The 55,891-nt window shown below is 71.0% G+C and carries 52 protein-coding genes and 1 pseudogene (1 of these 53 cut by a window edge); 19 read left to right on the forward strand and 34 right to left on the reverse strand.

What is annotated here, in order from left to right:
* Positions 1–296: 296 nt before the first annotated feature.
* Together GTY96_RS11570 and GTY96_RS11575 are read right to left on the reverse strand one after the other, a co-directional pair.
* Positions 297–3,497, reverse strand: coding sequence for an AAA family ATPase (locus tag GTY96_RS11570; protein WP_161664728.1), 3,201 nt, complete (start codon positions 3,495–3,497; stop codon positions 297–299).
* The gene (locus tag GTY96_RS11575) at positions 3,494–4,744 is read right to left on the reverse strand and encodes a metallophosphoesterase family protein (protein ID WP_161664729.1); all 1,251 of its coding nucleotides are present in this window, start codon (positions 4,742–4,744) and stop codon (positions 3,494–3,496) included. Before GTY96_RS11575 ends, GTY96_RS11570 begins: the two co-directional genes overlap by 4 nt.
* Before the next feature lie 284 nt (positions 4,745–5,028).
* Between GTY96_RS11575 and GTY96_RS11580 the strand changes: the two genes are divergently transcribed.
* Positions 5,029–6,390, forward strand: a complete 1,362-nt coding sequence (locus GTY96_RS11580) for an outer membrane beta-barrel protein (RefSeq protein ID WP_161664730.1) — start codon at positions 5,029–5,031, stop codon at positions 6,388–6,390.
* Between the two features lie 74 nt (positions 6,391–6,464).
* On the opposite strand, the gene GTY96_RS11585 is transcribed toward GTY96_RS11580, so the two are convergent.
* From GTY96_RS11585 to GTY96_RS11595, 3 genes are all read right to left on the reverse strand, one after another.
* Positions 6,465–6,866, reverse strand: coding sequence for a hypothetical protein (locus tag GTY96_RS11585; protein WP_186002101.1), 402 nt, complete (start codon positions 6,864–6,866; stop codon positions 6,465–6,467).
* Between the two features lie 147 nt (positions 6,867–7,013).
* On the reverse strand, positions 7,014–7,967 hold the full coding sequence (locus GTY96_RS11590) for an SAM-dependent methyltransferase (RefSeq protein WP_235685554.1): 954 nt from the start codon (positions 7,965–7,967) through the stop codon (positions 7,014–7,016).
* Positions 7,964–9,319: a sensor histidine kinase gene (locus tag GTY96_RS11595; RefSeq protein WP_161664731.1), complete on the reverse strand. Its 1,356-nt coding sequence runs from the start codon at positions 9,317–9,319 to the stop codon at positions 7,964–7,966. The genes GTY96_RS11590 and GTY96_RS11595 overlap by 4 nt, the downstream gene beginning before the upstream one ends.
* 328 nt (positions 9,320–9,647) lie before the next feature.
* Between GTY96_RS11595 and GTY96_RS11600 the strand changes: the two genes are divergently transcribed.
* Positions 9,648–10,268: a hypothetical protein gene (locus tag GTY96_RS11600; protein WP_161664732.1), complete on the forward strand. Its 621-nt coding sequence runs from the start codon at positions 9,648–9,650 to the stop codon at positions 10,266–10,268.
* 4 nt (positions 10,269–10,272) lie between these two features.
* Here GTY96_RS11600 and GTY96_RS11605 read toward each other — a convergent pair whose 3' ends face one another.
* Positions 10,273–11,010, reverse strand: a complete 738-nt coding sequence (locus GTY96_RS11605) for a class I SAM-dependent methyltransferase (protein ID WP_143906574.1) — start codon at positions 11,008–11,010, stop codon at positions 10,273–10,275.
* Between the two features lie 195 nt (positions 11,011–11,205).
* Between GTY96_RS11605 and GTY96_RS11610 the strand changes: the two genes are divergently transcribed.
* Positions 11,206–11,994, forward strand: a complete 789-nt coding sequence (locus GTY96_RS11610) for an alpha/beta fold hydrolase (RefSeq protein WP_143906572.1) — start codon at positions 11,206–11,208, stop codon at positions 11,992–11,994.
* Between the two features lie 24 nt (positions 11,995–12,018).
* On the forward strand, positions 12,019–12,441 hold the full coding sequence (locus GTY96_RS11615; protein ID WP_235685555.1) for a hypothetical protein: 423 nt from the start codon (positions 12,019–12,021) through the stop codon (positions 12,439–12,441).
* A 4-nt stretch (positions 12,442–12,445) separates the two neighbouring features.
* Here the strand turns inward: GTY96_RS11615 and GTY96_RS11620 are convergent, their stop codons facing one another.
* From GTY96_RS11620 to GTY96_RS11630, 3 genes are all read right to left on the reverse strand, one after another.
* Positions 12,446–13,141: a molybdopterin-dependent oxidoreductase gene (locus GTY96_RS11620; protein ID WP_161664733.1), complete on the reverse strand. Its 696-nt coding sequence runs from the start codon at positions 13,139–13,141 to the stop codon at positions 12,446–12,448.
* Entirely contained in the window at positions 13,134–13,793 is a 660-nt protein-coding gene (locus GTY96_RS11625; RefSeq protein ID WP_161664734.1) for a cytochrome b/b6 domain-containing protein, read from the reverse strand. Before GTY96_RS11625 ends, GTY96_RS11620 begins: the two co-directional genes overlap by 8 nt.
* A gap of 266 nt (positions 13,794–14,059) precedes the next feature.
* On the reverse strand, positions 14,060–14,821 hold the full coding sequence (locus tag GTY96_RS11630) for a hypothetical protein (RefSeq protein ID WP_143906564.1): 762 nt from the start codon (positions 14,819–14,821) through the stop codon (positions 14,060–14,062).
* Positions 14,822–15,172: 351 nt separating this feature from the next.
* Between GTY96_RS11630 and GTY96_RS11635 the strand changes: the two genes are divergently transcribed.
* From GTY96_RS11635 to GTY96_RS11655, 5 genes and pseudogenes are all read left to right on the forward strand, one after another.
* Positions 15,173–17,773, forward strand: a complete 2,601-nt coding sequence (locus GTY96_RS11635) for a right-handed parallel beta-helix repeat-containing protein (protein ID WP_161664735.1) — start codon at positions 15,173–15,175, stop codon at positions 17,771–17,773.
* Positions 17,774–17,830: 57 nt separating this feature from the next.
* Positions 17,831–19,777: a penicillin-binding transpeptidase domain-containing protein gene (locus GTY96_RS11640; RefSeq protein ID WP_161664736.1), complete on the forward strand. Its 1,947-nt coding sequence runs from the start codon at positions 17,831–17,833 to the stop codon at positions 19,775–19,777.
* Positions 19,778–19,861: 84 nt separating this feature from the next.
* Positions 19,862–22,489 (forward strand): magnesium-translocating P-type ATPase, encoded by a 2,628-nt coding sequence (gene mgtA / locus GTY96_RS11645; protein ID WP_161664737.1) that lies wholly within the window; start codon positions 19,862–19,864, stop codon positions 22,487–22,489.
* 168 nt (positions 22,490–22,657) lie between these two features.
* A complete protein-coding gene (locus GTY96_RS11650; RefSeq protein ID WP_161664738.1) occupies positions 22,658–25,198 on the forward strand; it encodes an efflux RND transporter permease subunit in 2,541 nt (846 codons plus the stop codon).
* Positions 25,195–26,208 (forward strand): annotated as a pseudogene (locus GTY96_RS11655) (serine hydrolase domain-containing protein); the annotation flags it as partial. The gene GTY96_RS11650 and the pseudogene GTY96_RS11655, both read left to right, overlap by 4 nt.
* A gap of 28 nt (positions 26,209–26,236) precedes the next feature.
* Here GTY96_RS11655 and GTY96_RS11660 read toward each other — a convergent pair.
* Positions 26,237–27,313, reverse strand: coding sequence for a tyrosine-type recombinase/integrase (locus tag GTY96_RS11660; RefSeq protein ID WP_161664739.1), 1,077 nt, complete (start codon positions 27,311–27,313; stop codon positions 26,237–26,239).
* Positions 27,314–28,102: 789 nt separating this feature from the next.
* On the opposite strand from GTY96_RS11660, the gene GTY96_RS11665 reads away from it, so the two are divergent.
* Positions 28,103–28,477, forward strand: a complete 375-nt coding sequence (locus GTY96_RS11665) for a DUSAM domain-containing protein (protein WP_161664740.1) — start codon at positions 28,103–28,105, stop codon at positions 28,475–28,477.
* A 122-nt stretch (positions 28,478–28,599) separates the two neighbouring features.
* Here GTY96_RS11665 and GTY96_RS38220 read toward each other — a convergent pair whose 3' ends face one another.
* The 13 genes from GTY96_RS38220 to GTY96_RS11725 all read right to left on the reverse strand — a co-directional run bounded on the left by GTY96_RS38220 (position 28,600) and on the right by GTY96_RS11725 (position 35,865).
* Complete coding sequence (locus tag GTY96_RS38220; protein ID WP_268903939.1) at positions 28,600–28,728, reverse strand: hypothetical protein; 129 nt, start codon at positions 28,726–28,728, stop codon at positions 28,600–28,602.
* 107 nt (positions 28,729–28,835) lie between these two features.
* Positions 28,836–29,024 (reverse strand): hypothetical protein, encoded by a 189-nt coding sequence (locus GTY96_RS11670; protein WP_161664741.1) that lies wholly within the window; start codon positions 29,022–29,024, stop codon positions 28,836–28,838.
* Between the two features lie 77 nt (positions 29,025–29,101).
* Entirely contained in the window at positions 29,102–29,593 is a 492-nt protein-coding gene (locus GTY96_RS11675) for a hypothetical protein (protein ID WP_161664742.1), read from the reverse strand.
* On the reverse strand, positions 29,590–30,207 hold the full coding sequence (locus GTY96_RS11680) for a glycoside hydrolase family 19 protein (protein ID WP_161664743.1): 618 nt from the start codon (positions 30,205–30,207) through the stop codon (positions 29,590–29,592). The genes GTY96_RS11675 and GTY96_RS11680 overlap by 4 nt, the downstream gene beginning before the upstream one ends.
* A complete protein-coding gene (locus GTY96_RS11685) occupies positions 30,197–30,439 on the reverse strand; it encodes a hypothetical protein (RefSeq protein ID WP_161664744.1) in 243 nt (80 codons plus the stop codon). The genes GTY96_RS11680 and GTY96_RS11685 overlap by 11 nt, the downstream gene beginning before the upstream one ends.
* An 11-nt stretch (positions 30,440–30,450) precedes the next feature.
* Positions 30,451–30,939: a hypothetical protein gene (locus GTY96_RS11690; protein WP_161664745.1), complete on the reverse strand. Its 489-nt coding sequence runs from the start codon at positions 30,937–30,939 to the stop codon at positions 30,451–30,453.
* Positions 30,939–31,769, reverse strand: coding sequence for a hypothetical protein (locus GTY96_RS11695; protein ID WP_161664746.1), 831 nt, complete (start codon positions 31,767–31,769; stop codon positions 30,939–30,941). Before GTY96_RS11695 ends, GTY96_RS11690 begins: the two co-directional genes overlap by 1 nt.
* Positions 31,766–32,011 (reverse strand): hypothetical protein, encoded by a 246-nt coding sequence (locus tag GTY96_RS11700; protein WP_161664747.1) that lies wholly within the window; start codon positions 32,009–32,011, stop codon positions 31,766–31,768. The genes GTY96_RS11695 and GTY96_RS11700 overlap by 4 nt, the downstream gene beginning before the upstream one ends.
* 10 nt (positions 32,012–32,021) lie before the next feature.
* Positions 32,022–32,705, reverse strand: a complete 684-nt coding sequence (locus GTY96_RS11705) for a hypothetical protein (protein ID WP_161664748.1) — start codon at positions 32,703–32,705, stop codon at positions 32,022–32,024.
* Positions 32,706–32,765: 60 nt separating this feature from the next.
* On the reverse strand, positions 32,766–34,097 hold the full coding sequence (locus GTY96_RS11710) for a hypothetical protein (protein WP_161664749.1): 1,332 nt from the start codon (positions 34,095–34,097) through the stop codon (positions 32,766–32,768).
* A 170-nt stretch (positions 34,098–34,267) separates the two neighbouring features.
* Positions 34,268–34,936, reverse strand: a complete 669-nt coding sequence (locus tag GTY96_RS11715) for a helicase HerA domain-containing protein (protein WP_161664750.1) — start codon at positions 34,934–34,936, stop codon at positions 34,268–34,270.
* Positions 34,933–35,601 (reverse strand): hypothetical protein, encoded by a 669-nt coding sequence (locus tag GTY96_RS11720; RefSeq protein ID WP_161664751.1) that lies wholly within the window; start codon positions 35,599–35,601, stop codon positions 34,933–34,935. Before GTY96_RS11720 ends, GTY96_RS11715 begins: the two co-directional genes overlap by 4 nt.
* A gap of 33 nt (positions 35,602–35,634) precedes the next feature.
* Entirely contained in the window at positions 35,635–35,865 is a 231-nt protein-coding gene (locus GTY96_RS11725; RefSeq protein ID WP_161664752.1) for a hypothetical protein, read from the reverse strand.
* A 241-nt stretch (positions 35,866–36,106) separates the two neighbouring features.
* Here GTY96_RS11725 and GTY96_RS11730 point away from each other — a divergent pair, with 241 nt between their 5' ends.
* Both GTY96_RS11730 and GTY96_RS11735 read left to right on the forward strand, forming a co-directional pair.
* A complete protein-coding gene (locus GTY96_RS11730; protein ID WP_161664753.1) occupies positions 36,107–36,355 on the forward strand; it encodes a helix-turn-helix domain-containing protein in 249 nt (82 codons plus the stop codon).
* Positions 36,355–36,978 carry a recombinase family protein gene (locus tag GTY96_RS11735; protein WP_161664754.1) on the forward strand — a complete coding sequence of 208 codons (624 nt, stop codon included), beginning with the start codon at positions 36,355–36,357 and terminating at the stop codon, positions 36,976–36,978. The genes GTY96_RS11730 and GTY96_RS11735 overlap by 1 nt, the downstream gene beginning before the upstream one ends.
* A gap of 100 nt (positions 36,979–37,078) precedes the next feature.
* Here the strand turns inward: GTY96_RS11735 and GTY96_RS11740 are convergent, their stop codons facing one another.
* The 3 genes from GTY96_RS11740 to GTY96_RS11750 form a co-directional block, all read right to left on the reverse strand.
* Positions 37,079–37,222, reverse strand: a complete 144-nt coding sequence (locus GTY96_RS11740) for a hypothetical protein (protein ID WP_161664755.1) — start codon at positions 37,220–37,222, stop codon at positions 37,079–37,081.
* Positions 37,219–37,524, reverse strand: coding sequence for a hypothetical protein (locus GTY96_RS11745; protein WP_161664756.1), 306 nt, complete (start codon positions 37,522–37,524; stop codon positions 37,219–37,221). The genes GTY96_RS11740 and GTY96_RS11745 overlap by 4 nt, the downstream gene beginning before the upstream one ends.
* A gap of 163 nt (positions 37,525–37,687) precedes the next feature.
* On the reverse strand, positions 37,688–38,572 hold the full coding sequence (locus tag GTY96_RS11750) for a hypothetical protein (protein WP_201756019.1): 885 nt from the start codon (positions 38,570–38,572) through the stop codon (positions 37,688–37,690).
* Positions 38,573–38,670: 98 nt separating this feature from the next.
* Here GTY96_RS11750 and GTY96_RS37170 point away from each other — a divergent pair, with 98 nt between their 5' ends.
* Both GTY96_RS37170 and GTY96_RS11760 read left to right on the forward strand, forming a co-directional pair.
* Positions 38,671–39,147 (forward strand): tetratricopeptide repeat protein, encoded by a 477-nt coding sequence (locus GTY96_RS37170; RefSeq protein WP_201756020.1) that lies wholly within the window; start codon positions 38,671–38,673, stop codon positions 39,145–39,147.
* 84 nt (positions 39,148–39,231) lie between these two features.
* Positions 39,232–39,804 (forward strand): glutathione S-transferase family protein, encoded by a 573-nt coding sequence (locus GTY96_RS11760; RefSeq protein WP_143906552.1) that lies wholly within the window; start codon positions 39,232–39,234, stop codon positions 39,802–39,804.
* A 40-nt stretch (positions 39,805–39,844) separates the two neighbouring features.
* Here the strand turns inward: GTY96_RS11760 and GTY96_RS11765 are convergent, their stop codons facing one another.
* Positions 39,845–41,734, reverse strand: coding sequence for a hypothetical protein (locus GTY96_RS11765; RefSeq protein ID WP_161664759.1), 1,890 nt, complete (start codon positions 41,732–41,734; stop codon positions 39,845–39,847).
* 11 nt (positions 41,735–41,745) lie between these two features.
* Entirely contained in the window at positions 41,746–43,470 is a 1,725-nt protein-coding gene (locus tag GTY96_RS11770) for a hypothetical protein (RefSeq protein ID WP_161664760.1), read from the reverse strand.
* A 181-nt stretch (positions 43,471–43,651) separates the two neighbouring features.
* Between GTY96_RS11770 and GTY96_RS11775 the strand changes: the two genes are divergently transcribed.
* A complete protein-coding gene (locus GTY96_RS11775) occupies positions 43,652–44,440 on the forward strand; it encodes an ABC transporter ATP-binding protein (RefSeq protein WP_143906546.1) in 789 nt (262 codons plus the stop codon).
* A 103-nt stretch (positions 44,441–44,543) separates the two neighbouring features.
* Positions 44,544–45,476, forward strand: a complete 933-nt coding sequence (locus tag GTY96_RS11780) for a hypothetical protein (protein WP_161664761.1) — start codon at positions 44,544–44,546, stop codon at positions 45,474–45,476.
* 25 nt (positions 45,477–45,501) lie between these two features.
* Here the strand turns inward: GTY96_RS11780 and GTY96_RS11785 are convergent, their stop codons facing one another.
* Together GTY96_RS11785 and GTY96_RS11790 are read right to left on the reverse strand one after the other, a co-directional pair.
* Positions 45,502–46,410 (reverse strand): CPBP family intramembrane glutamic endopeptidase, encoded by a 909-nt coding sequence (locus tag GTY96_RS11785; protein ID WP_143906640.1) that lies wholly within the window; start codon positions 46,408–46,410, stop codon positions 45,502–45,504.
* 5 nt (positions 46,411–46,415) lie between these two features.
* Positions 46,416–49,181: a hypothetical protein gene (locus tag GTY96_RS11790; protein WP_161664762.1), complete on the reverse strand. Its 2,766-nt coding sequence runs from the start codon at positions 49,179–49,181 to the stop codon at positions 46,416–46,418.
* 88 nt (positions 49,182–49,269) lie between these two features.
* Here GTY96_RS11790 and hflX point away from each other — a divergent pair, with 88 nt between their 5' ends.
* A complete protein-coding gene (gene hflX / locus GTY96_RS11795; protein ID WP_161664763.1) occupies positions 49,270–50,685 on the forward strand; it encodes a GTPase HflX in 1,416 nt (471 codons plus the stop codon).
* Between the two features lie 4 nt (positions 50,686–50,689).
* Here hflX and GTY96_RS11800 read toward each other — a convergent pair whose 3' ends face one another.
* Positions 50,690–51,499: a hypothetical protein gene (locus GTY96_RS11800; protein ID WP_161664764.1), complete on the reverse strand. Its 810-nt coding sequence runs from the start codon at positions 51,497–51,499 to the stop codon at positions 50,690–50,692.
* 237 nt (positions 51,500–51,736) lie between these two features.
* Entirely contained in the window at positions 51,737–53,446 is a 1,710-nt protein-coding gene (locus GTY96_RS11805; protein ID WP_161664765.1) for a R3H domain-containing nucleic acid-binding protein, read from the reverse strand.
* 244 nt (positions 53,447–53,690) lie between these two features.
* Between GTY96_RS11805 and GTY96_RS11810 the strand changes: the two genes are divergently transcribed.
* Positions 53,691–54,167 (forward strand): response regulator, encoded by a 477-nt coding sequence (locus tag GTY96_RS11810; protein WP_143906535.1) that lies wholly within the window; start codon positions 53,691–53,693, stop codon positions 54,165–54,167.
* Here the strand turns inward: GTY96_RS11810 and GTY96_RS11815 are convergent.
* Entirely contained in the window at positions 54,101–54,676 is a 576-nt protein-coding gene (locus GTY96_RS11815; protein ID WP_143906533.1) for a GNAT family N-acetyltransferase, read from the reverse strand. The two genes, GTY96_RS11810 and GTY96_RS11815, sit on opposite strands and share 67 nt — an antisense overlap.
* A 57-nt stretch (positions 54,677–54,733) precedes the next feature.
* Positions 54,734–55,270 (reverse strand): RNA polymerase sigma factor, encoded by a 537-nt coding sequence (locus tag GTY96_RS11820; RefSeq protein ID WP_235685556.1) that lies wholly within the window; start codon positions 55,268–55,270, stop codon positions 54,734–54,736.
* Positions 55,271–55,503: 233 nt separating this feature from the next.
* Between GTY96_RS11820 and GTY96_RS38225 the strand changes: the two genes are divergently transcribed.
* A protein-coding gene (locus tag GTY96_RS38225) for a DUF2185 domain-containing protein (RefSeq protein WP_143906531.1) crosses the window boundary here: on the forward strand, positions 55,504–55,891 show its start. Its footprint extends 923 nt past the window's final position; the window shows 388 of its 1,311 coding nt (coding positions 1–388); the start codon lies at positions 55,504–55,506; the stop codon falls past the right edge of the window.

The raw sequence follows: 55,891 nt of genomic DNA on the forward strand, positions 1-55,891 counted from the left end.
GAGAGTAGGTCGCTGCCGGATTCTTTTTGAAAGCCCCTGGTGCCTCATGGCGCCAGGGGCTTTGTCTTTGCGGGCTTCGGATCGCTGGCCCGTGAGCGCTCGTCCTTGCGCCGTGCTGCACTGACTTTGCGCCGCGGCACTCCGGGACAGGCACATGTCCGTGCTGTTTGATCGTGTGATGCGCAAGCTCCTCGGCGGAGTGTGGTCGACGCTGGTGAGTACATCCCCAATCACATGCAACTTCGCGCGACGGGCGCCTCGGCGGAGGCGAGGAGATCCGGCCGTCACAACGCGGTCTATCCTCCTGACACGACCCGCAGGGGCTTGGGCCCTTCGCGCGGGGGCTTCGTCGCGCCGGGCAATTCCAGCACGTGGGCTCCTTCCGCTTCGAAGTGCTCGCGCAGCCACGGGTGGCAGGTGAAGGCGATCACCTGGTGATGCTCCGCCAGGCGGGCGAAGAGGTGCACCGCGCCTCGAGCTCTTTCCGAGTCGAAGTTCACCAGCACGTCGTCCGCGATGAGCGGCAGCGCGCCTCGGGTCTCTCCGAAGTCACGGATGACGGCCAGTCGGAATGCCAGGAACAGCTGCTCGCGCGTGCCCCGTGACAACTGCTCCGCGCTCCAGTCGCGCGCGCCGTCACTCACCCGGAGTTCCCTCGCATCTCCCGCCGGAATGAACACCCGGCGGTACCGCCCCGCTGTCAGCTCCGAGAACAGCTCGCTCGCCAACTGAATGACCCGCGGCTGCTGCTCCTCCTCGAACCGCCGCCGCGCCCGCCCTAGCAACGCCAGCGTCAGCCGGTCCGCCGCGTAGCGTGTCGCCAGCTCCGCCGCTCTTGCTCGCAGGGTTTCCTCCTGGATGCGCAGCCGGAACACCCGGTCATCCGTCTCCCACTGCGACAGCTGCGTCTTCAGGCTGCCCTGCTCCGTGAGCACCGCCTTGTGACGCTCTCCTTCCGCCCGGTAGCGCTCGCGCAGTGTGGCGAGCCGCTCCTTCAACCCCGTCTCTCCTCCCGCCGCGTGCACCTGCTCGCGCGCCGCGTTCTCCTCCAGGCCTGTCAGTGCCTGCACCCGCTGGCAGTGCTCGCGCACCCGGCCTCCCAGCTCCGCGTACCTGCGCGCCTGGACCGCGCGGCGCCGGAACGACGCCTCATCCTGGCAGCCCCCTTCCGCGAGCAGCGCTTCCCACGTCTGTTCCTCGTCCAGGGCCAGCTGCTCCAGCCGCGCCTTCTCCGCCAGCAGCTCTCCGCGCTGCCCGTCCAGGTGCCGTTGATCCGCCGCCCTCGTGCGCACTTCCTCGAGTGCCAGCGACACCCGCGCGGCCACAGTCTCAACCGACCCCGGCGGTAGCCCCGCCACCCGTGCCTCCGCCAACAGCCGCGACGTCGTGGCGCTACATGCGGCCTCCGCTACCGCGAACTCCTCCTCGTCCGTGCGCAGGTCCAGCAGCCGTTGACGCAGCGCCGCGGCATCGCGCCACAGCGTCAACGCCGACGCCGCCGACAGCGCCTCAGGGAACCGCCGCGCCACCAGGAACGCCACCCACTCCTCTCTCAGGACGCCCTCCCGCTGATCCGCTCGCAGCCGGGCCTCCTCCACGCGCTGCTCCTCTCGCACCGCTACGTCCCAGGCCGTGCGCAGCGTGTCCTCCTCGCGCAGGAGCAGGTCGCGGCGCTCCGCCTGTGTCAGCAGCTCCGCCAGCAGGGACTCATGTTCGGCCAGGTCCGCCAGCGACGCGCCCGGAGACAGCCCCGCCGCGCCAGACGCATGCAGGAGCTCCCGCTGAAGAAGCTCCTCGCGCGCGGACATCGCCGCCTGTGCCGCGCGGAAGCGCTCCTCCTCCTGTTGCCTCCAGCGGTGCCGCGCCGCCTGGACCTCCAGGCTGGCCCTCCTGTCCGTCTCCACTCGGTGACGCACGAGCAGCAACAGCCCCACGAGCAACATCCCTCCGACCGCGCACAGCACTCCCATCGACCATCCCGACAACCCCATCGCCAAGGCCGCGCACCCCAGCGCCACCCCCGCCGCCGCCACCACCCACGACAGCGGCAACGGCGAGTGCATCGGTACCGTCTCCGTCGGGGCTCGCCCGCTGTCGAGCTGACGGCGTTGCTCCAAGCGCTGCTCCGCCAGCCGGTCCAGGTCCCCTCGCACCACGCGCATGCGCCCCACCGCCGCCTGCCGCTGGCGCACTTGCGCGGGACGCGCCTCGGGCAGCGTCGCCACCTCCGTTCGTGTCCGCGCCAGCGCTGTCTCCAGCCGTGCTCGCTCCTCGCGCGTGCGCGCCTGCTCCGCCTCCACCTCCGTCAGGGTCGCGTCCGCCGCGTCCAGCCGGCCGGCAAGCGACTCCAGCTCGCCCCTCGCCCGCGCACCCAGGTCCAGCGCGAGCAGCCCGCCCGCGTCCACCGCGAGACCCAACTCCCCCAGCGTCTGCTCCAACTGCCGCCGCCGCGACGTGAGTGACGCCTTGCGCGCGGGCAGCGCGCGCAATTGCTCCGAATGGCCGGAGAACGTGCCCAGCGCCGCGCGCAGGGACTCGGCGCGCTCGCGCACGGGCCAGGGCTCCGCGAGTCGCCTCCTTGCCTCCTCGATGGGGGCCAGTCGCTCCTGCAGCTGTGCCTGCTGCGCCCGGTACGTCTTGCGCCGCTGAAGTACATCCTCGAGCCGCGTCTCCGCTCCTGGCGGAAAGGTGTCCAGCACTGGCAGCGTGGACAGCTCCGCCCGATCTCGCGCGAGCACCACCAGGTCCCCCAGCGCGGACTCCAGCCTCGAGGCGTGGTCCAGTTCTCGCTCGACCTCCTTGCGCGCCACCTCCAGCGCGTGGCCCTCCTCGATGCACTCCGAAAGCCGGTCGCGCGTGGAGAAGTAGAGCGCGGGTCGATCTCCCGCCTCGCGCAGCGCCTGCTGCACGTCCTCCAACTCCTTCATCACCCGGTTCAGCTCCGGCTTCTGCCCGCGCGGCGCGTACAGCCCCTCCGCGCCCTTGCGCAGCCGCTCCACCGCCTCTGGCAGCCGCCGCGCGCCCTGCATGCCCGCGGCGAACAGCGCCTCCGATACGCCTCGCTGCTGCGCGAGCCTCTGGAAGGAGGACAGCTCGTCCAGCCGGAAGGCGAACACCTCGAAGAACAGCTCGCGCGGCACGTCCGCCAGCGCCTGGTCCAGCAGGGTCTCCGGCAGGGGCTGTCCCTCCGGTGTCCGGACCGTCAGCGTGCCCTCCGATGCGCGCTTCCCTCCGTGGCGGTGGACCACCAGCGGACCCGACGCCGTGTCCAGCCACACCTCGCCGCCAAAGAGCGCGCCATCGGGTTCGTAGCGCTCCGGATGGCCTCGCTTCTCGAAGCCGAACAGCACGCCCCGCAGGAAGGCCAGCAGCGTGCTCTTGCCTGCCTCATTGGGCCCGTACAGCAGCGTCAGCCCGGGCCCCGGTGTCCCCGAATAGCCCCGGAAGTGGCCGAAGCCGTCCACTTGGAAGCGGCTGATGCGCAGCCCCGGCTTCATGACGCCTCCTCGTGGAGCTGCTCCACGCCCCGCTGCCCCGCCTGCGTCACCAGCTCCGGTCGGGGCGCCTCCAGCGCGTCCACACCCAGCCGCTTGAGTCGCTGCCCCAGCGTCGTCAGGTCCTCTTCGTCCCACAGCGCCGCGAGCGCCTCGCCGTCCTGCGCCAGCGCCTGCGCTTCGTCCAACAGCGTGCCCATGAAGCCGCCCCCCGCGCGCACCGCCTCCAGGTCCACCTCCGGCCGACTGCCGTCCCGCAGCGACTCCAGCAACACCGGCGGGTGTGCTCGCGCCAGCCGCTCGCGCAGGTCCGCCTCCAGCTGCGCGCGGGCGCCCGGCCTCGACAGCTCGCGGTGCAGCGGCCCGCGCCCGGCCAGCGTGAGGCGCACCGCGTGCCCGTCGAAGTCCTCCGCGCACCGTGACTCCACCACCTCCGTGGCCACCGCCTGGAGCATGTCCAGCGACGCCACTCCCGACAGGGGCACGTCCAGCCGGTGCCAGCGCACCCGGTCCACCGGCACGAAGCGCCGGCGCGCGACGCCGTCCTCCACGTCCACCACCACGCAGCCGCGCTCGCCGGTCTCATGCACGTGCCGGCCCTGCGGATTGCCCGGGTACACCGCCACGCCGCCGCCCGGGAGCAGGTGCTCCGCGCGCGTATGCACGTGGCCCAGCGCCCAGTAGTCCAGCCCTCCCGCCGCCAGGTCCGCGGCCGTGCAGGGCGCGTAGTTCGCGTGGCCCGCGTCGCTCCCCAGGTTCGCGTGCAGCAGGCCCACGCTGAAGTGCTCGCCAGTGCGGCGGAACCTCGCGGACAGGTTCTCGCGCACCTCGACGTCCGGATAGGACACGCCCTGGACGTGGCACAGGCGCCGGCCCTCGCGCCGCACCTCCACGTCCTCCCACTCCGCCCCGAATACCTTCACCGACGCGGGCAGCCCCAGCGTCCCCGTGTCCCCGCTCAGCGGATCATGATTCCCGTGGACGATGAAGGTCTGGATGCCCGCCCGGTCCAGCCGCGACAGCTCCGCGCGCAGGGCCAGCCGCGCCCGCACGGAGCGGTCCCTCACGTCGAACAGGTCCCCGGCCAGCAGCAGGAACGTCACCCGCTCTCGCAGGCACACGTCCACGATGCGCGCGAGCGCATGGAAGGTGGATTGCTGGAAGCGCTCCAGAAGCGGGCCGTGCGTGGCCACTCCCCGAAACGGCGTGTCCAGATGCAGATCCGCGGCGTGCACGAAGGAGAAGCGCATCGTGCGGGAAAACTACCCGAGTCCCGCCCTCCACCCGACTTTCCCACCCCCCAGGGTGATGCACCGGTGGACACACCGGACACCCCGGGGTCGCACGCGCAGTCCACCCGCGGAAACCCGGTGCGTGGGCACCTCGCAGGCCCCTTGCGCTTCGCGGGAAGGCCTCGTTCCCCTCCCTGCATTCCGCACGACGCCAGGACGCGAGTGGATCGCCAACCCACCGAGGTCCTTGGACTCCGGCGCTGGCCGCGCCCCGGTACGACGGCTGCACTCGGGGGCAGGCCATGAGACCCGTCACCTCCTGGCTGTTCCTGTCGCCGTTGCCATCCTTTGTGCTCGCGGCGCTCACCGTGGCTCCGCTCGCCCACGCGGGGGCCGATGTCCCCACCGATGTCCCCTCCGGTGAGCCTCCCGCGCCGCTGGCCTTCGCGGACTTCTCCTGGCTGCCCGGCAACGCGGGCGCCAGCGAGAGGCCCCTGTCCCATGGGCCGTTCACCGGCGAGTTCCGCCTGGATACCGCGTACCACTACAGCTTCAACCGCCCCCAGGACGACACCCTCGCTGGCTCCAGCGAGGTCTTCCGCCACGGCGAGGTGCAGGTCACGCAGCTGGGGATCGGCGGTGACTTCCTCTACAAGAACGTGATGGGCCGGCTGATGACCCAGTTCGGCATGTATTCACAGACAACGCCGCGCAACGACGCGAGCCCCTCGCGCGGACAGTGGAGCCTGGACAATGCCTGCCGATACATCTCCGAGGCCTACGGCGGCTATCACTTCGACGCGCTGAAGGGCATCAACCTGCAGGCTGGCATCTTCATGAGCTACATCGGCTTGTGGAGTTACTACAACGCGGACAACTGGACCTACCAGCCGTCCTACGTGTCGTCGAACACGCCGTGGTTCTTCAACGGTGTGCGCGCCCAGATTTTCGTGAGCGACACCCTGAAGATCGAACCGTGGCTCGTCAATGGCTGGCAGTCGTATGGCCGCTTCAACGAGGGCTACGGCGTGGGCGGGCAGCTGCTGTGGCGCCCCACGGGCTGGCTGTCGGTGGTGGGCAACCAGTACTACGGCACGGACACGCTGGGGACGCCGGGCCGCAAGCGCGTGCACACGGATGACAGCGTGATGGTGAAGTACCTCGACACGCCGAACGGGTTCCTCCGCAAGGCGGCGGTGTCCCTCACGCTGGACGCGGGCTGTGAGTTTGGTGGTGGCGTGAATTGCGGCTCGCAATACTTCCTGGGGTTCATGGCCTACCACCGCATGTGGTTCCATCAAGACCGTCTGGCATTGACGGTGGGCGGCGGCGCCATCACCAACCCCGGGCGCTACCTGGTGCTGCTGCCGCCCATCAACGGGGCGACCGCGGCCTCGGGCACGCCGTACTTCACCGCGAGCCCGGGCGACCGCTACCGCGCCTGGGACTTCCAGGTGGCGGCGGATGTGATTCCCCAGCCGTTCCTCACCTTCCGCGTGGAGTTCAACCACCGCGCCGCCAACGTGCCGTACTTCTCCGGTCCGGGAGGCGTCACGCCGCCGGGTGGCAACCAGGGCGCGCCCGGGTCACTCGTGGACGGGTGGAGCCCCGACCTGGTGAAGACGGAGAACCGCCTCACCGCCGCGCTGATGGTGAAGCTGTGAGGCGCGGGCGCGGGCGGGGCATCCAGTGCCCGCCCGCGCCTCGCGTGTGTCAGGCGTCGCGGTCGTGTCCACGCCTAGTGCGTGGACTCGTTCCCAGAGGTGTCGTGGCCGCCGGAGGGGCTCGTGGTGTTGCTGGAGCCCGTGTCGCCAGAGGTGTCCATGGAGTTCGTCGGCTCCTGCATCCCGGAGCCGCCCGTGCCTCCGTCATCCATCATCCCGGAGCCGCCGGTGCCCGCGTCGTCCATCATCCCGGAGCCGCCCGTGCCGGCGTCCATCATCCCGGAGCCGCCCATGCCCTCACCGGTGGAGCCCGAGCTCGTCGAGCTCCCCGTGCTCTGACTGCTTCCGGAGCCGCCCGAGCCCTGACCCTGCTGGGGCGCCATGCTTTCCGACGAGCGGTCCCGGCTCTGACACCCGGTCAGGGCCATCGCGCCCGCCACCGCCCCCATCACCAGCCATCGCGTGTAACCCGCCATTCGCACTCCCTCCGTTGGATGTGACGAACCCAAGGCTGGGGGTGGAGGGGCGCGGGGGCATCGTCCGGGGGGCTCCAAGGGGCCCGCCCGCCGTCCCCCCCACCGACCCGGGAGGGGCTTGCTCGCAAGGCTGTTGGAGGGCGGCCGTCAGGGCTCGCGGCGCAGGACGAGCAGCGCGTACTCCAGGCCCCCGTCCAGCAGGCCCTGCTGCAGCCACAGGTGGTCGCGCCGGGACTCCATCCGCACCGCGTTGAGCGCGGCGCGCAGGCTGCGCGTGTCGGGGGCGGCGCGGGCCATGTGCTCGTGGATCAGCAGCTCCGAGCTGAGCGTCCAGAAGCCCACCGTCCTCGCGGACACGTCGTCGTGCGCCTCCAGCTCCAGGCCCGCGTCGTGCGCGGCGGCGAGGAACGCGCTCATGCTGCCCAGGTGCTTGCGCCAGGGGTCGTCGGACGGAGGCACCGCGCTGGGACGCACCCAGAAACAATCCGCCACGGCCAGCATGCCGCCGGGCCGGAGCCGGGTGTGCACCCGCCGCAGCCACTCCGCGCGGGGAAGGGCGCAGGTGTTCTCCACGGCGATGATCGCGTCGTAGCGCTCGCGCTCCCAGGGCGCCTCGCCCGTGCACAGCAGGGGCTGCACTCGGTCCGCCACGCCTGCTTCGAGCGCGAACCGGCGCACCCGCTCCACCTGCGCGGGCACGGTCACGAGCGCGGTCACGGACGCGCGGTGCTCCTGGGCCCAGTACAGCGCGCCGCCGCCCAGGATGCCGCCCATGTCCAGCACCTCGCAGCCGTCCGGGATGCGGCCCATGGCGCGCGCCAGCTCCTGGAGCAGCGCCTCCTGTGCGGCCCGGAGGCGATCGCGCAGCTCGGGGCCGGGCGCGCCAGGCGGGGGCAGCCGGTCCACCAGTCCCGTGTGGCAATGCACCCGGCGACCGGGGCCGAAGCGCTCCAGTCCGCGCGCGGCCAGGGACTCGTGATGGGCGCGCACTTCGAAGGGCGTCGGGTGTGGCGGGATGGCGGGGGCCTTGGCGTCATCCGTGTCCAGGGCGCGCGCGAGCGTGGAGGAGGACGTCGAGGAGAGAGCGCTCAGGGGCTTCATTGGTACTCCCGGGGCAACAGGATGCGGAGCAGGGCGCCGCCGCCCGGCCCGTTGTGGCGGTGGAGCAGGCCACCGCTGGCGCGCAGCAGGCATTCACTGGTGTAGAGGCCCAGCCCCGTGCCCTGGGGCTTGGTCGTGTAGAGCTCCTCCGCTGGGGCGAGGAGTCGCTCTGGGGGGAAGCCGGGGCCGTCGTCCTCGATCTCCACCTCCAGCCGTCCGCTGAGCGGTTCGGTGCGCGCACGGATGTAGACCCGGGATGCGCCCTGTTCGCCATTGCCCTCGCATGCGTTGACAACCAGGTTCTCCACCACCCGGCGCAGCATGAGGGGGCCGCCGCGAAGGAGCGCGCGTGGCCGCGGCGGCGGCTCCACGTGGATGTGGATGGCCACGTCCGGGAAGCGCAGCGACACGTGGGCCTGCACGGAGTCCAGGACGAGCCCCAGGTCCACGGCCTCCGGCTCCGCGCCGGCGAAGCGGCGGCTCTTCGCGCGCACCTCCTTCACCATCTCCTGGAGCTGCCGCAGGCTGTCCTGGAGCTGGCGGGCCTGGTCCTCGAAGCCGGTGCGCGCGACGAGGCCGCGCTGCGTGCCGAACGCCTTCATCATGTCCGCGGCGGTGCCCGCGTGGTGCAGCGCCTGGTCCATCTCCTGGTGGTGGCCGAGGATCTCCGCCATCGCCTGGGTGAGGCGGCCCACGTCGCGCTCCTGCTGCTCCAGCAGCTGCGCGTGCACGGCGGCGCGCAGGCGGTCGGCGTCCGCGCGGGCCCGGTCGTACCGCGTGGCGAGCGTGCCCAGGTACAGCTCCGCGAGCAGGGCCGCGGGGCCCACGACGACGAAGAGCACCGCGTGTCCGGTGCTGGCGGCCAGGGGCGCCGCGCAGAGCACGGCCGCGAGCGTGCCCACGACGAGGAACGGTTCGCGCCACGTCACCCGGTGGCGCCGGCCGTGCACGGCGGTGGTGCAGAGGAGCAGCACGCCGAAGACGATGGCCCCGGGAATCGCGGCGAGCGCCATGAGGCTCGCGAGGAAGAAGTGCAGGAGGGCCAGGGACTGCGCCCGCCACAGCCAGCCCCACAGGGCCACGCGTTCGCGGCGCGAGTGGACGGCCGCGAAGGCGAGCGTGTTGACGGCGCAGGGCGCGAAGCACGCGAGCGCGGGGACCAAGGGCACGGCGAAGAAGTCGCTCACGCGGGGGACGCAGGTGACGACGCCCAGGAGCGCGGTGCTCCGCAGGACGAAGCCGAGACAGGGGCCCACGCGCTCCGAGGCGAGGAGCCGGCTTGCGTCCTGGGCATGCACCCAGCGGCGGAAGGCCGTCACCCCGCGGGGAGCGGACGCGGGCGGGGACTTCATCAGGTGGCCCCGGCCGTGAGGAGAGGAAGAGGGGAGGCGCCGTGGGAGACGGACCGCGAAACGGCCGTGCGAACCCGCTCGTCAGCGGACGGCTGGATGTGTCCCCACTGCGGCCGCATGCGGCTCCACCCCCCGGTGCCAGGCACAGCCTTCCCGGGGGGAAGCAGAGAGCGACCGCGACCTTCCGGTCAAACCCGGGGGCGTGGAGACTGTTGGCCAGTCCGCCGACCCTGTCTTCCTGGCCAGGGGGTGGGCGGCCCTGCGTGATTCCACCTGTCCCGCGCGACAGCGCTTGGGCATGCGTGCGGGCCGCGATAGAGGGGCGCCCATGCGCGACAGAATCCAGGCGGTGTTGCGGCGGCTGGCCCAGTCCCCCGAGTTGGAAGTGCGGTGGCTGCACACGGTGTCACTGATGGAGTTCATCGGCGCGCGGAAGATTTCGCGCACGGTGGCGGACCGGCACCCGTCGCTGGAGGTGCTGGGGCACCTGGCGGACGAGACGCGCCACGCGTTCATCTTCAAGCGGCTGGCGTGCGAGGTCGCGGGCCGCGAGGACGTGACGGAGTTCCTGAGCATGGAAGCGGCGGCGACGTGGTTCCAGTCGCTGGACCGCCAGCTGGCGGAGTGGGCGACGCGGCTGACCGGGACGACGGACGTGTACCTGCACTACCTGCTCACCACCGCCGTGGTGGAGCGCCGCGCGATGGTGCTCTACCCGCTCTACAAGGCCGCCACGCGGCAGGCCGTGGTGCGCGAGGAGCTGGGCCGCGTCGTCGTGGAGGAGCAGTCCCACCGGCGCGCCATCGAGGACGCCTGCCAGCAGCGCCTGGCCCAGGTGGGCGCGACGCTGGAGTCCGCGCTCGCGCTGGAGGAGCCCCTGTTCGAGGCGTTCCTCTCCGTGCTGGAGAAGGACGTGGACGCGGCGCTCGCGGGCGCCCAGGCGGCCTGAGGCGTCACCCCTCGCCGGGCGGCGCGTCCTCCGCGTCGTCGCCGCCCGCTTGGGACAGCACCAGCTTCCCGCCCAGCCACGCCGCCTGGAGGTTGCGCGCCTTGCGCGCCCGCTTGCGGCTCAGCTCCACCCCCACCGCGTCCAGGCCCAGCGCGTTCGCCACCGCGAGCGCCGTGCCGTGCCCACAGAAGGGGTCCACCACCGTGCGCGTGCGCGTCTGCTCCAGGATGAAGCGGCACGCCACCAGACACGCGGACAGCCCCATGCCTCGCGTCCACGTCACCTCGCCGGCCTCCGGCAAGACGTCCGCCGTGGACTTCGCCGCGTCCGCCCTCAGCCCCCGGCTGAAGCACAGCAGGTGCGAGTACGCCGGCCTCCCGAACGTCACCGTCCCTGGCGTCCTGCGGCACACCACCTTGTGCCACAGCGTCTCGCACCCGGCCGCCTCCGCCGCCTTCGATACCAGGTAGCCCTTGTCCACCCAGGCCCCGTCCTTCTTCACGTCGGACTGGTAGAACACCGCCACCCCGTCCTCCGGCACCCGCGACAACACCTTCGCCGCCGCCCCCACGAACCACTCCTTCCACTGGGGCAGCGTGAGGGACGGGAACTCCGAGACGTCCGGCATCGACGCCACCACCGAACACCCCTCCAACACTGGCCGTGCCTCCAGCCACGCCAGCGCGTCCTCGCAGTACACCGTGCGCTTCGCTCCCGCCGTCCCGCTCCGTGCGTCCGTCATGACGCCCTGAGTCTGCCGGAAGCGCCCACCCACTCCCACCCTTCATTCCCTCCGGGCACCTACCCCACGGGGCAGCCCGCCCTTCCAGGTTTCAAGCAACCTCCGAGCAGGTGGACGACCGCGCCCTAGTCATGGCTAGCTATGCTTCCCCGTAAAGCGACGACTTCTCGCTCTTTCCCCCCGAAGAGGACCCCCATGCCCACGACGAACGCGACGGACGGAACACCCCTGCACTATCGGGTGCTCGGAGAGGGTTCGCGCGACGTGGTGCTGGTGCACGGGTGGATGGTGTCCGGCGCGGTGTGGGACGCGATGTTGGAGAAGCTGGACCTGACGGGGCTGCGGCTCATCGTCCCGGACCACCGCGGCTCCGGGAAGTCCGGGCGGCCGGCGTCGGGGTACACGCTGGCGCAGTACGCGAAGGACGTCATGGCCGTGGCGGACCACGCGGGGGCGAAGCGCTTCGCGCTGGTGGGCCACAGCATGGGCGGGCAGATCGCCAAGTGGGTGGCGGCCGACGCGCCCGAGCGCATCACCGGCCTGGTGCTGCTCAACACGGTGCCCGCGTCGGGCCTGCCGCTGCCTTCGGACGCGGCCGGGCTGTTCCGCACGTCCGCGGGGGACCGGGAGAAGCAGAGGACCATCCTGAGTCTGGCCTGCAAGGAGCTCTCCCCCGAGTCGTTGGAGCGGCTGCTCCAGGACTCCGGCGAGGTGGCGCGGGACGCCATCGAGCAGTGCTTCGATTCCTGGACGGCGGGCGGCTTCGCGGACCGGCTGTCCGCCATCACGGCGGCCACGTTGGTGGTGGCCACGGATGATCCGTTCCTGCCGCCCTCGTTCCTGAAGCAGTCGGTGGTGGCGCTCATTCGCGGCGCGCGGCTGGCGCACCTGCCGGGGCCGGGGCACTACCCCCAGGTGGAGCGTCCGACGGAGACGGCGGCGCTGGTGTCGGCCTTCCTCGCGGGCAGCTCCGCGCAGGCCTGAGGGGGACGCGCGATGGCTTGGAGTATGTCCTTTGACCACGACGCCGAGAACGACGTGGTCACGGCGAGCTTCACCGACTGCATCCTGGCATCGGATGAGGACGTGTATCGCTGGAAGCGCGAGGTGGAGGCGCAGTTCGCGAAGTTCAAGGGCCGGGTGGACCTGCTCATCAACCTGGACGGGTTGGTGGTGCGTCACACCGCGGGGCGCACCTTCGGCAAGGAGCGCCGCGAGGTGCTGGAGCGAAACACGCACCGCTCGTTCCGCTACGGCGGCGACGAGATGACGCGCATGTTCGTGACCACCAGCGGCGCCATCAACGGCGCGGCGGTGAACCACTACCCGTCGCGCGAGGCCGCCCTGGCGGCGCTGCTCGCGGAGCGTGATTCCCTGCGCAAGCGCGGCTTCATGCCCTTCCATCCGGGCGTGGGCAATAGCAAGGGCTGACGCGCTACACGCCCGCGAACCACTCGTAGCCGCGGTCCTCCCAGGTGCCTCCCGTGGCCTCTGGGAGGAAGTGCACGGTGGTGAGGTACTTCACCATCTTGTAGCCCAGCTTCACGCCCGAATAGAGGCGCAGGGGCGCGCCGTGGCCGGGCGTCAGCGGCTGGCCGTTCATGCCGTACGCGAGCACCGTCTGCGGATGCAGCGCGCTGGGCGCATCCCATGACGAATAGTAGCCCTGGTCGAACGAGCGGAACTCCACGAAGCCCGCGCGCGGGTCGGCGCCCACGGCCTGAGCCAGGTCGATGATGCGCACGCCGTGCCACGACGCCACCGCGGTCCAGCCTTCCACGCAGTGGTGGCGGATCCGGAAGTCCGTCCGGGGCAGCCGTCGCAGCTCCTCCACGGAGAAGGTGCGCGGCCGGGACACGAGCCCGCCCACCTCCAGGCGCCAGTCCGCGGGGGCCAGGGGCACGGTTTCGGAGATGAAGTACTTGGGGAAGTCGCCGGGCGGGGTGAGGCGCGCGACGGGTTCCTCGGGGGCGAGCCGGGTGGGGCTGAAGAGGCCGGTCTGGACGCGCTTGTTGAAGCGCTCCATCACGCCGAGGAAGCCCTCGCGGGGACGGCTGGAGTCACACGCGCTGGTGCCGAGCGCGGCGGCGCCCAGGAGGACGTGGCGGCGGGTGAGGATGCGCTCAGACATCGGGCTTCCTCCCTCCGGTGACCATCTCTCCGAAGGTGCGCGGGTGCAGGGCGACGAGCACCACGTGGCCCACGGTGAAGAAGGCGAGCAGCACGAGCAGCAGCAGGTGGATGGCGCGGGCGGGGTCGTAGCCGCCGAAGAGCGCGGTGAGCCATTGCAACTGCACGGGCTTGTAGAGGACGAGGCCGGACAGGACGGACAGCGCGCCCAGGACCAGGGCGCAGGTGTACGCGAGCCGCTGGAGGCCGTTGTAGAGGCCCGGCTGCGCGGGCGCGGGGCGGATCCGCAGGTAGTACGCGAGGGTGGCCACGGCGTCGCGCGCATCGCGGCGGGGGAGGAACAGGCGGCGGCGCCACTCGCCGCTGAGCGCGAGGTAGAGCACGTACACGCAGCCGTTGAGGGCCAGGAACCAGCCGAACGCGAAGTGCCAGTGCCGCGCTCCCGCGAGCCAGTCTCCCAGCCGAAGCCAGGAGGGAGGCACGGCGCCCTGGAAGGGATAGAGCGAGTAGAGGTGCCCGCGAGGCCCCATGCGCGGATACGCGGCGAGGATCTGCAAACCGCTGGCGGCGAGGATGGCCAGCAACGGCACATTGGCCCAGTGGGCGAGGCGGATGGGCCACGGTTGGGGACGACGCTGCTCGGGTGCTTGCACGCGGCGCACCCCAGCACCGGGGCGTGAAGGGAGACATGCGGCGTGAGGACGGTTGCCCGATGGAGGACGCCTGCGCGGTGACTCCGTTGTCCAACGGATGGCGGCCAGGCCCCAGGGCTGAGCGCTCCCTCATGTCGGCAAGCTGAGCGCCAGCCGCCTGCCTGGCGGTCCCGTGCGAGGTGGGGGGCGGGGCAACAGGAGAGGCCATGCTGGGGCGCAAGGTGGCCATCAACGAGGAGTTGGTGCGGGCGCTCCCCGCACGCACCTCAGAACGCGTCCGCCTGGGCGCGACGTCGCGTAGCGATGTCCTCGAAGACGTCGGCGCGGACGACCTGGGCGAAGTCGCGTCCCTCGTAGTGGAGGGTCAGCATCCGCTCGCTGCGGCCCTCGTTCAGGCCCTCGCCGCCCATCAAGTAGACGGAGGTCTCGTCCGTGCGCCACGTGGCCGTCACGAGCGCCTGGAGGCGACGGACGAAGCCGTCGGCGCGAGCGACCGCGTCCGGCGGAACGGCGACCGCGTAGCTGGGGCTGGGCTCACCGGGGCCGGGGTGCGACTGGGGGAGGGTGTCCGTGAAGAAGGCGAGTGGCCAGGACAGGTCCGTCCCCACCTTGTGCCGGTTGGCGTGGCTCGCCTCCTTGTTCAGCAGCGTCCTGTATCCGCGAGGCCGCCCGTACTTGGCCACCATCGCGTCCACCAGCACCTTGTGCTCCTGGCGGACGTCGAACGTCTCCGTGAAGCGCACCAGCACGTTCCCCAGGTGCCCCTCCGTGAAGACGAAGAGCACCATGCCTTGCAGTCCGGCCAGCTCGGTGGGCATGAAGAGGTCGCCCCGCGTCGTGGGTTGGACCTCCGGGTGCAGCGCGCGCACCTCGTCGGGCGTCATTCCCCAGCGCGTGGCCCGGAAGCCATCGCCGCCGCGATGGTTCTGGGCATACCCCGCTTGGAGCAGGGCCCGCTGCTCCGAGACCGGCGAACCGCAACCCATCAGGACCAGCAGGACCAGTAACACCGCCCCATGACGATTCATGGCGGCATCCTCATGTTTCCATGAGGCCGTGGCAACTGAGCTGTCATTCGACTGGATCAGCCAGCAGGCGTGTGTCTGCCCAAGCTTCGGTCGCTGAGCCATGAGTGCGTCAAGGCCACATTGGGCAGGGCATCAAGGCGACCGAGCGAGGCGTGCACGAGGCCGCCGGAGTTCGACGGCGACCACGAGCGGGTGACTGCCCGGATAGCGCGGTGGGCCGAGCGGTGCTGCGCCGAGCGGAAACTTCCATGGCCAGGGTCGTGCCGGGAGTGCGCTCCCGGTGGATTGGACGTCCGGGAACGACCCGATATCGTTCCCGCCTCGCCCGTCTGCCCCAAGGACACCCAGACCATGAAACGAATCCACCTGGTGCACCTGGTCGGAGCGCTGCTGCTGTCTTCGCTGGGCTGCGTGGAGGAGGAGCCCGAGTTCTCCGTCGCGCCGTCGGGCGGTGCTCGGCTGGTGGTCGAGCTGCCCCGGACGGTGGGGGCCAGCCGGGTGACGTCCACGGTGACGCACGCCTCGGGCGCCACCGAGGCGACGTCGCTGACGTTGGATCCGGAGGGGGGGCGCGCGTGGTCGGCCGTCGTGAAGCCGGAGGCCCCCGGGGAAGAGGTCGGGCTGCGCGTGGACGCCGTGGATGCCTCCGGTGAGGTCGTGGCCACGGCGCGCCTGGACGCGAAGGTGAAGCTGCCCTTGTACGGTGAGGCGCTGGTGGTCGTGGTGCCCCAGCCGGAGTCCGGCATGGCGGGCCTGTCCAACCATGCGCCGCTCATCCACGCGGTCATCGGCTCCAAGGCCCGCGTGGCGTTGGGCGAGACCGTGGCGTTTCAAGCGCAGGCCCGTGACCTGGACGGCGATGCGCTCACCTACGCCTGGAGCGCGTCCTCGGGGACGCTCGAGTGCGAGGAGGCCACGTGCACCTGGACGGCGCTCCGGCCCGCGGATGCAGGAGACGGCTCGGAGGCGCGGGACGGCGCGCTCGTGGAGGTGCGGGTCACGGATGCGCGCGGTGCCCGGTCCACGCTCCAGTTCCGCGTCGCCGTGGGCACCGTGCGAGGGGACGCGGCGTTGACGGACACGCGCTTCAACCGCTCGCCCGTGCCCGCCGCGATTGGCCAGCCCCAGCCAGTGGGCCTGAACACACAGGTCCAGGTGTCGGCGACGGCGACGGACGAGGACGGTCCCCTGGACGTGCTGACGTACGCCTGGAGCGCGACGTGCGAGGGACGCTTCGATGACCGCACCCTGGCCCTGCCCGTCTTCACCCCGACGGCGGAACCTCCGGCGTGCGCCTGTCAGTTGATGGGTGAAGTGAAGGACGGCTTCGGCGGAAGCACCGAGCAGGTCGTGCACCTGTGCGTGCGCGCGTCCGCGCCCCCGGTGGTCGAGACCGCCGTCCAGTCCGCCCCGAGCGCGATCTCAGGCGACCGCGTGCTGTTCACCGTCACGACGACGGATCCTCGGAGCGAGTCGCTGACGTACCGCTGGACGTCGAACGTGGGCGCGGTCGGCACGGCGGTGACGAGCGGCACGGGGAGCACGGTGGACTGGACGGAGGTGTCCTGCGTGCCCGCCGGGGTGACGCCCGCGGTGGAGTTGGTGGTGACGAATGCCTCGGGCGCGAGCACGCGCCAGTCCTTCCCGGTGGAGTGGCTCGGCCGTCGCTGCGGCGCGCTGGAGACGGCGTGCGCCACCACGCTGTCGCCAGGACAGGTGACGCTGCGCGAGGACTGCGTGACGCAGGGCACGGTGTTCATCCCGGATGGCCTCACGTTCAACGGGGCGGCGCACACGCTGACGGCATCGGAGGACGGGGCAGGGGACCACTACAAGGGCGCGGTGCTGCGCAACCGGGGCACGGTCGCGAATGTGCTCGACCTGACCGTGACGGCGCGGAACCTGTCGGATGTGTGCGACGCGGACGCGGACCGGCTGCGCGGCATCCTGCTGGAGGGCGCGAGCGGCACCATCGAGGGCGCCGTGGTGGAGGACCTGCACCAGGCGGGCAACGTCGGCGGGTGCCAGGAGGGCTTCGCCATCGACGTGCGCAACACCGCGCCGGGGGCCACGCCCGTGACGGTGATCATCCGGGGCAACCGGCTGACCGGCTACCAGAAGGCGGGCGTGGTGGTGCTGGGCCCGGTGGACGTGACGGTGGAGGACAACCTCATCGACGGGCTGGGCCCGACGGACCGCATCGCGCGCATCGGTATCCAGCTGGCGTATGGGGTGTCCGGGCGCGTGGTGGGCAACGCGGTGAAGGGCAATGCGTACCTGCTCGAGAGCGACTACAGCTCCGGCATCCTGGTGCTGGGCGGCTCCTACTACGGCGCGGGACGGGCGCTGTGCCACGACCTGCTCATCCAGCAGAACACGCTGACGGAGAACGATGTCGGCGTCAGCCTCTTGCAGGCGGAAGGCGACGACTTCAGCCCGCCCGCCAGCTCCCAGAACATCGCGGTGCTCGCGAACGAGCTGAGCAAGGAGGCCCTGACGAACAACTATCAGGCCGCTGTCTCCGACAATGGGACCGCGAACCTCATCAGCCGCAATCGCATCAGCGGTGATGGCTACGACCCCGCCGTGTATCCAGACAACGCCCTCGCCGTGGACGTGACGACGCAGGGGGAGGAGCGAAGGGTGGGCTTCGCCACGCCCGCGCGGACGCTGGAGGCGGGGACGTGCTCGGAGGCGCTGGTGGTGCAGGGCTGGGACCTGGTGGGCAACCTGGCCACGCTGTCGGTGCCCGCGGTGGCGCTGGCCGCGTCGGACGCGGGGGCGACCTTCCACCTGCGGCCGGATTGCTCGGATGCGCCGGTCACGGAGGTCGTCCTCAAGAACACGCAGCGCGAGGGCATCTTCTACCTCCGGGCCAGCGCGGCGGGCGTGCTGACGGTCACGGCGACGGGCGACGGCGTGAACACGACGCAGGACCAGACGGTGCGTTGATCCAGGCGCCCGCGCTCCGCGTGCGCGCGGCGCGACCGCTGGTCCGGGGGAGGACGGATGCTCGCGTCGGCGGTGACGGCGCGGTACACGGGGCGCGTGTACGGACGGGCGGTCATTTCCTGGGTGGGGCTCTGCCTCCTGCTGTTGTCTCCCGCGTGTCTTCCGCGAGCCACCCGGCCCGCCGTGCCCGGAGGGCCGGAGGACCTGGCCCGCCAGTACCTGGAGGCCTGGGCGCGCAATGACCTCGCGGCCCAGCGCCAGGGGCTCCTCGACGCGCCCGCGGACTTCGACGCGCAGCACGCGCGCTGGAGACAGGACCTGGGCGTGGTGGCCTCCCGCTTCGCACCGCCCGAGCTGGAAGCCGACGATGGCACCACGGCGGTGGTGGCGTTTCGCGGCGTGCACACGCTGCGGGGACTGGGGGAGTGGGAGGTGGCGTCCCGGCTGCGCTTCGAGCGCCGGGGAAAGCGCTGGGGCCTGCGCTGGACGCCCCAGGTGTTCCACCCCGACGCACGGCCGGGAGACCGCTTCGCCCGGCTGAGGACCTGGGGGCCTCGCGAAGCGCTGCTCGACGCTCGGGGGACGCCGCTCACCGTGCCGGGAGAGGTCATCCGCGTCGGCGTGCTGCCGGGCCGGGTGAAGGACCGCGCCGCCGTGGCCACCGCGCTCCAGGCCCAGCTGGGCGTGGAGCCCACCAAGGTGCTCGCCGCGCTGAACGCCGCGAGCGCGCAGCCTGAGCAGTTCCTCGCGTTCATCGACGTGCGGCCGGAGCGCTACCAGCAGGTGCGCGCCGCGCTCGCGCCGGTGCCCGGCATCTTCTTCCGCAAGAAGACCGCGCGCCTCACCCCCTCGGAGGGCTTCGCCGCGCACACGCTGGGACGGGTGGGCGAGGTGACGGCGGAGGCGCTTCAGGCGCTGGGCCCGCTCTATCAGCCGGGGGATGTCGTGGGGCTGTCGGGCCTGGAGCGCGCACAGGAGCGGACGCTGGCTGGCCGGCCCTCGGGCGAGGTGCGGCTCCTGCGCCGCTCGGGCGACAGCGACGTGCTGCACCGCTTCGATGGCGAGCCGGGGCGGCCCGTGCGCACCACGTTGCGCATGGACGTGCAGGCGGCGGCGGAGGCGGCGCTCGCGGACATCTCCCGGCCCGCCGCGCTGGTCGCGGTGGACGCGGGGACGGGCGAGGTGCTGGCGGTGGCCAGCCGGCCGCTCGGGGAGGCGCTGCACCGGGCGCTGACGGGGCGCTACCCGCCGGGCTCCACGTTCAAGGTCGTGACCGCCGAGGCCCTGCTCGCGAGCGGCTTGAAGCCGGACTCCCGCGCCGACTGCCCGGTGGAGGTGACGGCCGGGCGCAAGCGCTTCCGCAACTTCGAGTCCGAGGTCCTGGGCACCACGACGCTGCGGCGCGTGTTCGCGCTGTCGTGCAACACGGCCTTCATCCAGCTCTCCGCGAGGCTGGCGCCGGGGGCCCTGGAGGACGCGGCCCGGCGCTTCGGCTTCGGGGTGGCCTACGACGTGGGACTGCCCTCGCCGGGCGCCACCTTCCCCGCGCCCCGAGACGACGCCGAGCGCGCGGCGGCCTCCATGGGACAGGGCCGCGTGCTGGCCACGCCGCTGCACATGGCCACGGTCGCGGCGGCGGTGGACTCGGGCGTCTGGCGCGCGCCGCGCCTGCTGGCGGACGCGGAGGCGGGCCCCGAGGCGCGGTTGAGTCCGGGGACAGCCGAGCCGCTCCGCGACCTGATGCGCGCGGTGGTGACGGAAGGAACGGCGAAGTCCGCCGCGAGCATCCCCGGCCTCCTGGGCAAGACGGGGACCGCCGAGTACGGCACCGCGGCGCCGCCCGAGACCCACGCCTGGTTCATCGGCGTGCGCGGCGGCGTGGGCTTCGCGGTGGTCGTGGAGGGCGGTGGCGTTGGCGGCCGCGTCGCTGTCCCGCTCGCGCTTCGCTTCCTCCAGGCACTCGACGCGGTGGCGGTGCGCTCCATCCGCGGGGGCGATGTCTAGCCACGGAGGCGGCCCTCCGAGCCCCACGCTCCTCCCACGCCCCGCCGGGTGGCCATCCCAGCGGGCGCGGCCCAGCTTCAGGGGATGGCCGGTGAATCCCTGAGCGGCCGGGCCGCTCGTGCCGGGGTGCTTCCCACGCGCCGTGGCGGCAAACAGCGGAGACCGTCACCGAAGCCGGCGGGGAAGTCCACGGGGCCCCCTGCCTGGAGCGAGCCGGCGGAGGCGCTGTGTGAGCGGCTGGGCACCACGCCCCAGGGCCTGTCGGAGGATGCGGCGCGGGCGCGCCTCGACTCCCTGGGCGCGAACACCGCGGAGGCGCGGCGCCGCCATCCGCTGGCCCTGGAGTTGTTGCAGCGGCTGGGCAACCCGCTGGTGCTCGTGCTGCTGGTGGCCTGCGGCGTGTCCGCCGTCGTCCATGACCTGACCAGCTCCGCCATCATCGCCGTCATCGTGTTGATCAGCGTGACGCTGGACTTCGTCCAGGAGCACCGCGCCAACAACGCGGCGGAGCGCCTCAGGAGCGCCGTGGCCCTTCGCGCCCGCGTGCTGCGGGATGGAGAGGAGCAGGAGCGGCCCGCCGTGGAGCTGGTCCCCGGGGACGTGGTCCTGCTCGCGGCCGGCAGCCTGGTCCCCGCGGACGCGCGCCTGCTGGAGTCGCGGGAGCTGTCCGTCAATGAAGCGCTGCTCACCGGCGAGCCCTATCCCATGGAGAAGGCGACGGGGCTGGCCGCCGCGGACGCGCCGCTCGCCGAGGTGGGCAACACCGTCTTCGCCGGCACGTCGGTGCTGGGAGGCACGGCCCGCGCGCTCGTCTTCGCCACCGGGGGCCGCACGGAGGTGGGGAGCATCGCCCGCGGGCTGGAAGAGCCCGTGGCCTCCACCGCCTTCGCTCGGGACACGCGCCGCTTCTCCGTGATGCTGATGCGGCTGACGGTCCTGATGGTCCTGTTCGTGCTCCTGGTGAACCTGGTCCTGGAGCGCCCGCTGCTGGAGTCCTTCCTCTTCGCGGTGGCGCTGGCGGTGGGCCTGACGCCGGAGCTGCTGCCCATGGTCGTGTCGGTGACGCTCGCTCGCGGCGCCCTGCGGCTCGCGGGGCAGGGCGTCATCGTCAAGCGCTTGAGCGCGGTGCACGACCTGGGCTGCATGGATGTCCTGTGCACCGACAAGACGGGCACGCTCACGGAGGCGAGGATCCGGATGGAGCGCGCCGAGGACGCCGCCGGCCACCCCAGCCCCCGCGTCCGGGGCTGGGCCTTCCTCAACAGCCACTTCGCGACGGGCCTGCGCAGCCCCATGGACGCGGCCATCCTCGACCAGCGGCTGGAGTGGACGGAGGGCTGGGACAAGCAGGACGAGCTGCCCTTCGACTTCGAGCGCCGCCGGGTGTCCGTGCTGCTTCAGAGGGGCGCCCGCCGCGTGCTGGTGGTGAAGGGCGCGCCGGAGGCCCTGCTGCGCCTCTGCGAGGCGCGCGAGGACGCGGACGGGGCGGTGCGCCCGCTGGACCCGGAGGCGCGCGAGGCCTTGCAGGCCCGCTCGGACGCCATGGGGGAAGAAGGCCTGCGGGTGCTGGGCATCGCCTGGCGTGATGAGCCCCCGCGGGCGGAGCCCCTGACCCTGGAGGACGAGGCGCGGCTCGTCTTCGCGGGCTTCGTCACCTTCCTGGATCCGCCCAAGCAGAGCGCGCGCCCGGCGCTGGACGCGCTCGCCCGGGAGGGCGTCGCCGTCAAGGTCGTGACCGGGGACAACGCGCGGGTGGCGGTGCACGTCTGTCAGCAGCTGGGGCTGGACGTGCGGGGCGTGCTCTCCGGCGCGGAGCTGGCGCTGCTGGACGACGAGGCCCTGAGCGCCCGGGCGCAGGACACCACCGTCTTCGCGCGCGCGTCCCCCGCGCAGAAGGGCCGCATCCTGCGCGCGCTGCGGCAGCGCGGCCACGTGGTGGGCTACCTGGGAGACGGCATCAACGACGCGCCGTCGTTGCACGAGGCGGACGTGGGCATCTCCGTCGAAGGCGCGGTGGATGTCGCGCGCGAGGCCGCGGCGCTGCTGATGCTGCGCCAGGAGCTGGGCGTCCTCCACAGCGGCGTGCTGGAGGGGCGGCGCACCTTCGGCAACGTCATGAAGTACATCCGGATGGGGACCAGCTCCAACTTCGGGAACATGCTGAGCATGGCCGTGGCGTCGCTGGCGCTGCCGTTCCTGCCCATGCTGCCCATCCAGATCCTCCTCAACAACATGCTGTACGACGTGTCGGAGCTGGCCATCCCGCTGGACACGGTGGACGCGGCTCAGCTGGCGCGGCCCACGCGCTGGGACCTGCGCTTCGTGCGCCTCTACATGGCGGTGTTCGGCACGCTCAGCTCGCTCTTCGACGCGGCCACGTTCGTGGTGCTGCTGCACGGCTTCCGGGCGGGCGCGCCGCTCTTCCAGACCAGCTGGTTCATGGAGTCCCTGACCACGCAGGTGCTGGTCATCTTCATCATCCGCACCCGGGGCGGACCGGGACGCGCGCCCCCTTCACGCGTCCTGCTGCTGTCGTCGCTGGGCATGGTGCTGGTGGCCAACGCGCTGCCCTTCACGCCCGTGGGGCACTACTTCGGCTTCGTGCGGCCGCCGCCCTCCGTGCTGCTGTCGCTGGGCGTGTTGGTGGCGCTCTACCTGGGCTGCGCGGCGTGGCTCAACCGCTGGTTCTTCCGGCACTTCGACACCTCGTGACCCGGCCCGGCGGGGCCGCCGAACGCGGCGTGGCGGACACCCGTCCCGCCCGGGTGTCCTGTAGCGGGCGCGCGGCCTCCCGGGGCGGTGGGCCGCGCCGGTGAGCAGGGACTATCGCCCTCGGAAGCGGCCCCCGACGCCATGCGAGGGGCTGGAAACGGGGGCAGGGTGCACGGGCATCACGGGCATCACGATGGACGCTGGGGCGCCTCGCGGGACCAGTTCGCGCACGCCTTCGTGAGCGGGCTGGTCCGCCACCGCCGTGCCATCCTGGGCATCGCGGCGCTGATGTCCGTCGTGGGCGTGGCCCTGACGGTGTCCCTCTACGGCGATCTGCGCAGCGAGGTGGAGGAGCTGCTGCCCTCCACCGCCCCCAGCGTGGTGTCGGCCCGCGTCCTCGGTCCCCGGCTGTACGACGTCAACCACCTGTCCGTCGTGCTGGAGGGGGACGACCCCGCCGCCTTGAGGCGCTTCGCGGATGCCTTCGCGGCCCGGGTGCGCGCGCTGCCGCCCACGCTGGTGCGCGAGGTGGAGTACCGCTCGGACGCGGAGCTGGATTACGTGCGCCGCTTCGGCCTCTTCTACCTGTCCGTCGAACAGCTCCAGACGCTCATCCAGCGCGTGCGGGCCCGGCTCGATTGGGAGAAGCGCCATGCGAACCCCTTCGTGGTGGACCTGCTGGGCAACGACACGCCTCCCTCGCTGGACCTCCCCGCGCTGGCGGGCGCGGCGGGCGGAGGGGCGCTCGCGTCCGTGGAGCGCTTCAAGAACGGCTACTTCCAGAGCGCGGACGGCAAGCGGGTGGTGTTGCTCATCCGGCCGCCGGAGGCCACCACCGGGTATGCCTTCAACCACGCCCTGCTGGAGCGGGTGAGGGCGGAGGCCCAGGCCCTGTCCGCGGGGTTCCCCGGGGCTCCGTCGCGCATCGGCTACGACGGCGAGGTCGCCACGATGACGGAGGAGCAGGCGTCGCTGCGGCAGGACCTGGTGGTGTCCGGCATGTTGGTGCTGGGGGGCGTGTCGCTGGTGCTGTGGCTGTACTTCCGGAGGTGGCGGGCCATCGCCGCGCTCGTCGGCTCGCTGGCCGTGGGGTGCGCCGTCACGTTCGGCCTGGCGAAGCTGCTCATCGGCTACCTCAACGCGAACACGGCGTTCCTGGGCTCCATCGTCGTGGGCAATGGCATCAACGCGGCCATCATCTTCATGGCCCGCTACCTGGAAGAGCGCCGCGACGGGCTGTCCGTGGACGACGCCCTGCCCCTGGCCTGGAGCCGCACCCTGGAGCCCACCTTCGTGGCGTCCTTCGCCGCGGGGTTGGCGTACCTGTCGCTGATGGTGACGCGCTTCCGGGGGTTCAACCAGTTCGGCATCATTGGCGGGCTGGGGATGGCGCTGTGCTGGGCGGCGACCTATGTGCTGCTGCCGCCGCTGCTCGTCACGCTGGAGGGCCAGCGGCCCATGGACTTCACCGGCGTGCGGGGCGCGGCCCGGTTGACGGAGACGCTGGCCCGGCTCGTCGAGCGACACCGGCGGTGGGTGCGAGGCGTCGCGCTGGCGCTGCTCCTGGGCTCGATGGGCGCCATCGCGACCTACCGGGGCCCGCTGGTGGAGGCGGACTTCAACAAGCTCCGCGCCCGCGACAGCCAGAAGAACGGATCCATCTACTGGGGCCAGCAGGTGGACGCGGTCTTCCAGACCTACCTCACGCCCATCGCCATCGTCGCGGACACTCCGGCGGACCTCCAGCGCGTCGTCGGGGCGCTGGACGCGCGGCAGCGGGCGCTGGGCACCGGTGCCCCCGTGGGCGAGGTGCGCACCGCGAGCACGCTGATGCCCCAGGATCCCCAGGCGAAGCTGCCGCTGCTGCGAGAGCTGCGCCGGCTGCTGCCGGATGACAAGGTGGCGCGGCTGCCTCCCGCGGACCGCGATGAAGCCAGCCGCTTCCTGCCGCCCGTGGACGCGAGGCCCCCCACGTGGGAGGACCTGCCCGCGACGATTCGTCAGCCGCTCACCGAACGGGACGGCACGGTGGGGCGCATCGCGTTCGCCTATCCGAAGCGCGTGGGCGCCATCGATGCGACGTACGGCACCCAGCTGACGGAGCTCATCCGCGGCGCCATCCAGGACGCGGGAGGCCACGCGCTGGCGACGGGGCGTCCGCTGCTCATCTCCGACATCAACCAGTCCATCCTGCGCGACGGGCCCCGGGCCACGCTGCTCGCGTTCGCCGCGGTGACGCTGCTGGTGCTCGTGGTGGTGCGGCGGCCGGCGTATTCCGTGGCGGTGCTGGTGGGCCTGCTCCTGGGCGTGGCGTGGCTGATTGGGCTGGCCGCGGCGCTGCGGCTGCGGCTCAACTTCCTCAACTTCGTGGTGCTGCCCATCACCTTCGGCATCGGCGTGGACTACGCGGCGAACCTGGTGCTGCGCTACCGGCAGGAGGGCCCGGGGTCGTTCATCCGGGTGATGGACGATACGGGGGGCGCGGTGGCGCTGTGCTCCTCCACGACCATCATCGGCTACGCGTCGCTCATCTTCTCCAACAACCAGGCCCTCGCGGGCTTCGGCCTGCTGGCGACCCTGGGCGAGGTGGCCTGTCTTTCCGCGGGGTTGCTCGCGCTGCCCGCGTTCTTCTTCGTCCCCTCCACTCCCCCCGGGCAATCGCCGCGCGCCCGGGACGTAGAGCCGCTCATGAGCGGAGAGATTGAATGACCTGGAGCCCCCTGCGCCTCGTGTCCGTGGCCGCGGTCGTCCTGTTGTCCGTGCCCGCGTTGGCGGGCGCCCCGAACCGGCAGCAAGCGCTGGACCGGCTGGTGACGCAGTACCACCAGCTGCGCCAGTTCAACGGCGCGGTGCTGGTCGCGGACGAGAAGGGGGTCATCCTGAAGAAGGGCTATGGCTCCGCCAACTTCGAATGGAACGTGCCCAACACGCCGGACACGAAGTTCCGCCTCGCCTCCATCACGAAGCAGTTCACCGCGACGGTCATCCTCCAGCTGGTCGCGGAGGGGAAGCTGAAGCTCGACGACACGCTGTCCTCGGCGCTGCCTGACTACCGCAAGGACACGGGCTCGCGCGTCACCATCACCCACCTGCTCAACCACACCTCCGGCATCCCCAGCTACACGTCCGCGCCCGACTTCTTCGCGAAGGTGTCGCGCAACCCCTACGCCGTCGCGGACTTCGTGAAGCAGTTCGCCAGTGGGGACCTGCAGTTCGAGCCCGGCTCGAAGTTCGCCTACAACAACTCCGGCTACTACCTGCTGGGCGCCATCATCGAGCGCGTCACCGGCAAGACGTACGCGCAGGCGGTGCAGGAGCGCATCTTCACCCCGCTGGGCATGAAGGACTCTGGCTTCGACGTGTCCGCGACGGTGCTCCCGAAGCGGGCCAGCGGCTATGAAGTGGCGCCGGACGGCTACGTCAACGCGGCCTACCTGGACATGTCCCTGCCCTACGCCGCCGGGTCGCTGTATTCGACGGTGGAGGACATGTACCGCTGGGACCGCGCGCTCTACGGCGACACGCTGCTGCCGGCGGAACTCAAGCAGAAGATGTTCACGCCGGGCCTGGAGCACTACGGCTTCGGCTGGACGATGGATGCGCTGAAGCTGGACGACGGGAAGACGGAGCTGGCCACCATCGGGCACAGCGGCGGCATCAACGGGTTCAGCACCCGCATCTTCCGCGTGGCGGCGGGCCGGGAGGTGGTCATCCTCCTGGTTCATCACCTTTCCTAACTACGCGATTTTACTTCGTGAAACCCCTCGTCGTGGTTGTACCCGTTCCAACAGAAGTAACACCACCGGACGCGCGCTCCGCCGCCAGCCGCTCCTGCTCCCGCGCGTACTTCCGCACCGTCTCCAAGTCCTCGCTGGGCATCGTCCGCCCGCGAATGCTCGCGATGTAGCCTTGCGTGGTGCTCAGGTGCTTGTGCCGCATCAGCACGCAAACCTTTCGGTCCAGCATCCCGGAGTTCGCAAGCTCCGTCCCGTAGGTGTGGCGGAAGACATGCCACGCGGCGCCGCTGCGCTCGCCCTTAATGCGCGTCGGGAAGTCGTCCGGCGCCACCGCGCGGCACCGCACCATCAGCCCGGCCAGCTCCTCTTGGAAGTACGGGAAGAGGAAGCGCGCCCGCGTCACCCCGCGCGGCACCTTGCCCGAGCGCATGGCGTCGCGCGCGGCCTGCCGAAGGTAGCGCGCCGTCTCCTCATCCAGCGTGAACGTGGCCTTGCTGGTGTCCGTCTTCAGCTCTTGCAACTTGGAACTCCATGGCATGCGCTGCCTTTCGACGAACACCGTGTCAGCGCTCCAGTTGATATGGCGCGGCTCCAACCCCAGCGCCTCCGAGAGACGCAAGCCGTGGCGCCGCTGCATCGAAAGGAACGCACGCGCCCGCGCATCCGGCATCGCCGCGAGCAATGCAGGATAGGTGACGTAGGGCTCCGCAAGACCGCGCGGCGGTACCGTCAGCGTCGGCAGCGGGTCGAAGTGCGCCACGGGGTTGAGTAGCAGCGGCCACCGCATCTGCTGGCCCAGCGTATAGACGCGCTGGATGTGCTTGCGCGCCTGATTAGCCGTGGTGGGCTGCACCTCGCGCCGGTCAACCCGCCCTCCCAGCCACTCCGCGATGTCGCCGCCCGTGGGACGCGGCGGCAGTGCCGCCACCGCCATCCGCAAGTGGTGCCGGATGTTCTTCCGCGTCCCCTTCCCCTGGTGCGCCAGGATGACCTCCTCGTACCACTTCACCAGCACCGCCAGCGTCGGCGCTCCACCCAGCTCCAGCGCTGCCTGCGCTCCCTGCTTCGTTGCCTTCTTGCTGCCCATCAGGGCCACCAAAAGCGAGAGGCCCCGCCCCGCGTGTTACGAGCACGCGGAGGGAGCCTCCCAGGACATGAGGCGCGCACGCTTAGCGGGCGCCGCCACCTCAAGCCGTCGTCGTCTTAGCACTCCCCGGGGCCTCGTAAACCCTGGAAAGTGCGGCCCCGGGCGCTACCCCGTGAGCGGCATTGCATTGCTGGTGTCAAGCCTCGCTCGCTTGGGCGCCGACCGTCAACCAGAGCCCCACACTAAGGGGCTGGTCTGACACCTAGCAGGTGGCGTGCCCGGCGCCGCCGCCTAGTACTCCAGGACACTTGCGGCGCCGAACGCGGCGCCAACAGTCCCACTCTGCGACACAGCGTCCAGGCTGGTGGATACGTCGGCGCCGCACGGTAGGGTCCGCGCTCCATGACTACCCAGAAAGCCGCCCGCTGGCGGCGCCACCTCGCTCCCATCCTCGCGGCCTTGAGCCTGGGATGCGCCACCATCGCCATGGACACCGAGACGGACTGCATCCAGCGTCACCCGGGCTGGCCCGAGGCGTGCGGCCTGACGGCAGCGGAGGCGACCGCAGTCCTCGCCGCTGGCGTCGGCGCCACCGGCACGCACGGCAACTCCAACGCGGATGACTACGTTGACGACCCGAGGTTGCCCGGGTGGAAAAACCAGTGCCTGCGCAACTGGAACGCCTGCGCGGACGGTAAGCTCGGTGGGCCCTGCACCGACTGTCTACGGCGATGCGAGGGACAACACGAATGGCCCGTTGATTTGTGCGGTCCGAAGCGGAGGCGCTAGATGTCCACCAACCCCAACTGGGATGCCATCCGCGACCTGTCGCGGCGCGTGCTCCGGGAGGGCGCCCCACTCGTCGTCACCGACGACGTGCGCGCACTCCTGCTCCAGACTGCCGTTGAGGTGGCCGTTGCCGACGCCGCCGCAGCGCTCAAGACGGACGCCGGAGCCCTTGCACTCCTACGCGAGTGCGCTCGCCGCATCACAGACGGCTCCAACCGGCTCATGGATGCACTGCACCGGATGTGGCGCCACCAGCGCCAAGGTGACTTCGACAGTGCGCGCCAGGAAATGCGCGATGTGCTCGCCGTCGAAGTCGTGCCCTTCTATCGCCTGACGGCTCAGGGGCAGCTCGACGACATGGCCGACGAGCCGTGACGCAAGACGGCCCGGCGCCACCCCAAGGTGCGGCGCCGGGCCGAGCCGCCCCGCAACCCGGGTAGGCAAGTCAACATCGCCACGGGACGACGACGCCCACCTACCCGGGCGGCGCCGCGCCGTCACTCCCCCACGGGAGGGATGGACAGCGGCGCCGCCACCGCGCACGCCGCCTCCACGCGCGCGGACAACTGCGCATCCAGGTACGCCGCCGTAGTGCGCGCCGCGTCCCGGGCCGCCGTGAGGCCCACACAGGCCGCAGGACCGCTCGGAGGCATCCCGCCCGTAGTGGCGCACCCAGTGAGCACCCAGGCCAGCCACAGGGCAGCCAGGGCCCTCCTACGACGATGCCGCGGAGTCACCGGACCACCAGCGCCGCGAAGCACAGTCCCACCGCCAACCCCACCGCCACCGCATCCCAGTCCCGGTCCGTCCAGCGGTTCGGGTTGCTGGGCAGCCGCACGGCCCGCAGCAGCACGGCGGGCTGCTCGCAGTAGCGCGGCCCGTGGACCACCTCCGGCGAGGTGCCGCCGCAGATGCACCCCACCGTGTTTCGCTCGGGGCGGGGTCCTTCGCCTGGTTGTTTTTCGCTCTCCATGTCTTCACCTCGGGGGACTTCGGGGGCTACATCAACTCCAGGCCCAAGCGCCTGAAGATGGGCAGGTTGACGGCCTCCGCCTTGACCGCCGCCGTCGTGGACGCCGGGGCCACGGGGAGCTGGTGCGCCGCAGCGTCAATCTGGATGCTCGCGCCCAACAGCTTGCCCAGCGACAGGCCCACGCCCGACACAGCGGGCATCGGTTGCGGGGGCAGCGTCGCCGCCGTCGCCGCGACCTCCAGCGCCTTGCGCTGCGCGTCCGTCGTCGCGCTCGGCACAAAGCCCGTGCTGACGACGGCGATGCCGTTGGCCTGCGCCTGGAGCGCGGACTGCACGGGAGGCAGGTCCGGCTTGCTGGTGAGCGCCACGGGCGTGACCGTCACCTCCATGGCTCCCGCTGTCGGGAGCGTGGGCGCGGGCACATCCGGGATGGCGCTGCGACCGCTCCACCACCACGCCGCCGCGCCCGCCAGCACGGCGGCGCCGCAGCCCAGGTACACCATCGTCGTCGTCTTCACGCCGCCTCCGTCTTGAGCACGCGCTGCGCGCGGTCGAAGTACATCACCCTGTTGTCCAACCCGTTCGTCCCGCCGTTGATGGCGCGTGTCACCCCGACGAAATCCGCCACGTCCGCCAGCGCGTTCAGGTGGCGTGACTGCCAGTACCAACCCGCGACGCGGAAGCCGTGCGCGGGCAGCGCCGCCAGCTCCGGCTTGTCCTCCAGCGGCAGCCCCAACGCGGCGCCAGCGGCGCGGTAGTTCGCGCGGCCGGTGAGCTGGATGGGGCCGCGCCCCTTGTAGCGGCGCCCGTCGCCCGGCTGCGTGTTGCCCAGGTCCTTCCGCCCCTCGTAGGCATCGCCCGTCGCCAGCTCCTCCCAGTACCGCAGCTCTCCGCTCTCATGCGCGAGCTGGGCCAGGAACGCCGCGACGCGCGCCACCGTCGTCACCTCCGCCTCGCGCATGGCCGCCAGCAGCGGCCCCAGGTACGACGCCGCCACCGAGGGCGTCAGGCGCGGCATGACGGCGCAGAGCTGGTCCACGGTGAGCGGCGCCGCCGCAGCGCCGCCGCGCATCGCCCACGCGCCCAGGCCCACCAGCGCGGCACCACCCAGCAGCACCCCGCTACCCGGCATCGCGCACCACCCCGAGCGGCGCCGCGTCGCGCGCCTCCAGCTTGTCCACGCGGGCCTCCAGCGTGTCCATGCGCGCCTCCAGGGGCGCCACCTCGGACGCCACCACCGGCCGCAGCGCCAGCGCCACCAGCTCCACCAGCCGCTTAACGCCCATGGCGCGGGCAGCGACGTAGGCCCCCAGCGCGGCGCCAGCACCGCTCATCACCACGTTGACGACTTCGGGCACGTCCACCACGTTGCCTCCTAGCGCCGCACGTAGGGCGCGAGCATTGCGAGCACCACCACCACGACAGCCGCACCGGCCGCCACCTTGGCGCCCGTGCTCCAGGCCATCGGGTTGACGACGGTCTGCACCTCCTCTTTCGTCGCCGCGAGCGTGTTTTCGACCACTGCGAACAGCGAGCCGTTGACGGCCTCCTGCGTGTAGAGCGTCGCCGCCGACGCAAGGTCCCGGCCCAGTTCCAGGAAGCGCGACACGCTGAACGTGCTGCCGTCCGCGCGACGCCCGGCCTCAGCTTCGCGGCGCCGCGTGGTGGCCCACGCCTGCACCTGGGGCTCCATGTCCTCGGCCGCCTTCGCCGCCGCCAACTCGGCGCCCGTGACGAGCGCGCCAAACCATCCGTCCGCCTTGGCCCTGATGTCCCGCGCCTTGCTGAGCGCATTGCCCTGAAGGCGCCGCACCTCATCCACTGCCGCGTCCATCTTCGCGCGGTCCGCATCCGTGACGGCCATCAGCGCACCCCGTACATGACGACCTCGGCAGGGTCGCCCAACACGTTGACGTTGGAGCCGGGCGCGGGCTGGACGGACAACGCCACGTATCGCCAGCGCTCCGGCACCACGGCGCGCGTGACCGTGGACACCGCCGCGACACCCTCACCCACGTAGATGGACGCGGCGGTGCCATTCGCCGGGCCCAACGGCCCCACCGCGACCTCAGCCACCTGCCAGTCCGACTTGGCCGGGGAGTTCGGCACGTAGGCGAAGCGCATCGCGCCGTCGTAGTCGCAGCGCGTGAGGTGGTGCAGCCGCAACATCAGCCCCGTGCCCTCCTCGACCGCCAGCTCTCGGAGCGACACCAACACCGCAACCGCTCGGTACGACGACACATCCCAGGTGTGCAGCGCGCGGCGGTCCGTCACCGTGCCCTGACGGTCCGGCAGGTAGTAACGGCGTCCGTCCACCCACGTCGTATCCCAGAGGTCCGTCCGCATCAGCTCGGTCCAGCCGGTGAGCGGCGGCGCCGCCGCCACCGCCCCCGCGTCCGACGCGAGCAGCAGCCGCCAGCGCGAGCCGGGCAACACGCCCTCGACGCGCAGCGAGCGCCACGGGCCGGGCGCGACGAAAGCAGGGTACGGCAGCACAAACGCGCGCCCGTTGTCGCCGTCCGGCACGATGCGCACCGGATAGGAGGCGCCATCGCCCAGCGGCTCCAGGTACACGCCCGCTCCCGGGCCCGCTTGCAGATACCCTTCCGTTGCGCGGGCGCTCGGCTCGCGCTGCGCAGTCACGTCCACCGTGTTGACGCGCTCGTACCGCGACAGCAGGTCTCGCGTGTTCACTTGAAGAGGCTCCCGAGCAGGTCCTTGCCGAGGTCCACGAGCGCACCCTTGCCCGCGTTGACCAACTGGTTCGTGACGCCCTGGAGCATGCCGGGCACCTGATAGCTGCTCCCCGCCGCCACTGGCGCCGCGCTCGGTGCCGCAGGTGTCGCCACCGGCCGCGTGAGCACGTAGGCCGCCGTGCCCGCGAGCGCGAGCACCACGACACTCCCAAACAGCACCGCCGCCGTCGTCCCGTTCATCGCGTCCCTCTTAGAAAATCGAACCGAACAGCTTCCCGACCTTCTTCACGCCGCTGGCCACCAACGACACCGGCTTGTTGAGCAGGGAGCCCTTAAGGGTCGGGTCCAGTTGACGCGTGACGTTGGAGATGGCCTGCGCTGCGTCCTCGCCAAACACCTTGCCGACCACCCACTTGCTGCCCTCGCCCACCGCTTTGACCTGCGCGCCAATGAGCACGCCGACCGGCCCGAACGCAGCGCCCGCGCCCGCGACTTGCCCCAGCGTCTGGGCCCATCCCTCGCTCACTCCGAGCTGACCGGCCACAAGCTGCGTGCTCTTGCCGACGATGACGCCCGCGCCAACACCGAAGCCGCCGATGCCCGCGCGCGCGACGTCGGCCGCGCCCTCGCCGCCCACCACCTGCGCTACGTCGCCCATCGCGTTGAGCATGTTGATGCCGAGCGCGACGACGTTGGCTCCGGAGAGTCCGCCCTGCACCGCGCCCGCGATGTTGCTCAGGCTGGGCACCTTGAAGGATGCGCCGGATTCCGCGGTGCCCCCCGCGACGGGCGCCACGCCCACCGACACACCGGCCGCCGCTGCCCGCGCCGCCAGCTCCGCATCCAGACGGCGCCGCCGCACCACCACCACCGCACCCGCAGCGAGCGCACACGCGCCCGTCGTCACTGCCACCGCGACAGCCGCCTTGCTCACGCTCGCCACCTCACGCGGGGGTTGCCCGGCGCGACCATCCGCGCCGGGCTTGCTGCACCACTACTTGCGCAGCACGGTACGGCTGGCCTCCAGCACCGGGGACGTGCGCTGCCCCCAGCCGCGCGGCGACTGCACGGCACCGGGCACCGTGCCCGCCAGCTCGCGCCGCACCTTCTCGGCCGCGAGGTATTCGCGCGCCGCCTCGTGCAGCTCGACGCGCGCCTTGGCCCGCGCCGCCGCTGCCAGCGGGAAGTACACGCGCACGCTCTCGCCCGGCATGCAGGTGCGCCCCGGGTAGCGGTCAAACTCGCTGTCCTGCTCGTCAAGCAGCGCGTACGGCAACGCGAACTTGATGTTGTCCGGCGTCTCGATGCCCAGCATCACCGGCAGCGACACGGCGCTGATGCGCTTGCCCTTGGCGGCGGCGAAGTAGGCCACGTCGCGGTCAACCTCCGCGTCCGTCATCACCTCCACCACGAGCTGGCCATACTGTCCCGTCGCGAGCGTCTTGGTGTCCTGCTCCAGCGTCGGCGTGCCGGTGGGCCAGTCCGCGAGCCGCTGACCGGGGAGCAGCAGATGCAGGATGGTTTCGGCGTCGAACGTCTGGTTTTCCGCCCAGTAGTTCGGCGTGTCGAGCCACTTGGTGATGACTTCATTGACGCCAACCTTGCTGAACAGCTCCAGGCCATCGATGCGCAGAGACACGTCCGTCAGCGCCGACGCCGCATGCGCCGCGCTGCGCTCCACGAGGTAGAGCGGCAGCCCCGGCACGAAGTTGGCTACCTTGTTCGCCTCGACGAACTCATTCCAGGTCGGAACGGGCGTCACGCGGTCGTACTTCGACGTGAACTCGTCCGGAATCAGCTCCAGGGTCATCGCGCCCGTCAGCGTGAAGCCGCTCGGCAGCGTGGGGGCGTTGCGCCGCAGGTCCACGGTGATGGACTCCGCCTGCGTGGGACCGATGCCCCACAGGCTGTCCGTCGCGGGGTCCTTGTAGACGCCGCACAGGTGGATGCGCTGATACCACTGCACGGTGGTCGCGGTACTGCCGATGGAGCGCGCGAGGCCCGTGGTCGAGTCCGCCCAGCCCTCCAACTCGCTGCCCATCATCTGGCGCACGAGGATGCGCTCGCGACCGAAGCTCACGTTGCTACGCGGCTTGTGCTGGCCGTCCGCGCCCCAGCGGAGCGTGTGGTCCACGACCGTGGACAAGAACGTCTGCCGCTCCGGCTCCGTGAGCGCGCGAGCGGTGCCGCTGTTGGTGAGCTGCGCAGTCACCTTGAGCCGCATCGCCGTTGCGTTGCAGCCCTTGCTCACGCGGAACTCGCCCGCCTTGATGGGCACCGTTCCGGGGCCCGCGAGCACGTAGGTATTCAGCTTCTTGAACGCCACGACTGACCGCCTTGTTGATGTTGGTTGGACAGGCGAGGCGCCGCGTTGGCGCCCCACCTGGAAGGACTAGAAGCCCAGCAGCTTGACCGTCTCCTCCTTGGCGAACTTGTGCGCCACGGCGAGGACGACAATGGTGGCGACGACGCACGTCCCCACGCTGATGACCTTGCTCATTTCCGTTTCCCCTTCGCGGGCTCCGGGCCCGCGTCATCGCGCCAGTGCTTGTGTTCGCCGCGTGCGAGGCGCGCGACCGCCACGGCAAAGTCATCCCCCGCAAGGTCCGCTAGGGCCTTGAGGTCATCCGGGTTGTCTTGGCGCCCGCTGTTGAGCTGGGTTGCCTGTGTGCGCGCCGTCTTGGGTATCTGGGTCAACCTCTGCGCCACGAGCACCACCGGCACCGCCGAGTGCCGCGACTGACACGCCAGCTCCTCCAGCGCCTCTATGGCGTAGCGGCCCCACTGCCCAACCTCGTCGGCCAAAAACACCAGCTCGCCCACGTCGAGCACGTCATCCACGAGCGCCGCGAAGTCCTCCCCCTTGTCGCGCTGACTGCCCTCCGGCACCACCGCGAGCGCGAGGCCGTCCTCTTCCAGCACGTCCAGGTTGTCCGCCAGCTCCACCAGCGTCATGCGCTGCGTGAGCGGGCCCAGCCGCACCTGCCCGGAGTCGCGACCGTGCTTCGAGTATTCGTCGTGGGGGTCAAACGCGAGCACGCGCTGTCCCGCCGCCATCGCAGCCGCCAGCATCGCCTTGGCCCGGGTGGACTTGCCGGTGCCGCGCTTGCCCACGCACAGCACCACGTCTTCCGGCCGGAGGATGACGCCGCGCCCGCCGCTCACGCCGTCGTCGGCGCGCTCGTCTTGCGCCGCTCCAGCACCTCGGACAGCCTCTCAAGACCATGCGCCGCAGCAGGCGGACCGAAGACGCTGAGCACCACGAGGCCCGCGAACGCCTCCGGCGTGTTGGCCTCGCTCGGGATGTACTTGGCGGCGAGCGGCGCCAGCGCCTCCACCAGCGCGTCCGATTTGGTGGTGGTGATGGTCTTGCCGCAGACCTCCACCTCCACGGGAGCGCTGTCGAGCGAATAGCGCGTGCCTTGCAGCAGCACCGCCGCCAGCGTCACGAGCTTGATGACCATGGGCCGCATTGCATCCGTGGCCGCGTCGCTGGGCCACGCGGGGCCGCGCGACGTGGCTTGCTTCACGGGCGCGGCGACGACGGCGGACGGCGCCGCGTCAGGGGTCGCTGCGCTCGGCTCGCCCTTCTTCGCCCCGTGCGCCTTGTCGAGCGCGTCCGCCGCAGCCTGGAGGGCCGCGAGGTCGCCCGCCTTGGCCAGCTTCGCCGCGCGCCGCTGGAGGGAGCGCGCCGCGACGCCACGCGCCGCCGCCTCCGGGGACTTCGGGCGCGGGCGGCGCCCTCGCGTGGTCGCGGCCTCGGCCGGCGCATCCTCGCGCGGCGCGGGCGTCTCGTCGGTGTGAGGTTGCGTGCTGGTGGTGGCGTCCATGGTCGGGCTCGGCTGTGCGTGGTGGAGGTCGGACTACTTGCCCAGCTTGGAGCGCAGCTCCACCGCGCGGGCCTCCAACTCGGCCAGCTCCACGTACTCATTCACGTTGGAGTGGTCGGCCTTCGCGCGGGCCGTCACGGTGCGCGCCTCCTCGATGCGCTGCGCCCTGGTCGCCTCCGCGTCCTGCGCTCGCACCTCCTCCTCCTGCTTGCGCTCCTCCGCCTCGCGCTTGTGACGCCGGAACGCTTCGCGTGCCGTCTCCATGGGGTGTCCTCACTGTGTGCCGTAGGTGGTGCAGATGGCGGCCAGTCCCCCCGGGCACTCGGCCACGTCGCCCGGTCCGCAGAGCGGGCGCGTTGGGGTCGCGGACTGGCCGCCATCAACGCGACAACGTGTCTCACGGTGGCGCCGCTATTGGAGCTGGACGTGTTCGCTCACCGCTCCGCAGGGTGCGCACCGTTATGCAGGATTCTCATGCTCACAACCGTTGTCATAGACTGCGTGCATGCCCCGCAGCCCCCGCTTTCCGACCTCGCGCCGCACGCGTCCGCGCCCGGCGCTGGCTGGCGACCTTCCGCCGCCGCCGCGCAACTGGACCACCGTCAAGGACACCGCCGACCGCTGCACGGTGAGCCTCGCGACCGCCTATCGCTGGTGTGAGCGCGGTCAGGTTGTCTGCCGCCGCGTCGGTTCGAGTTGGCGCGTGCGGCTCGCGTCCGATGGGTTCCCCCTCTTCACCGCCGAGGCTGTTTGATGACCACCGCCGCCCTGTACTTGAGAGTCAGCACCGACAAGCAGACCGTGGACAACCAGCGCGCGCCGTTGCTCGCGCTCGCGGAGGCGCGGGGTTGGACGCCCCGCATCTACGAGGAGACGGGTTCCGCCGTGAAGGCGCGGCCCGTGTTTGACTCGCTCATGGCCGACGCCAAGGCGGGCCGCGTGCGCGCCGTGGTGGTGGTGGCGCTGGACCGGCTGGGGCGCTCCATGTCCGGCGTCATCGCCACCGTGCGCGAGCTGGACCGCGTTGGGTGCGTGGTGGTGTCGCTGCGCGAGTCCTGGCTGGACACGGGCGGGCCCGCACGAGACCTGCTGCTCGCCGTGTTCGGATGGGTCGCACAGGAGGAGCGCCGCATCCTGGTGGAGCGCACCATCGCCGGGCAGGACCGCGCCCGTCGCCAGGGCACCCGCAGCGGCAAGGCCATCGGCAGGCCCCGGGCCAGCTCCATCATGTTGGGCGCGGGCGCGAGGTGGGTGGCAGAGGGGAGGAGCATCCGCGCCGCCGCCAAGCTGGCCGGGGTGGGGGAGGCGACGCTACGCCGCCACCTGGAGGCCCTGGATGCGCGCCAGGACGAAGATGGGGGCGGGGCAGCCCAGTAGGCCACCCCGCCCCCATCCGTGCGTCAAAACCCCCGTCACCAGGACAGCGCCAGCGGCCACCAGGATTCAGGGGTTTAGCTCGCCGTCCCGTCCCGCGCCGCTAACGGTCGTTTTTGGCGCGGGCCCGTCTCAGTAACCGCGCGAGCTGGACCACCAGCTCCCCAACGACTGCCCCAGCAGCCAAGGCCAGCACGGAGCGCTCCAGGTCGGACAGCCGCGCCCCCAGCTCCAGCAGCGCGTTCATCCCGTCACCCCCGGCTCGTCAACCTGGAGCACGTCCGCCGCGTCCAGCCAGGGGACATCACCGCCCCGGCTCGAATCCGCGGTGCCCGGTGGCAGAGCTAGGAGCGCCTGACTCCCCTCGCGCTCCAGGCCCTGGACGATGGCCACGAGGGCGGCCCGCTGCTCGGGGTCCACGAGCACGCCACCCTTGGCCAGCTTGTCCAGCTTGTCCAGCTTGCGCAGCTCGGCGCGCACTGCGCTTGCCGCCAGCTCCGCAGCCGCGCGCCATGGACGCTGAGCGAACACGCCGCGCACCAGCTTCATCGCGCCACCCGCCGCAGCAACGCCAGCGTGCGGCGTGTCCGCTCAGCCGCCCACCAGCGGCGCCCGGCCGCGCCGTGGTCCACACACCACCAGCGACCGCCGACGCAGTGCACGCCACGATGCGAGCACGAGCGCCCCACGATGCCATGCGAGCACGTTGGCATCATCGGTCGCACTCCTCGCACACGTCGCCCATGGGGCAGCTCAAGCCCTTGCGGTGCGTCGCCGCCAACGCGAGGTCATCACGCGCACTGCCCAGCCGCCGCAGCGCCCCTACGGCGACAGCCGCCTGCGCGTTGCGCGCCCCCAGCGTCGCCGTCAGGTCGGCCACCTCGGCGCGGGCCTGCTCCAGGTCCGCCGTGAGCTGGTCGCGGTCTGTCTCCAACTCCGCCGTCCGGCGCTGGCTCGCGTCGCGCTCTTCGGTCAACTCCAGCGCGCGGGCCTCCGCCGCGTCCCGCTCAAGCCGGGCTGTATGGCCCGCCTCCGCCGCCGCGCTGGCCTGCATCGTCGCGGCATCCCTGGCGGCCTCGCATCGCACCAGCTCGCCGCGCACTTCCGCGACCCGCGCGGACGCAGCCCCATCACGACGCTTCGCCTCGGCGGTCCACCAGATGACCTCCTCTCTCGCGGTCTCCAGGTTCGCGTCGTGGCGCTCGAACCTTGCCCGCATCACCGCGAGTTCATCCGCGAGCCGCGACGACTCCCGCCGCGCCTGCTCCGCCTCGCGGTGCGCACGCGACACGTCCGTCATGGCCTGGGCCGTGAGCGCAACCAGCGCCATCACGCGGTCACCATCGCGGCGTGACAGCCCCGACTGCGCGTACTCCACGCACGAGCACTCCAGGCAACTCCCCAGTCCCCGCGAGTGCCAGCCGCGTTCGTGCCCGCACCCACACTGCCCCGTCACGAGCGCTTCCGCCTCGGAAGACTCGGAAGGGCCCTCGCTCCGCTCGGGGACGCACGACAACTGCTCCGACACATCCAGCACGCCACCAGCGAGCGAAGCCACCAGCTCCGCATGCTCCGGACTCTCCCCGGCAGCGAGCACCCGGCACTCGTCCAACAGCCGGTGAGCAACCAACAACCGCGCTACGACGCGACCGACAACACTCCGCTTCCCAGCAGTACATCCCGTGGTGTTACCCATTGGACAACACGTCGCGCGGGGACAAGGTGAAGGAGCTGGCGGCCGGGCTGTTCAGCGTCCTCCACGGCCTCTCGCCCCGGGCGCCCCGTCCGAGCATCCAGGAGGCCCTGAGCGCGACGCTGGACACCGTGCCCATCGCGCGGACCCTCGCGACGTACCGCGAGCTGAAGGCCACGAAGCCGGACGCGTATGACTTCTCCGAAGGGCAGCTCAACAGCCTGGGGTACAAGCTGCTGCGCTCCGGGCGCATGACGGACGCCATCGAGGTGTTCAAGCTCAACGTGGAGATGTTCCCCGCCGAGGGCAACGTCTACGACAGCCTGGGGGAGGCCTACCTCGCCCACGGCGACAAGGACCTGGCGCGGGTGAGCTACCGCAAGGCCCTGGAGCTGACCCCCACCAACGCGGGCGCGGCGTCCGTCCTCAAACAGCTGGAGCCCCAGTCAGGGGCCCCCGCGTCGAAGGCCACGCCCTAGTCCTTCCAGATGTGAGCGAATGCGGTCCGTTCCCGGGGCGTTCCGCCCTGGGAGTTCAACGCGTTGCTCACAAGGGGTGGCTGGATGAAGCTCTATTTCAATCCGCGGAGCCGGGCGGTGATCGCCAAGTGGATGCTCGATGAGGCGGGGGTCGAGTACGAAATCATCCCCATCGACCTGCGGAAGCACGAGCACAAGACGCCGGAGTTCCTGAAGGTCAACCCCGCCGGAAAGCTGCCCGCGCTGGTGGACGGAGACACCCGCGTCTTCGAGAACGCGGCCCTCTGTCTCTACGTGGCGGACCGCTATCCCCAGGCCCGGCTCGCGCCGGCAATCGATGCGCCGGAGCGCGGGCGATACCTGTCGCTGATGGTGTACTCGACGTCGCAGCTGGAGCCGTCGGCGGCCGACCACATGACGAAGACCGCGACGCTCCCGCAGCGCGGCTGGACGGAGTACCCGCTGGCGCTGGACGCGATGGAGCGCGAGCTGGGCAACGGGCCCTATCTCTTCGGCGACTGGTTCACCGCCGCGGACGTGATGATTGGCTCCATCTTCATCTACCAGCGCATGCTGGGGGCCCGGACGGACCGGCCCGTACTGGATGCCTACGTGGACCGGCTGATGGCCCGTCCCAAGGGCATGAAGCTGGGCTGAGGCTCACGGCCCGGCGAAGCCCCGCGACACGCCGCCAGCGCTAACGGGGGTTCAGCTCCCAGCGGTAGGGGCTCCGGTCATTCGAGCCGCTGAGCCAGGGGTTGACCCGGAGGTAGTGCCGCCCCGCGCCGCGAGGCCGCACGTTGCCCGAGCCGGAGTCGGGGACGGGGGTCACTCCATCCGCCTCGAAGAGGGTGAAGACCGGGGGGTTGGAGTTGGCCCGCAGGCTGCGCACGGCGTAGGCGCGCGGCTCCAGCTCCAGCGCGAACCAGTCCACGTCGTCCCACGTGTCCAGCACGCCGTCGGCCCTCAAGGAGGGGCCGGGGACGGTCGTGGCGGCTTCGCGCGTGTCCCCGTGGTCATCCGGTCCCAGGTCGTCGATCCTCAGCACATAGGGGCTTTCGTTGACGACCACATCGAGGCCCACCTGGAAGACGATGGGCTCCGAGCGATCCGACTTGAAGAGGCCCTGCGTGGCGGAGAAGGCGCGCATCAGGTTCGTGGCGGGCTCCGCGGGTCGGAATGCTCCGAAAAGTCCGGAGGACACCTGGGGGGCGAAGGCCAGGCGGTAGACGTGTCCGGCCTCCACGTCCACGCGGAAGTAGTCCCGATCCGTGAAGGACGCGAAGTAGACCGGGATGGGGACGCCGACACTCGCGGGGACCGCATCCGCCACGCCCGTGCCTTGATCCGCGCCCAGGTCCACCACCTTGAACGTGTAAGGGACCGGGGCATGGGGACCGGCCTCCTTTCGAGGGGTGTTGTACACATACGCCCGCAGCAGGCCGTCCTGCGAGACGACAACGGGTTGCCCCAGCTCGCGGTCCGGGAAGCGGATGGAGGCGGCGCCACAGCCGCTCGGCGCGGCGCTGTCGCAGGCGAGGTTGTACGCGTGGCCCGCCTTCGCGGGGAAGCTGAACCAGTCCAGGTCGAAGCGAGTCCCCAGCACGCCCGTGAGCGCCGTGTCGAACGTGGCCAGGGGCGTGGCGTGGGCCGAGTCATCTCCGTGGTCATCCGCTCCCAGGTCCTGGAGGGTGCACTGGTAGTCCGCGGTGTCCGAGGGCGCGGCGGTGCCCACCCACAGCAGATAGGACCCCGCGGGCAGCTTCACCTCCGCGGTGCGGCCGCCATCCTCGTCGCGTTGGAGCTTCTGGCCCGTCCCCCATCCCCCGGCCGCTCGGATGTCCGCCACCAGCTCCGGGCCCGTGCAGTGCGCCCGGTACACGTGCTGCTCCAACGTGGTGAAGGCGAACGCATCCGTGTCGCCATGGAAGTCGATGCGGCCCGTGAAGGGCGTCCCGTCCGTGGAGACGCTGGCCGCGTGCTGCTCCAGCGTGCCCTCCGGGTCCTCCACCTCCAGGAGCGAGAACGTGTACGCACCCCTGTCGAAGGAGTACCCGCCCGGCCACGCGGCCAGCTCCGCGGTGCGCAGGCCCGCGGTGTAGAGCGTGAGGGTGAGCACGGTGGCGCGGCCCTCGTAGCTCACCCGTGCGGGTTCGTACGGAGCGCCAAACCAGGGACTGATGGCCAGGTCGCACCACTGGAAGGCTTCCGGGATGCAGGTGAAGCGGTACGTGCGGCCGGCCTCCCCGGCGAAGGTGAATCGGTCGGTGTCGCCGCGATGCAGCCATCCGGACTCGGGGCCCACGGGCAGGCTGCGCATCTGGGGGCCAGGGGTCGGGAGATCGTCGAAGTCGCCTTCCTCATCCACTTCGCAGACCGAACCGGCCTCTTCATCCACCGGCCCGCAGCGGCACGCGGCCACGCCGCCCGCGCTGGTGCAGTAGCCCGCGGTGCAGTGCACGCCGGCGCAGACGCGTTCAACCTCTTCGAAGGAGGGGACGGCGGGGACGGACGGCTGTTCAGGGCCGCAGCCAGACAGCAGCGACGCGGCCACCAGGGCATGGAGAGCGGAAGAGAGGGCGCGCATGGTCGGTGACATCAAAGGGGGAGGAGTTCGAGGACGTAGGCGTCCGGGGCGGAGAAGGTGCCGAACACGTCGGCCCGTACGAAGTGCCGTCCGGCGGCGCGTGGCACCCAGGCGCCCCGGGCCGTGTCCCAGGGCACGGGTGTCACGCCGTCTGCTTCGAACAGCAGGAACTTCGTGTCGCGCGAGGTGATGCGCGGGGCATGGGGCCGAGCCTCCAAGACCAGCGAGAACCCATCCACGTCCGTGCTGGCATCCAGCACGCCACTGACCCGAAGCGCATCGCCCACGTCCGTCGCCTCTTCAGGCGTGCCCGCGTGGTCATCCACGCCCACGTCCTGCACGCGCAGCAGGTACTTCGCCCGGGGGCCGGAGACGCGCAGCAGCACGGTGGCGTCGGCGTCGACCAGGAAGCGCTGGACCTTCGCGATGTCGTAGCGGGTGAGGCTCTGCGATGGGGATGCGAGCAGGAGGGCCTCCACGGAGGCCCCGTCCACCTGGACGGTGTACACGTGCCCCGCCTGGGCTTCGAAGCGGAAGAAGTCCTCGTCCCCGGCAGGGGTGAGGTAGCCCGTGAGGGGCACGTCCGCGGTCACGCGCACCGCGTCCCGCGGGCCCGCGCCTTGATCCGCGCCCAGGTCCAGCAGCGTGAGCGCGTAGACGCCTGGGGTCCCCTGTCCCTCCACCTTCACCCGGAGCCGGGTGTCGCTGGCGACGCCCACGGGCGCGGGGAGTTCATTCCCTCGCGCGTCGAGGATGCGGGCGTCGCGGCAGGGGCTGAAGGTGGGCGTGTCGCAGCGCAGCGCGTAGGCATGGCCCGCGCGGGCGAGGAAGGTGAACGCGTCCAGGTCGTATCCGAGCTGGATGGCGCCCGTCAGCGGGACGCTGTCGCCCTCGGGCAGCGGGGTCGCGGTGGCCCACGCGTCTCCGTGGTCGTCCACGCCCAGGTCTTCCAGCGAGCATGCATAGGCAAGAGAGGTGGTGCGGTCGCTGACGAGCTGGAAGACGTAGCGGCCGGTGCGCGTCGCCAGGGCCCTGCCTGTCCAGCCGTCGCCGCTGACTCCGATGCTGAGTTTCGCGAGGCTGTCCTCATCGGGGCCCGTCAGCCTGGCCGTGATGCCGCGTTCGAGGTTGGCGGCGCCCGTGCAGTGCGCGGAGAAGGCGTGGCCCGCCTGCATGTCGAAGGCGAACGTGTCCGTGTCCGGTCCTGCCTGGAGCAGTCCCGGGACCGCCGGTCCGCCGGGAGTGAGGCGCGTGGCGTTGGCGGCGTCGGGCGCATGGTCGTCGGGGCGTTCGCTGAAGGCGTACCGGAAGGTGCCGGTGCTCCCCACGGGCCGCGCGCTCACGTAGGCGAAGTGGCTGTCCGGGCGGGTGCTCCGGAAGTGGACATGCGTGGTGCTCCCCTCCTGCTCAACGAACCCCTCGGTCTCATTCCCGCTGCGCAGGTACACATCGCAGGACTCGAAACCCTCCGCGGTGCAGGAGAAGGTGTAGATGCGGCCGGGCTCCGTCCTGAGCGCATAGCCGCGCCAGGGGACGTCCTCGCCCAGGCGGATGAGCTCCCCCGTCCGGGGTGGGGTGGGCGCGACCAGCGTTTCATAGGGCAGCCCCAGCCAGCCGCAGCTCCGGTCCTCATCGCAGGGATTGGGCTGGTAGCACCTCAGGTCCTCGCAGGGGCCCTCGGAGCAGCTGGAGGCGGACAGCGCGAGCAATGCAAGACAGAGGGTGCGGACGGTCATGCGCGAGGACCCTGGAAGGGAAGGGGGCGCACCGTACCGAAGCGCGTGTCGGGCGGACACTCGCGGGCGCGCCAGTGGGCCAGATGCTTGCGCCGCGAAAGCAACTCAGAGGACAGGCCCAGGGGGCCCCCCTCCTTTGGGGAGGGCGTTGGCGGGGCGTGCGCGCTAGGGTGCCGGGGCGATGAGTGACGCGAGCCGTGAGCCGGCGCCGAAGCTGACCCTGGAGGTGCGGGACCTGCACAAGTCGTTTGGTGGGCAGGCCGCGCTGCGGGGCGTGGACCTGGTGGTGCCGGAGGGGACGACCTGCGTGCTGATGGGGGTGTCCGGTTCAGGCAAGACGGTGCTGATGAAGCACATCATGGGCCTGATGCGGCCGGACCGGGGCGTGGTGCTGGTGGAGGGCGACGAGGTGGCGAAGATGGATGAGCCGTCGCTCAACCAGATGCGCCGCAAGCTGGGCATCCTCTTCCAGGCCAACGCGCTCTTCGACTCGCTCAACGTCTACGACAACGTGGCGTTCCCGCTGCGTGAGCGCACGAAGATGCCCGAGCCCGAAATCACGAAGACGGTGAACGAGACGCTGGCGAAGGTGGGCCTGTCGCACGCGGCCACGCGCTTCCCGGGCGAGCTCTCCGGCGGCATGCAGAAGCGCGTGGGCTTCGCGCGCGCCACCATCCTCCAGCCGAAGATCCTGCTCTACGACGACCCCACGGCGGGCCTGGATCCGCTCACCACGGCGGCGGTGAATGAAATCATCACCACGGGCAAGCAGCAGCTGGGCGCCACGTCGCTGGTGATTACACCGGACGTGGCCTCCGCGTTCGGCATGGCGGACCACCTGGCGCTGATGCACGAGGGCCGTGTCGTCGAGTACGGCCCGCCGGACCACTTCCGGCAGTCGCAGCATCCGGAGGTGAAGGCGTTCCTGCGCAATTGGTTGCGGCGGCGCTCGGCGCAGGCTCCGACCTGAGCCTTTATTTCCTGAAGCCTTGTATGAGAGGCTTCAGGCGCCCGGGGGCCGGCGGGTTCGTGATGGAAGCAGGTATTGCATGTCCCGCCGGAAGCTTCGCCCCGTGTTCTCGCGTCTGTGGTTGCTCGCGCCCGTCACGGCCCTGGGGATGGGGTGTTCCTCGACGTGGGGGTGTGACTCGGATGGCCACACGTCGCAGAGCACGTTCCCCATTCCCGCGATGCTGTTGGATGGAGGGACGCCGACGCAGGCCACGGCCTGCGAGGAGCTGTGCGCGAGCTACGGCGCCAAGGCTCCCTGCTCTCTATCGAAGTCCACGGAGGACAAGCTCGAACCGGACCAGGTGAGCTGCGAAACGCTGTTCATCTGCGAGGGCCGCCGGCCGGAGGGGCTGTGCAGCGACGGGGCCGTGGCCGTGGAGGTCCCGGCGTTGGGGGCGCTCTTCGCGAGGATGGCGCACCTGGAGGCCGCGTCGGTGCCTGCCTTTGAGAGGCTCGCGGACGAGCTGGCCGCGCACGGCGCGCCGGAGCGGCTGGTGCGGGCCGCGAGGCGGTCCGCGAAGGAGGAGGTGCGTCACGCGAGGGCGATGGAGGCCCTGGCGCTGCGGCACGGCGCTCCCATTCCGGAGTTGAAGGTGGCCCCCTTCCAGGCCCGGTCGCTGGAGGCGCTCGCGCTGGAGAACGCGGTGGAGGGCTGCGTGCGTGAGACGTTCGGGGCGCTGCTCGCGGGCTGGCAGGCGAGGAGCGCGGAGGACGCGCAGGTGCGCGAGTCCCTGGCGGCCATCGCGCCGGACGAGCAGCGGCACGCGGAGCTGTCGTGGGCGATTGACGCCTGGGCCCTGGAGCAGCTGTCCCCGGAGGCGCGCGAGCGGGTGGAGGAGGCCCGCCGCGAAGCCTGGCGTGAGCTGGAGCGCGACGCCGCGGCGAGCCTCGTACCGGACGCCGTGGCCCGGGCCTCGGGACTGCCCTCCGCGCGGATGGCCCAGCGGCTGGTGAGGGAGCTGGCGTTCTCGCTGATGCCCCAGGCCCACGCGTAACCGCCCAGGATGCGCCGCTCCTGAGTCACAGGGGCGGCAGCTTCTCCAACAGCCCCGAGCGCGACAGCCACAGCATCAGCGCGAAGCTGATGGTGTTGAACGCCGCGTGCGCGACCATCAAGGGCAGCAGCCGCCCGCGATACCAGAAGACGACGCCGAACCACGCGCCCATCACGAATGTCTGGAAGACCGCGAGCGTGCCCTCGTAGAAGTGCCCCACGCAGAAGAGCACCGCGGCGCAAAGCACCGCCGGCACCCAGCCGCCCAGCACCACCCGCAGCCGGGGCACCAGGAAGCCGCGGAAGACGAACTCCTCGAAGCCCGTCACCACCACCATGATGGCCGCGAAGGCCGGCACGCCCAGGCCCGTGTCCAGCAGCGCCGCCGCCACGCCCTTGCGCGCCAGCAGCTCCTTGCCCGCCAGCTTCAACGCCACCGCGACCGCCGCCAGTGGCACCGACACCGCGATGTGCACCGCGTACGTGCCCGCGAGCACCGGCACGCCCAGCAGCAGCTCCCGCGCCCAACCCTCGCGCACCAGCCCCACCTGCGCGGGCCCCTGCCCATCGCGCCACAGCAGCACCGCCACCAACAGGCACATGCCCAGCGCCCGGATGACCAGCGGCGCCATGGACAGCGAGAAGCCCTTCGTCACCTCCGCGTCCGTCGCCACCCAGGCCCCCGCGCCCGTGCCGCCCAACGCCACGAGCAGCCCCACCACGCCCCACCACGCCCCCTGGCGCGTGGACTCCCAGGGCCTCAGCAGGGCCAGCCCCCAGGCCAGGAGCGCCACCCCGACCGCCACCGTGGCCGCCAGTCCCAGCCGCCCCACCGTCGAGGGGCCCAGCACGGCGAAGAACACGAACGCCGCTTCCGACAGCGCCTGGCGCCGCGGCGGCGCCTTCTCCAGCAGCACGGCGACATCACCACGCAGGGGCGTCATACGTCCTCGGGCAGGTACAGGGTGACGCCGATCTCGTGGTCGAAGAGGGCGCGCGACTTCGCCATCTTTCCCACCGCCACCAGCAGCTCGTTGACGAAGGCATAGCGCTGCACGAACGCGTTCCTCCGGTCCTTCCAGCCGTGGGAGTCGAAGAGATAATAGGCATCGCCATTCCGGATGACGGACACGGTATAGCCGCCGAGCACCAGCGCCACCCCCATCCGCTCGCCCTGCCTCAAGAGCGACGCCAGCTCCTGGCCCAGGGTGTCCCGGTGGCTGGTGCCCGCGCCGGCTTGGAAGAGGCCTCGCAGCCGGATCTCCTCCTCGGGAATCTCCAGCGGGTTGTAGTAGGGCGCCTGGGGCTGCAAGACGATGGGATCCACCATCCCACCGCACGACAGCGCCAACGCCTGCATCAGCTCGGTCTCGTCCTCCGTCGCCGTGTTCATCCGCTGATAGAGCGCCGTGCCTTCCAGCAGGATGTTGTCGATGCGTTCGGTGTCCAGCTCTCCCCCGTGCGCCAGCACCGCGGCGATCCCCAGCACCGCCATCGCGGAGCAGGCGGTCCGTCCTCCCGGGACCTGGAACTGGTTGACGCTGCCCTGAACGCAGCCGACGAGCGACGGGGGAGGCGAGCCCGTGGACCGCTGCTTCTCCAGGTAGCCGCTCAGCAGCTCGATGATCTCCTGCTGCAGCTCCTGCGTCAGCTTCTCCTTGCCGGTGCGGGAGCCCGTCGACGCCGTCTGGCGGGTCCCCAGCTTGACCTGCGAGTACGTCTCCGACTCAGGGGTGAGATCGAAGCTCCGCGGACGGATGCCAATCTGCTGGAGCGCCCGGTAGGCATTGCGGAACAGCAGCGCGAACTGCTCCAGGGCGTGGGGGCTGTTCAGCACGGAGGCGGTCTCCACCTGGGCGCAGATGCCGAAGAACTCGCTCAGGTGCTGCTGGGTCACGCTCTGGGAGTTCGCCTTCCAGCGCGGATACTGCCCGTCGGGTTCGAAGGAGACGCCCCGGATGGCGATCGCGGCCGGCGAGTTCAGGGCCTTGACGATCAACACGCACAGCCGCTGCGCCAGCCGGAGGCCATCCTCCTGCAACCGCGTCAGCAGGGGGATCAGCTCTCGGAGCGAGGACAGCAGCTCGTCCACGGCCTGCTTCTGGAGCTCCCACACCTCCAGTTGGGCCTGGGACTGGCGCGTGCCCAGGGACTCGGAGATGAGTTGCCAGTTCCGGGCCCACTTCTCGGAGAAGGGCGAGTCGCAGAAGATGCCGCCGGTGGGCGCGTGGTCGCTCGTCTGGGCCCAGAAGTTCAGCGCCTGGTGGTTCGGATCCACCGGCAGCAGTCCCTTGACAGGAGAGAAGATGCCGGTGTGATGCAGGGCGAAGGCCCGGCTGATGACGAAGAAGTCGGCGCGCTTGTTGAGCTTGAACTTGTCGCCCACCTGGTCCCAGTCCTTGATGTAGCCCTTCCGCTTGAACTGCTCCTGGTTCTTCTTCGAGTTCACGCTGCGATAGGTCTGCGAGGACTGGTTCGACGCCGAGACAGGCACCGACAGCGTCAGCCCCAGGGTGTCCGCCTTCACGTGGAAGAGGTCGTCCCACTGGCGGCTCTTCGTGTCGGAGTTCACCGCCACCGTGGCTTCAGGGTCGATGTAGTAGTCGCCCGCGATGATCCACGGCTCGCCGGTGTTCTGGGAGACATGCTGGAAGAAGCCGGACACCTGCTCGTATTCCCCCATGCGGCCCAGCCCCTGCCCCGCGGGGGACGTATGGACCACGCCGATGTGCACGTCGTGCTTGCCGATGCGCAGGTCGTGGACCACGACCGGGCGCCAGGGGAGGTGGCGCGCGTTGAGCAGCCGGTATTGCTCCCTGCGCTCCTTGAGCAGCGTGGGGTACTTCGTCGTCCAGCCCTTGGGCGCCTTGGTGTATTCGACGGGCTTGGCCCACTGGATGGGTTCGGTGGAGCGGTCGCTGGAGCGCCGCTTCACCTCGCCGCCGCTGAAGGCGCGCCAGCTGCTATCGGTGCAGCAGCTCGTCCTGAAGATGATGGGGTACCACTCACACTGGCTCTTCCCGAGCGTCCAGGTCTCCTCGTCCGTATCGGACATGGAGCTCTCATCGTCGGAGTCCTCGTCCTCGCTGTCGTCATCCTCCGAGGCCTTCTGGCCCTTGTATTTCGGGTAGACCGCCTGCATCTGCGGCCCCAGCACCAGGGTGAGCCCGTGTCCCTTGAAGTCGATGGACTTCAGGAGGGGGAGCGCCTTCTTGTTGATCTCCTGGAGCACCAGCACGTCCAACCAGGGGTTCTGCTCGAAGAGGCGCAAGAGGAGGTCCTTCTTGGCCTTGGCTGTCTTCTGGCTGAAGTGGTTGATGTTGAAGGTGCCGACCCCCAGGTCCAGTCCGGCCTCCTCCTCATGGACCTCCTCCCTGCGCAGGGAGGGAGGCGGCTCCTGGGGCGAGGACGTCATCGACGGCGAATGCTTCCGCTTCTTGAAAGGGAGGAGGTGGTTGGGGAGCGGGGTCTTGAAGGTCTCCAGCTTCCTTCGCGCCAGCACGGAGCGCTGGGACTCCTTGGCATCCCGCTGTCGGAAGGCCTTTCCTCCACGGATGGTGTAGCTCCCGTACCGCGTGGACTTCCGGTGCTTCGGAATGCCTCGGGGGACCTCCTTCATCGACCCGGTGCCCATGCATCCCCTGCACCTCACGGGCCTGAGCATGAAGGCGGCGTGGTAGCCGCAGATGGTGCAGTAGAACCGCATGCCTGCCCTCTGGGGGCACATGCGTGGGCCCCGCGAATGGCTCCACCATATCGCTCATCTCCGGGCCCGACGTGTTACGAGCCTGTCCATGGCGAAAACCCTCCCCGAGCGTCCGCGCGCGGTCCTCGTTGGTGTCCAGCTTCCCGGCGTCACGGACGAGGCGCATGCCGCGGATCTCGCGGAGCTGCGTCGGCTGGTGCACACATTGGGGTTCGACTCCGTGGCGACGGTGTCCCAGCGCCGGGAGCGGCTGGCCACCGGCACGGTGCTCGGCTCAGGCAAGCTCAAGGAGCTGGCCGCGCTCACCGGAGGCACCGGCCTCATCCCGTCCGGCGCGCAGGGCAAGGCTTCGAAGGCCCGTGAGAAGTGGGAGGCCGAAGCCGACGGGGAGCCGGAGGACGCGGACGCTCCTGGCGACGATGACGCGGAGGACCCTTTCGAGGAGGCCGAGGATGCTCCGGAGGCGACCGCCCTGGAGCCGGGCCCCAGGCCCACGGTGGTGGTCGTGGACCACGAGCTGTCACCCAGCCAGCTGCGCAATCTGGAGCGGGCCACGGGCGCGCAGGTGCTGGACCGCGCGGGCGTGATTGTCGACATCTTCCACCGGCACGCGAAGAGCCACGAGGCGCGGATGCAGGTGGAGATCGCCCGGCTCAACTACCTGGCCCCGCGCCTGCGCGAGTCCTCGGGAGGCCGCGAGCGCCAGCAGGGCCGCGGCTCGGGAGACTCGGCGGTGGAGTTGGACCGCCGCAAGATTCGCGACCGGCTGGCGGAGCTGCGCGAGGGGCTGGCGGCCATCCAGAAGGACCAGGACCAGCGCCGCTACGCGCGCCGCGACCAGCTGCGCGTGGCGCTGGTGGGCTACACGAACGCGGGCAAGTCCTCGCTGATGCGGGCGCTGACGGGCAGCGCGGTGCTGGTGGCGGATCAGCTCTTCGCGACGCTGGACACGACGGTGCGCGCGATGCAGCCGGAGACCCGGCCGCGCATCTTGGTCTCGGACACGGTGGGCTTCATCCAGAAGCTGCCGCACGACCTGGTGGCGTCGTTCCGCTCGACGCTGGACGAGGCGCTGGAGGCGTCGCTGCTGCTCTACGTGGTGGACGCGTCCGACCCCACCTGGGCCGCGCAGCTGGACGTCACCCGCACGGTGCTCCGGGAGATTGGCGCGGACGTGGTGCCCGGCAGGCTGCTCTTCAACAAGGTGGACCGGCTGGACGCGGCGGCGCAGGACGCGCTGCGGGCGGAACACCCCGAGGCCATCCTCGTGTCCGCGCATCGGCCGGACGACGTGGCGATGCTGCGCAAGGACATCATCGCCTTCTTCGAGGCCTCCATGGTGGAGGCGGACCTGGTGATTCCGTACGCCCGGCAGGCGCGCATCGGCGAGGTGTATGAACACACCACGGTGGTGTCGCAGGCCTACGACGAGCTGGGCAGCCGGCTGCGCGTGCGCGGGTTGCCGGGCGCCATCGCCCGGCTCACCCGGTCGTTGCAGGACTGAGGCCTCAGCGCACCACGGGCACGGTGATGGGGTCCTTGTCGTCCACGGTGACCTCCACCTTGCCCACGCGCCACAGCACCGGCTGGAACGTGAGCTTCAGCACGTGGCCGTTCGCGCTCTCCAGCAGGGCCGTGCCTTCCTTGGGCAGGTAGTCGCCGACTTCGTACAGGACGGACGTGAGCGTGAGGCGGTCCGTGCCGCCGGGCCCCGTCAGCTCGCCTGGACCGTCGAACAGCAGCGACGCGCCGCCGATGAGGGGCAGTCCCTGGCGCATGCCCACGCGGCTGTGGATGTGGAACGTGTGCCCTTCTCGGCCCGGCACGTCGCCCTCCACCTCCGCGAACAGGTGCGTCTCGTCTGAACAGGTGCCATAGCCCACCTTCGCCTGGAGCGGCTGGCCGTCCACGGCCAGCCCGCGCAGGTCGGCGTTCAGCTCCATCAGGTCCTCGCCGCCGCGATACTCCAGCACCGCGTGTCCGGTGAAGCGCAGGCCGTGCACGTCACAGCCGCCGGCGGGGAACGACACGACGACCGCGTCGGTGACGTCATCCACCGGCCGCACGGTGGCCGTCGCGCAGGAGATGCGGGAGGACAGGCCTTCCGCGGCGTGGCCCAGGAAGGCGCGCCGGGGCTCGCCGCAGGTGTACACGGGCATCAGCCCCAGCGCCTCGAACGCGCCACGCACCTGGTGCGCGGAGGCCGCCACCCGCCCCACGCGCGCCGTCGCGTCTTCCACTTCCTCCTTCGTGGGGAGGTTGCCTCCACAGGCGCTGGTGGCGAGGACGGCGAGGGCAAGGCAGGCGGTGCGACGCATGAAGGGCTCCAGGGAGGGTGCGGCGCCACTGCTTCCTCGCGGCGGACCGTGCCCTGGCCTTGAGCAACCGTCGTGCCCTCCTCAACCCCATGAATCTCCAGGCAAAGGGGCTCCCCTGACCCCGGTGGACGTGTGCAGTGCGCTGCGCAACCAGGGGCGGTCATGTCGGGACCGCCGCTCATGACGCCCGTGTCGCGCTCGCGGCGGCGGCGCGCGCCCACGCGGTCGCGGCGCCGGTCAGGTCCCCTCGTTCGGAGCCTCATCGTCGGAGGCGTCCTCATCATCAGGAGCTGCTTCGTCCTCATCCTCGAGCGCGCCTTCCGCGTCCAGGTCCTCCGCCTCCAGCGGCTCCACCTCCTCCGGTGATGGCTCCGCGCCGGAGGGCTCCGGCACGGCGGTGCCCAGCGGGTAGATGACCAGGTGGCGCAGGGGTTCGCTGCCCACGCTGATGGCTTCCAGGTGGTTCCTCACGACCAGCGTGTGCTGCAGCTTGCGCAGGCGTGACGGCCGAGGCGGGAGCGGCACGGAGACGCCTTCCACGAGCACGCGCTGGATGCCCTGCTCCGCGTCCGCGACGGCGGCGTGCACGTCGCGTGGATCCACACCCTCCAGCAGGTGGAACTCGGTGCGCAGCGCGCGGCGGATCTCCGTGGCGCTGTTGCGCTTGATGGCCAGCACCCGCGCCCCCGCGCGCTCGGACGCGCGGCGCAGGCGGGGAGAGTTGGCGCGGCTTCGCAACGTGAGCACCAGCTCCGCGTTCTCCGGCCGCCCCACCACGAGGGCCTCCACCGGCAGGTCGCGCAGCACGCGCTCCAGCAGCTCGCGGCTCACCGCGTGCGCCGCGATGCGCGTGGGCCCTGGCTTCGGAGCGCCCAGCGCCGGGGTGCCCTTGGGCACGCGTCCACCCGGCGGCGTGGCCTCCACGACCTCCGTGGGCACGTCCACGTGCACGGCGCCGTCCTGCTGCCGGCGGCGCTCCCCGCCCACCTCCGCGCCCGTGAGCAGCCGGTCCACCGCGCCGCCCGTGTCACGGTGAACGCGCACCTCCTCGCGGCTCACCATCTCCACCACGATGTCGAAGGTCGGCGCTCCCTTGCGCTCGGTCACGGTCTTCTGCGTGCCCCGGCGTCGCGCCTCGTCGTCGCTCAGCGTGACGGTGTGCACGCCGCCCACGAGGTCGGAGAGCGTGGGGTTCAGCACCAGGTTCTGCAAGGTGTTGCCGTGCGCGGTCGCCACCAACTGCACGCCGCGCTCCGCGATGGTGCGCGCGGCGGCGGCCTCCGCGGCGGTGCCAATCTCATCCACCACGATGGCCTCGGGCATGTGGTTCTCCACCGCCTCGATCATCACGTCGTGCTGCCGGTCCGGCCGGCTCACCTGCATGCGCCGCGCGCCGCCAATGCCCGGGTGCGGGATGTCCCCGTCGCCGCCAATCTCATTGGACGTGTCCACCACCATCACGCGCTTGCCCAGCGAGTCCGCGAGCACGCGCGCCACCTCGCGCAGCTTCGTCGTCTTGCCCACGCCGGGCCGTCCGAGCAGCAGCAGGTTCCGCCCCGACTCCACCAGGTCGCGCAGCATGTCGATGGTGCCCTGGATGGCCCGCCCCACGCGCAGCGTGAGCCCCACCACGCGCCCCTGCCGGTTGCGGATGGCCGACACGCGGTGGAGCGTGCGCTCGATGCCCGCGCGGTTGTCCCCGCCCGGCTCACCCACCCGGGCGAGCACCGCCTGCAACGCCTCTTGCTCCACGGGCGCGTCCGACAAGCGCGCCACGCCGCTCACCAGCCGTGCTTCCGGAGGGCGGCCCAAATCCATCACCACCTCCAACAGCTCCGCTTCGGGGAGCCGGCGCACCGCCTCCTGGAGCGGCGCGGGGAGGATCGCGACCAGCAGGGCGAAGTCGTCGTGGGAGGGGGGCGGAGTCTCGGGAGGGCGGCGGTCCATGGCGATGCAGGTTCTTTAGCCTCGGACCGGCGTCGCGGGGCCCCCTGCTTCCGCTTCCGGGAGTCCCGGAAGAGCCCGTTTTCTACGGGCATCCCACGATTTACCTACCCAGAGTGGAGTCCTAATAAGCCCTGAGTCTCGGGTATTTGCGTTCCAATGCAGCTATAGCGTATATTTCACAGTGTACCTGGAAGGAATGTGCTTCAGACATCCTTACAAGGGCCTTGGAAGGCAGGAGGCGCGCATGGCGGAAGGCAAACTGAAGGCACTTGTGGTGGACGATGACCCACTTGTGCTCGAACTGGTGGAGCGTTCCATCAGCCGTTACGGCTTCGATGTCGTCACCACGCGCGCGGCGCTGGGCGTGGCGAACATGCTGCGCACGCACCAGCCGGACATCGTGCTCCTGGACGTGAACATCCCGGCGCTCAGCGGGGATCGCATCCTGGGCGTGGTGCGCCAGTTCGCGGGGCCGGACACGCTGTTCATCCTGTATTCGTCCATGGACGAGTCTCGGCTGCGCGAGCTGGTGCGGGCCTCGGGAGCGGACGGCTACATCCCGAAGGGCGTCACCGGTCCGGAGCTGGCGTTGAAGCTTTCGGGCATGCACCACAAGCGGATGGCGAACCGGCCTTCCCCCGTGGAGCCGTCGCTTCAGGGTGAAGTGGGGGCGTCCCAGTCCCAGAGCACCACGGCCCAGGTGTCGCTGGCGTCGCGGTAGGTGTGGACGGTCTCGAACCCGACCCGCGCGTGCGCGCGCAGAGAGCGGGTGTTGCGCACCGAGACCTCCGTGATGACGCAGTCGAACCGCTCGCGAAGCCGCGCGCGGTGCTGGTGGTAGAGCGCGTCGAACAGGCCTGTCCCCCGGTGGGCCTTGTCGACGCACACCTGTCCCATCACATAGAAGCGCTGGTCCTTGAGCGGACGGCCGCGGTGTTCGAGCTGCTCGATGAGCGCGAACATCGGCTCCAGGATGGGGACGAGCGCACGGCACTCGCGGGGCATGACCAGGGCGTACGCGACGACCTCGGAGCCCTGGAGGGCGATGACGCTGGGAGCGAGCGCGTGCATGCGCTCCAGCGTGGTCAGGTCGTGCTGGACGGTGACGAAGCCCTGCGCCCGCTGCTCCTCCGAGGAGAGCACCGGGGGCAGGTTCCGGCGCTGCAGGGCGAGCACCTGCTCCAGCTCTTCTGGGGACTGCACGGCCCGGACGTCGTACGGAAGCGGCATGGGGCCGGAGCATAGGTCCGCGTGAACGTCCTGGGCGCCGGATGTGGCCCAGGCGGTTCAGCGCTCGCGGCCTGCCTGGTCCCGGCGCGCTTCGGCCATGGCACGGAGCTGGTCGCGCAGCTGGTGCCGCGCGTGGAAGAGCCAGGAGCCCACCGTGGTCGCTGGAGCGCCCAGCCGGCGGCCGATCTCCTCATGGCGAAGCCCCTCCGCCTGGAGCTCGAACGTGCGGCGCAGGTTGTAGGGCAGGGCGGAGACCGCCTCCCGGAACTGCGCCTCGGTGAGGTGGTCCCACAGCTCTGGCGGAGGCGCGTCCGGCTCTTCGAAGAGCGTGTGCACGTTGTCCTGGGTGATGGCGGCCGCGGGCTGCGGGCTCTGGCCGCGGCACTGGTCCAGGAAGCGGCTGTGCAGCACCCGCACCAGCCATGCGCGCCGTTCAGGCTCTGGATCATGCTGGAGGGTGTCCCACTTGAGCAGCGCTCGGAGCAGCACGTCCTGCACCAGGTCGTCGCAAGCCCTGCCACGCGTTCCACAGAGCTTCCGGCAGATCGCCATCAGGATGGGCTGATGCCGGACCGCGAAGTCTGCGTACTCCATGTCGGAGCGATCCAGTTCTTCTCTTATCATCGAACGGCCCCCCAGTGCCGGTCCCATATAGATAACGCTATAGGTCTGATTCCTTTGAGATGGCGTAAAGCCTTGCAGGTTGGATGTGGTGGGTTGGTAGCCTTTGTGAGAGGAATGGCGGCGGATGGGGCGCCCGGTGGTTTCCTCCCCCGCCCGCCCCGAATGCGCTGGGCTTCATGCGCCCTGGAGGTAGGGTCGCGTGGATGACACGCACCGCGAAGACGCCCGCATCGGTGGTCCTGGGAGAGGTCGAGCTGCCTGAGGGGGTGTTGCTCATCCTGGACCCGGGCCTGGCGCGCTTCTGGCGGCATGACGCGGAGCCTGCGTCGCCCCGGAAGAAGGCACCGGCGGAGTACGACCTGCGCCTCGCGGGGCCGGACGCGGAGGCGGCGGGACGGGCGTACGACCGCGAGTTCGATCCGCGCTTCCTCTTCGACCGGGAGGACGCGGCGGAGGCCGCGGAGCACTTCGCCGGGTTCGCGCGGGAGCGGGGCTTCGACGCGCGCGCGGAGGTGTTGCCGGAGCGCGTTCCGCACACCGAGCGAGCGCGGCTCGCGTTGGAGGCGGGTGGGGGGCTGGGGGTGGCGAAGT

This window comes from Corallococcus silvisoli, from assembly GCF_009909145.1.
Taxonomy (GTDB): domain Bacteria; phylum Myxococcota; class Myxococcia; order Myxococcales; family Myxococcaceae; genus Corallococcus; species Corallococcus silvisoli.

Coding starts and splice junctions, on each gene's coding strand:
- GTY96_RS11570 (WP_161664728.1), bottom strand. CDS start 3,497: ATGAAGCCGGGGCTGCGCATCAGCCGCTTCCAAGTGGACGGCTTCGGC.
- GTY96_RS11575 (WP_161664729.1), bottom strand. CDS start 4,744: ATGCGCTTCTCCTTCGTGCACGCCGCGGATCTGCATCTGGACACGCCG.
- GTY96_RS11580 (WP_161664730.1), top strand. CDS start 5,029: ATGAGACCCGTCACCTCCTGGCTGTTCCTGTCGCCGTTGCCATCCTTT.
- GTY96_RS11585 (WP_186002101.1), bottom strand. CDS start 6,866: ATGGCGGGTTACACGCGATGGCTGGTGATGGGGGCGGTGGCGGGCGCG.
- GTY96_RS11590 (WP_235685554.1), bottom strand. CDS start 7,967: ATGAAGCCCCTGAGCGCTCTCTCCTCGACGTCCTCCTCCACGCTCGCG.
- GTY96_RS11595 (WP_161664731.1), bottom strand. CDS start 9,319: ATGAAGTCCCCGCCCGCGTCCGCTCCCCGCGGGGTGACGGCCTTCCGC.
- GTY96_RS11600 (WP_161664732.1), top strand. CDS start 9,648: ATGCGCGACAGAATCCAGGCGGTGTTGCGGCGGCTGGCCCAGTCCCCC.
- GTY96_RS11605 (WP_143906574.1), bottom strand. CDS start 11,010: ATGACGGACGCACGGAGCGGGACGGCGGGAGCGAAGCGCACGGTGTAC.
- GTY96_RS11610 (WP_143906572.1), top strand. CDS start 11,206: ATGCCCACGACGAACGCGACGGACGGAACACCCCTGCACTATCGGGTG.
- GTY96_RS11615 (WP_235685555.1), top strand. CDS start 12,019: ATGTCCTTTGACCACGACGCCGAGAACGACGTGGTCACGGCGAGCTTC.
- GTY96_RS11620 (WP_161664733.1), bottom strand. CDS start 13,141: ATGTCTGAGCGCATCCTCACCCGCCGCCACGTCCTCCTGGGCGCCGCC.
- GTY96_RS11630 (WP_143906564.1), bottom strand. CDS start 14,821: ATGAATCGTCATGGGGCGGTGTTACTGGTCCTGCTGGTCCTGATGGGT.
- GTY96_RS11635 (WP_161664735.1), top strand. CDS start 15,173: ATGAAACGAATCCACCTGGTGCACCTGGTCGGAGCGCTGCTGCTGTCT.
- GTY96_RS11640 (WP_161664736.1), top strand. CDS start 17,831: ATGCTCGCGTCGGCGGTGACGGCGCGGTACACGGGGCGCGTGTACGGA.
- mgtA (WP_161664737.1), top strand. CDS start 19,862: ATGGCCGGTGAATCCCTGAGCGGCCGGGCCGCTCGTGCCGGGGTGCTT.
- GTY96_RS11660 (WP_161664739.1), bottom strand. CDS start 27,313: ATGGGCAGCAAGAAGGCAACGAAGCAGGGAGCGCAGGCAGCGCTGGAG.
- GTY96_RS11665 (WP_161664740.1), top strand. CDS start 28,103: ATGTCCACCAACCCCAACTGGGATGCCATCCGCGACCTGTCGCGGCGC.
- GTY96_RS11680 (WP_161664743.1), bottom strand. CDS start 30,207: ATGCCGGGTAGCGGGGTGCTGCTGGGTGGTGCCGCGCTGGTGGGCCTG.
- GTY96_RS11690 (WP_161664745.1), bottom strand. CDS start 30,939: ATGGCCGTCACGGATGCGGACCGCGCGAAGATGGACGCGGCAGTGGAT.
- GTY96_RS11700 (WP_161664747.1), bottom strand. CDS start 32,011: ATGAACGGGACGACGGCGGCGGTGCTGTTTGGGAGTGTCGTGGTGCTC.
- GTY96_RS11720 (WP_161664751.1), bottom strand. CDS start 35,601: ATGGACGCCACCACCAGCACGCAACCTCACACCGACGAGACGCCCGCG.
- GTY96_RS11725 (WP_161664752.1), bottom strand. CDS start 35,865: ATGGAGACGGCACGCGAAGCGTTCCGGCGTCACAAGCGCGAGGCGGAG.
- GTY96_RS11730 (WP_161664753.1), top strand. CDS start 36,107: ATGCCCCGCAGCCCCCGCTTTCCGACCTCGCGCCGCACGCGTCCGCGC.
- GTY96_RS11735 (WP_161664754.1), top strand. CDS start 36,355: ATGACCACCGCCGCCCTGTACTTGAGAGTCAGCACCGACAAGCAGACC.
- GTY96_RS11740 (WP_161664755.1), bottom strand. CDS start 37,222: ATGAACGCGCTGCTGGAGCTGGGGGCGCGGCTGTCCGACCTGGAGCGC.
- GTY96_RS11745 (WP_161664756.1), bottom strand. CDS start 37,524: ATGAAGCTGGTGCGCGGCGTGTTCGCTCAGCGTCCATGGCGCGCGGCT.
- GTY96_RS11760 (WP_143906552.1), top strand. CDS start 39,232: ATGAAGCTCTATTTCAATCCGCGGAGCCGGGCGGTGATCGCCAAGTGG.
- GTY96_RS11765 (WP_161664759.1), bottom strand. CDS start 41,734: ATGCGCGCCCTCTCTTCCGCTCTCCATGCCCTGGTGGCCGCGTCGCTG.
- GTY96_RS11770 (WP_161664760.1), bottom strand. CDS start 43,470: ATGACCGTCCGCACCCTCTGTCTTGCATTGCTCGCGCTGTCCGCCTCC.
- GTY96_RS11775 (WP_143906546.1), top strand. CDS start 43,652: ATGAGTGACGCGAGCCGTGAGCCGGCGCCGAAGCTGACCCTGGAGGTG.
- GTY96_RS11790 (WP_161664762.1), bottom strand. CDS start 49,181: ATGCGGTTCTACTGCACCATCTGCGGCTACCACGCCGCCTTCATGCTC.
- hflX (WP_161664763.1), top strand. CDS start 49,270: ATGGCGAAAACCCTCCCCGAGCGTCCGCGCGCGGTCCTCGTTGGTGTC.
- GTY96_RS11800 (WP_161664764.1), bottom strand. CDS start 51,499: ATGCGTCGCACCGCCTGCCTTGCCCTCGCCGTCCTCGCCACCAGCGCC.
- GTY96_RS11805 (WP_161664765.1), bottom strand. CDS start 53,446: ATGGACCGCCGCCCTCCCGAGACTCCGCCCCCCTCCCACGACGACTTC.
- GTY96_RS11810 (WP_143906535.1), top strand. CDS start 53,691: ATGGCGGAAGGCAAACTGAAGGCACTTGTGGTGGACGATGACCCACTT.
- GTY96_RS11815 (WP_143906533.1), bottom strand. CDS start 54,676: ATGCCGCTTCCGTACGACGTCCGGGCCGTGCAGTCCCCAGAAGAGCTG.
- GTY96_RS11820 (WP_235685556.1), bottom strand. CDS start 55,270: ATGGAGTACGCAGACTTCGCGGTCCGGCATCAGCCCATCCTGATGGCG.